Annotated in this window: 43 protein-coding genes (2 of these 43 cut by a window edge); 21 read left to right on the top strand and 22 right to left on the bottom strand. The window is 43.8% G+C overall.

What is annotated here, in order from left to right; all coding sequences use genetic code 11:
• On the top strand, positions 1-652 hold the 3' portion of the coding sequence (locus PG901_RS11725; protein WP_271134504.1) for a DUF6231 family protein. The gene continues 11 nt to the left of window position 1, outside the view; only the last 652 of its 663 coding nucleotides appear in the window; its start codon lies off the left edge, out of view; the stop codon is at positions 650-652.
• 88 nt (positions 653-740) lie between these two features.
• Here PG901_RS11725 and tnpB read toward each other — a convergent pair whose 3' ends face one another.
• Positions 741-1892, bottom strand: a complete 1152-nt coding sequence (gene tnpB, locus PG901_RS11730) for an IS200/IS605 family element RNA-guided endonuclease TnpB (protein WP_271134505.1) — start codon at positions 1890-1892, stop codon at positions 741-743.
• Between the two features lie 276 nt (positions 1893-2168).
• Between tnpB and pal the strand changes: the two genes are divergently transcribed.
• Both pal and PG901_RS11740 read left to right on the top strand, forming a co-directional pair.
• Positions 2169-2684: a peptidoglycan-associated lipoprotein Pal gene (gene pal, locus PG901_RS11735; RefSeq protein WP_271134506.1), complete on the top strand. Its 516-nt coding sequence runs from the start codon at positions 2169-2171 to the stop codon at positions 2682-2684.
• Positions 2685-2893: 209 nt separating this feature from the next.
• Positions 2894-3613, top strand: coding sequence for a 4'-phosphopantetheinyl transferase family protein (locus PG901_RS11740; RefSeq protein WP_271134507.1), 720 nt, complete (start codon positions 2894-2896; stop codon positions 3611-3613).
• Between the two features lie 120 nt (positions 3614-3733).
• Here PG901_RS11740 and PG901_RS11745 read toward each other — a convergent pair whose 3' ends face one another.
• The gene (locus tag PG901_RS11745; protein WP_271134508.1) at positions 3734-4615 is read right to left on the bottom strand and encodes a hypothetical protein; all 882 of its coding nucleotides are present in this window, start codon (positions 4613-4615) and stop codon (positions 3734-3736) included.
• Positions 4616-5269: 654 nt separating this feature from the next.
• Here PG901_RS11745 and PG901_RS11750 point away from each other — a divergent pair.
• Positions 5270-6028, top strand: coding sequence for an IclR family transcriptional regulator (locus tag PG901_RS11750; RefSeq protein ID WP_271134509.1), 759 nt, complete (start codon positions 5270-5272; stop codon positions 6026-6028).
• Between the two features lie 169 nt (positions 6029-6197).
• On the opposite strand, the gene mmsB is transcribed toward PG901_RS11750, so the two are convergent.
• The 8 genes from mmsB to PG901_RS11790 all read right to left on the bottom strand — a co-directional run bounded on the left by mmsB (position 6198) and on the right by PG901_RS11790 (position 18239).
• A complete protein-coding gene (gene mmsB, locus PG901_RS11755) occupies positions 6198-7151 on the bottom strand; it encodes a 3-hydroxyisobutyrate dehydrogenase (protein ID WP_271134510.1) in 954 nt (317 codons plus the stop codon).
• Positions 7152-7247: 96 nt separating this feature from the next.
• Positions 7248-8516 carry an enoyl-CoA hydratase/isomerase family protein gene (locus tag PG901_RS11760; protein ID WP_271134511.1) on the bottom strand — a complete coding sequence of 423 codons (1269 nt, stop codon included), beginning with the start codon at positions 8514-8516 and terminating at the stop codon, positions 7248-7250.
• Positions 8517-8588: 72 nt separating this feature from the next.
• A complete protein-coding gene (locus tag PG901_RS11765; protein ID WP_271134512.1) occupies positions 8589-9371 on the bottom strand; it encodes an enoyl-CoA hydratase in 783 nt (260 codons plus the stop codon).
• A gap of 82 nt (positions 9372-9453) precedes the next feature.
• Positions 9454-10614 carry an acyl-CoA dehydrogenase family protein gene (locus PG901_RS11770; protein ID WP_271134513.1) on the bottom strand — a complete coding sequence of 387 codons (1161 nt, stop codon included), beginning with the start codon at positions 10612-10614 and terminating at the stop codon, positions 9454-9456.
• Between the two features lie 181 nt (positions 10615-10795).
• Positions 10796-12280, bottom strand: coding sequence for a CoA-acylating methylmalonate-semialdehyde dehydrogenase (locus tag PG901_RS11775; RefSeq protein WP_271134514.1), 1485 nt, complete (start codon positions 12278-12280; stop codon positions 10796-10798).
• Between the two features lie 296 nt (positions 12281-12576).
• Positions 12577-14685, bottom strand: a complete 2109-nt coding sequence (locus PG901_RS11780) for a propionate--CoA ligase (protein ID WP_271134515.1) — start codon at positions 14683-14685, stop codon at positions 12577-12579.
• Positions 14686-14979: 294 nt separating this feature from the next.
• Positions 14980-16650, bottom strand: coding sequence for a fatty acid--CoA ligase (locus PG901_RS11785; RefSeq protein WP_271134516.1), 1671 nt, complete (start codon positions 16648-16650; stop codon positions 14980-14982).
• A gap of 383 nt (positions 16651-17033) precedes the next feature.
• Entirely contained in the window at positions 17034-18239 is a 1206-nt protein-coding gene (locus tag PG901_RS11790; protein ID WP_271134546.1) for an MFS transporter, read from the bottom strand.
• 570 nt (positions 18240-18809) lie between these two features.
• On the opposite strand from PG901_RS11790, the gene PG901_RS11795 reads away from it, so the two are divergent.
• Both PG901_RS11795 and PG901_RS11800 read left to right on the top strand, forming a co-directional pair.
• On the top strand, positions 18810-19814 hold the full coding sequence (locus PG901_RS11795; protein WP_271134517.1) for a dienelactone hydrolase family protein: 1005 nt from the start codon (positions 18810-18812) through the stop codon (positions 19812-19814).
• 305 nt (positions 19815-20119) lie between these two features.
• Positions 20120-20866, top strand: coding sequence for a hypothetical protein (locus tag PG901_RS11800; protein ID WP_271134518.1), 747 nt, complete (start codon positions 20120-20122; stop codon positions 20864-20866).
• A 285-nt stretch (positions 20867-21151) separates the two neighbouring features.
• On the opposite strand, the gene PG901_RS11805 is transcribed toward PG901_RS11800, so the two are convergent.
• Entirely contained in the window at positions 21152-21739 is a 588-nt protein-coding gene (locus tag PG901_RS11805) for an Rrf2 family transcriptional regulator (RefSeq protein ID WP_271134519.1), read from the bottom strand.
• A 162-nt stretch (positions 21740-21901) separates the two neighbouring features.
• A complete protein-coding gene (locus PG901_RS11810) occupies positions 21902-23155 on the bottom strand; it encodes an NnrS family protein (RefSeq protein ID WP_271134520.1) in 1254 nt (417 codons plus the stop codon).
• Positions 23156-23548: 393 nt separating this feature from the next.
• On the opposite strand from PG901_RS11810, the gene PG901_RS11815 reads away from it, so the two are divergent.
• Positions 23549-23779: a hypothetical protein gene (locus PG901_RS11815; RefSeq protein ID WP_201565831.1), complete on the top strand. Its 231-nt coding sequence runs from the start codon at positions 23549-23551 to the stop codon at positions 23777-23779.
• 141 nt (positions 23780-23920) lie between these two features.
• On the opposite strand, the gene PG901_RS11820 is transcribed toward PG901_RS11815, so the two are convergent.
• Entirely contained in the window at positions 23921-25411 is a 1491-nt protein-coding gene (locus tag PG901_RS11820; RefSeq protein WP_271134521.1) for an aldehyde dehydrogenase family protein, read from the bottom strand.
• A 414-nt stretch (positions 25412-25825) separates the two neighbouring features.
• On the opposite strand from PG901_RS11820, the gene PG901_RS11825 reads away from it, so the two are divergent.
• From PG901_RS11825 to PG901_RS11845, 5 genes are all read left to right on the top strand, one after another.
• Positions 25826-26428, top strand: coding sequence for a TetR/AcrR family transcriptional regulator (locus tag PG901_RS11825; protein WP_271134522.1), 603 nt, complete (start codon positions 25826-25828; stop codon positions 26426-26428).
• Between the two features lie 423 nt (positions 26429-26851).
• Positions 26852-28081 (top strand): iron-containing alcohol dehydrogenase, encoded by a 1230-nt coding sequence (locus PG901_RS11830; protein WP_201565825.1) that lies wholly within the window; start codon positions 26852-26854, stop codon positions 28079-28081.
• 139 nt (positions 28082-28220) lie between these two features.
• The gene (locus PG901_RS11835; protein ID WP_271134523.1) at positions 28221-29282 is read left to right on the top strand and encodes an NADP-dependent oxidoreductase; all 1062 of its coding nucleotides are present in this window, start codon (positions 28221-28223) and stop codon (positions 29280-29282) included.
• Between the two features lie 262 nt (positions 29283-29544).
• Positions 29545-30222, top strand: a complete 678-nt coding sequence (locus PG901_RS11840; protein WP_201565821.1) for a type 1 glutamine amidotransferase domain-containing protein — start codon at positions 29545-29547, stop codon at positions 30220-30222.
• Positions 30223-30251: 29 nt separating this feature from the next.
• Positions 30252-30887, top strand: coding sequence for a glutathione S-transferase family protein (locus tag PG901_RS11845; RefSeq protein ID WP_271134524.1), 636 nt, complete (start codon positions 30252-30254; stop codon positions 30885-30887).
• A 92-nt stretch (positions 30888-30979) separates the two neighbouring features.
• Here the strand turns inward: PG901_RS11845 and PG901_RS11850 are convergent, their stop codons facing one another.
• Both PG901_RS11850 and PG901_RS11855 read right to left on the bottom strand, forming a co-directional pair.
• Positions 30980-32311: a D-arabinono-1,4-lactone oxidase gene (locus PG901_RS11850; RefSeq protein WP_271134525.1), complete on the bottom strand. Its 1332-nt coding sequence runs from the start codon at positions 32309-32311 to the stop codon at positions 30980-30982.
• Complete coding sequence (locus PG901_RS11855; RefSeq protein WP_271134526.1) at positions 32299-33555, bottom strand: alanine racemase; 1257 nt, start codon at positions 33553-33555, stop codon at positions 32299-32301. The genes PG901_RS11850 and PG901_RS11855 overlap by 13 nt, the downstream gene beginning before the upstream one ends.
• A gap of 481 nt (positions 33556-34036) precedes the next feature.
• Here PG901_RS11855 and PG901_RS11860 point away from each other — a divergent pair, with 481 nt between their 5' ends.
• Both PG901_RS11860 and PG901_RS11865 read left to right on the top strand, forming a co-directional pair.
• The gene (locus PG901_RS11860; RefSeq protein WP_271134527.1) at positions 34037-35725 is read left to right on the top strand and encodes an MFS transporter; all 1689 of its coding nucleotides are present in this window, start codon (positions 34037-34039) and stop codon (positions 35723-35725) included.
• Between the two features lie 99 nt (positions 35726-35824).
• The gene (locus PG901_RS11865; RefSeq protein ID WP_271134528.1) at positions 35825-37129 is read left to right on the top strand and encodes an HlyD family secretion protein; all 1305 of its coding nucleotides are present in this window, start codon (positions 35825-35827) and stop codon (positions 37127-37129) included.
• A gap of 129 nt (positions 37130-37258) precedes the next feature.
• Here the strand turns inward: PG901_RS11865 and pdxH are convergent, their stop codons facing one another.
• The 5 genes from pdxH to cysS form a co-directional block, all read right to left on the bottom strand.
• Complete coding sequence (gene pdxH / locus PG901_RS11870; protein ID WP_271134547.1) at positions 37259-37918, bottom strand: pyridoxamine 5'-phosphate oxidase; 660 nt, start codon at positions 37916-37918, stop codon at positions 37259-37261.
• Positions 37919-38002: 84 nt separating this feature from the next.
• Positions 38003-39370 carry a phosphoglucosamine mutase gene (gene glmM, locus PG901_RS11875; RefSeq protein ID WP_271134529.1) on the bottom strand — a complete coding sequence of 456 codons (1368 nt, stop codon included), beginning with the start codon at positions 39368-39370 and terminating at the stop codon, positions 38003-38005.
• A gap of 239 nt (positions 39371-39609) precedes the next feature.
• On the bottom strand, positions 39610-41082 hold the full coding sequence (gene guaB, locus PG901_RS11880) for an IMP dehydrogenase (protein WP_201565811.1): 1473 nt from the start codon (positions 41080-41082) through the stop codon (positions 39610-39612).
• A 469-nt stretch (positions 41083-41551) separates the two neighbouring features.
• The gene (locus tag PG901_RS11885) at positions 41552-43591 is read right to left on the bottom strand and encodes a mechanosensitive ion channel family protein (protein ID WP_271134530.1); all 2040 of its coding nucleotides are present in this window, start codon (positions 43589-43591) and stop codon (positions 41552-41554) included.
• Between the two features lie 128 nt (positions 43592-43719).
• On the bottom strand, positions 43720-45180 hold the full coding sequence (gene cysS, locus PG901_RS11890) for a cysteine--tRNA ligase (protein WP_271134531.1): 1461 nt from the start codon (positions 45178-45180) through the stop codon (positions 43720-43722).
• A gap of 231 nt (positions 45181-45411) precedes the next feature.
• On the opposite strand from cysS, the gene PG901_RS11895 reads away from it, so the two are divergent.
• On the top strand, positions 45412-46011 hold the full coding sequence (locus PG901_RS11895) for a cob(I)yrinic acid a,c-diamide adenosyltransferase (RefSeq protein WP_201629031.1): 600 nt from the start codon (positions 45412-45414) through the stop codon (positions 46009-46011).
• 126 nt (positions 46012-46137) lie between these two features.
• Here PG901_RS11895 and PG901_RS11900 read toward each other — a convergent pair whose 3' ends face one another.
• Positions 46138-47127 carry a hypothetical protein gene (locus PG901_RS11900; RefSeq protein WP_271134532.1) on the bottom strand — a complete coding sequence of 330 codons (990 nt, stop codon included), beginning with the start codon at positions 47125-47127 and terminating at the stop codon, positions 46138-46140.
• Positions 47128-47522: 395 nt separating this feature from the next.
• Here PG901_RS11900 and PG901_RS11905 point away from each other — a divergent pair, with 395 nt between their 5' ends.
• Both PG901_RS11905 and PG901_RS11910 read left to right on the top strand, forming a co-directional pair.
• Positions 47523-48263 carry a glycerophosphodiester phosphodiesterase gene (locus PG901_RS11905; protein ID WP_271134533.1) on the top strand — a complete coding sequence of 247 codons (741 nt, stop codon included), beginning with the start codon at positions 47523-47525 and terminating at the stop codon, positions 48261-48263.
• 562 nt (positions 48264-48825) lie between these two features.
• Entirely contained in the window at positions 48826-50001 is a 1176-nt protein-coding gene (locus PG901_RS11910) for an acyl-CoA desaturase (protein ID WP_406947528.1), read from the top strand.
• Between the two features lie 236 nt (positions 50002-50237).
• On the opposite strand, the gene PG901_RS11915 is transcribed toward PG901_RS11910, so the two are convergent.
• Positions 50238-51545 (bottom strand): RNA-guided endonuclease InsQ/TnpB family protein, encoded by a 1308-nt coding sequence (locus PG901_RS11915; protein ID WP_271134534.1) that lies wholly within the window; start codon positions 51543-51545, stop codon positions 50238-50240.
• 252 nt (positions 51546-51797) lie between these two features.
• Here PG901_RS11915 and PG901_RS11920 point away from each other — a divergent pair, with 252 nt between their 5' ends.
• The 4 genes from PG901_RS11920 to PG901_RS11935 all read left to right on the top strand — a co-directional run.
• The gene (locus tag PG901_RS11920; protein ID WP_271134535.1) at positions 51798-53264 is read left to right on the top strand and encodes a protein adenylyltransferase SelO; all 1467 of its coding nucleotides are present in this window, start codon (positions 51798-51800) and stop codon (positions 53262-53264) included.
• Positions 53265-53605: 341 nt separating this feature from the next.
• Positions 53606-55927, top strand: coding sequence for an NADP-dependent malic enzyme (locus PG901_RS11925; protein WP_201619384.1), 2322 nt, complete (start codon positions 53606-53608; stop codon positions 55925-55927).
• A 161-nt stretch (positions 55928-56088) separates the two neighbouring features.
• The gene (locus tag PG901_RS11930; RefSeq protein WP_271134536.1) at positions 56089-57393 is read left to right on the top strand and encodes a tRNA nucleotidyltransferase; all 1305 of its coding nucleotides are present in this window, start codon (positions 56089-56091) and stop codon (positions 57391-57393) included.
• A 46-nt stretch (positions 57394-57439) separates the two neighbouring features.
• Positions 57440-57671, top strand: partial view of a pteridine reductase gene (locus PG901_RS11935; RefSeq protein ID WP_271134537.1) — the 5' portion only. It continues 581 nt past the right edge of the window; only the first 232 of its 813 coding nucleotides appear in the window; the start codon lies at positions 57440-57442; the stop codon falls past the right edge of the window.

Below are 57671 nucleotides of genomic sequence, written 5' to 3' on the forward strand. Positions count from 1 at the left end.
TGCTTCAAACATTACTTTACCATTATTAAGTGCTTATATTGAGGCGTTACTACCTTCATTAGCCACGCCTACCCGGAGTCAAGTAACTGAGCAACTAACCTCTGTCGATAATCATCAGGGTGAAATATTGTGGGTCGTACCAGATAAACAGGAACGCTTAAATCTGCAAGCCCAACTTAGAGATAGCATTGCTATTATAAAAAGCAGCGCGCCTGATAGTCTCTATAAGAACGATGAAAAAAATGATGAGATGGCAGCATTGCCTATAGCGACTTTAACCGAGCTTACCCAACAAGCGCGGCCTGAGCGTTATAATTTGGCCTGCTTTTGGCTACCTACCTTATCGGCAGAATTACTACAACAGTATATCCCCCTACTCATGCGCTATCGGGACATCTATGCCGCCCATTTACTTATCGTGCTTGATAAGGCAATAGATTTGCGCGCTTACGGTTTGACACCGTTCGATATTTTGAGCGAAGCATCTTTAGACAAGGATATCACTCATCAAAAAAACACCTCTTCATTGACGGCATCATCGCCCATATCCGCCACACTTTGGCAGTTTAATTTGTACGATTATAAGCAGTTGCCAAATTGGCTCAATGCTGATTACTGGGCGAACCCTGAAAACTGGGGTAAGAACCGTTGATGAACTACCCACTACTTTAGAGGTAGGGGTTTCTTAGGTAATACCCATACTTGATACGGTATTCTGTATCAGCGGTTAGGTAAATTGACTAAGCTAACTCCGTCGCACCGACGGTTTTGAGTGTGGCCAGTTTCAAACCCTCATTGAGAATGTTGATACTGGCGTTAATGTCCCGATCATTGGTTTGCAAACAACTAGGGCAATCCCATGATCGCAATGATAAGGGTAATTCAGCCTTGGTCAGCAAGTGATTGCAGCCTGAGCAGGTTTTAGAGGATGGATACCATCGGTCTATTTTAATAAGCGTTTTGCCATACCATTCCGCTTTATAAGCAAGCATGGTGGTGAATGTTGACCATGAACTGTCTGATATGGCTTTGGCGAGTTTATGGTTCTTAACCATACCCTTGACGTTTAAATCCTCTATGGCAATCACATCGTGGTTTTTGATGAGATTAAATGAGAGTTTGTGTAGAAAGTCAGTGCGGCTACTGGTTATTTTCTCATAAACTTTAGCGACTTTAAATTTTTGCTTTTGATAATTGCGACTGTCACTAAGTTTGCGATTAGCAAGTTCGGCAACTGCTCTACGTTTGGCTAAAATCTTTTGTGCGCGAGTTAACTTGTCTTGCAGCTTCGATAAAAACTTAGGATTAGCAACTTTCGTGCTGTCCGATAAGACGATAAAGTCTGTCAATCCTAAATCAATACCGATGTTAGAGTGTGTTTTTGGTAGTGGTGTGGCAATGGTTTCAACCAATAAGCTGACATAGTATTTGCCTGATGGGGTTCTACTGATGGTAGCGCTCTTAATCAAACCGTTTATTTTATTCGGGAATTTAGCGGGGATATGGCCAATCTTAGGCAGTTTAACGGTGCTCTCTGTGATCGCCACTGTGCCCTTTTGGTTGTTGGTGGTGTAGCTATCGCGTTGCCCTTTTTTCTTGAACTTGGGGAAGCCTGTGCCGTTTTTAAAGAACGACTGATAGGCTTTTTGCAAATGACGTTCAACTTTAGACAATGCCAGACTATCGACCTCTTGTAGCCACTCAAACTCTTTTTTATACTGAGCAGGGTAGTTTTTGAGGGTTGTTTTGGTTTCTTTATAGTGCTCAATCTTATCGCTAAGCATCTTATTCCAAATAAAGCGCACACAGCCGAATGACTTGGCAAAGAATACTTGCTGGTCAATGGTCGGATATAGTCTGACTTTATAGGCTTTTAGGATCTGCTTTGGCATCGCTGCTTGTTGTTAATAAGTGGTATGATTATTAATTATAATACCACAGGTAGTAAGGACTGCTACCAATAACGCCTTCATCCCGATACTTTAGAAGTAGGGGCTTTCTGCGCGGTTTTTGGTAAAATATCGGATAGGTATATGTAAATTCTCGAATTATTTACAGTAATACTACTTACATAAAGTAACATTTAGTATATGATAGATAGTAATTGCCTAAGTTTTACCAAAAGCAGTTTACAACAACAAATGTCATTAAAATTTTAGGAGCTCATTATGTCAACCAGTTTTTCAAAAATCGCTGCTCTAGCAGTATTATCAAGTGCTGTGGTATTGGCATCAGGTTGTGCCAACAAACCTAAGACGGAAGTTGTCGTGGCCCCACTAGGTATCCCAGGTGGTCAAGCGGGTTATAACGGCGCGGTTATCGTCGGTAACTCAAATGCTGTTATTACTGGTGCTGAGAACCTGCAAGCAGTTGTATACTTTGCCTTTGATAGCAGTGAAATCACTTCACAAGCGGCTGGCGTCTTAAACCAACATGCCGGTCTACTAAGCTCAAATCCAAACGCTGGTGTTGTTATCGCTGGTCACACTGATGAGCGCGGTAGCCGTGAATATAACATCGCCCTAGGTGAGCGCCGTGCCCAAGCTGCACGTGATTATCTTGCGGCCCAAGGTGTTGCGGCAAATAATATCCGTGTCATCAGTTATGGTGAAGAGCGTCCAGCAGCTGCCGGTACGACTGAAGATGCCTATGCACAAAACCGCCGTGCTGAATTGTCTTACTAATCGCTTTTGATAAGACTTTGTTAGCCTAAATTAATAAGTAGCAAAAAGCCCAGCAAATATATTGTTGGGCTTTTTGCATTCTGCTACGCTAAAATGAATTGTTAAAAGTGGTTTATATTCTGACAAACCGCAGCTATGACTAATTTAAAAATACGAAGAAACCTATCTCTCAACAGCTTTAAGCTAATAGCCTTTACTATAAATAAACGATGCCAACCTTAAACTTACATAATATCCAATACAGTCAACTTGATTCCACGACGTGGTGCGCGACGGCTCAGGTAACTGCACCTTTCTCTCAAAATCGCGTGGATTTATTGAGTAATTCACAAGTTCCATCTGCACGCGAAACCGCCTATCATCAGCGCCAGCAGCAACGTGCTGGTGTGCGATTGTTATTACAATCTCTACTTAACAAGCTAGGTATTATGGACAGTTTGGATGACGTAAGCTTCCCCTATCGACTTGTTAACAGCCAATATTACGTGTGCTTTAGTCATACTGGGGCAAGCAGTCAAAATAATTCTACTCAGCCGAACAGAGTAAAACCTTTTAACGGGTTAGATAATAAAGTTGCGGTTGTTATCAGTTGTCATCGACCGGCAGGCATCGATATAGAAACCAATAACGTTGAGTGGCGGGTGGCAAAGCGCTTTTATCATATTAATGAGATTGCTATCTTACAAGCTCTAACCATTACTCAGCGTGACACTGTCGCTAAGTTACTATGGCAAATAAAAGAGTGTTTTATTAAAATTCATCAATATACCCTTGCCCAAGGTTTGGGTATGGATTACTCCTATCTCATTACCGGCTTAGTAAACGGCATCGAAGCACAAGCACAGCTACCTTTGTTAGCGTTTAACGATGATAAAACCGCTTACTATCTCATCTTACTATCTGAGCAGCAGACAGTGATTGTCTATTAAAAAGTATTTAATGTAGGCACATCATTCTGACTTTATTTTAGACAAAAAAAACGACCCTCTTCAGGATCGTTTTTTTATTACTACTTATCTTCTAACAACAGTCCTTAGACTGTGATTAGCTTAGAAGCGGTAAGTTGCACCAACTTTAACAATTGGCATCCACTCTAACCAGTTTTTATCTTCAAGTTCTTTTTCAGCTGATGCAGCTAAATCTTTACCAGTAAGTCCTGTGATAGCATTACCGTTAGAATCTTCTGCTTTAAGAACTTGGTTAGGATCTAGACTGGTGATAGTAGCATCAGTTTTACCCATATAAGCTGCACCAATCTCACCAAATAAACCGAAGTTGTTAGTGATATTAGGACGGAAACCAATAGTTGCATAAGGTGCTAGTTTGTTACGATGCTCTACTGTACCAGCTAAAGCAACGCCGCTAGCATCATATTTAATATCATTAACTTTGTAGTATCCACTAATGCCTTCGCTAGGGTTAGCAGTGACATCGATATCGTTATCAGGAACGATGATACCAGCACCCATAGTGAACCAGTTAGCTGCAGGACGTAACTGCACACCTAGGTACGGGTTACTAAAATCTGAATCAACTTCATAGTTTACGCCGTTTGCATCAAAGTCACCGCCGAATAGGTCAGCAACATCGCCACCTGCCCAACCAGCTTGTAGTTCAGTTTTGTCGTTAAGTGCCCAACCGATGTTAGCACCATAACCTAAAGTACCAACTTCAGCGCTGATAGCAGCTGGATGAGTAACGGTTTGGAAGAAAGTTTTAGTACCACCAACAACAGCACCCGTAGTGTTACGTACAACACCAGCGTCAGCATTATATGCATAAGCAGGCTCAGCTTGATAAGCAACAGCTACTGGCTCAGCTTCGTATACAACTGCTTCATTGCCATCAACAACGATAACTGGCTCAGCTGCTAATGCAGCACTTGATGCTAAAACAGCAGCAGAGATTGCCGTTAATTTAATAAGTTTCATAGAATACTCTCCTAAAGTGTGAAATAACTCGCCCGTAAAAAAATGATAATTTAGCTTTTTTTAAACAACCATTTTGTTGAGCAGATTAAAACAATTTTGGCTTGAAAAGTCACCCCCATGGATGCGCTTTTTATTTGCCGTTATGTAAAGATTGCATAGATATTGTAATAATTGCTACACCAATCCGCAAAACTTCGCTTTCCTGTTACACAATACTCTCAAAGCAACTGAATAGCACAAACACGAATATTGAATCGCTTAACGCTCATGTAAAGGTATTACAAAACATGTCAGTATAATGACCTATGTCACACTTTAACTCAATTACAGTTATAGAGTTTATTACTACAGTTTGTTGTGGTTTGTGAGTTAACGTATCTAACATTACCTAATTACTGATAATTTAGAAGCCAGATAACTTAAAAAACCAGATGATTTAGAAAGCTGTTAGTTAATACTTAGTATGAATAGCAGTATGGTACATAAATGTGTTTATATTTAATAAGATATAAGCTTGTCTAAGCGCCATAATATGCTAAATTAGTCTTAGTCATAAAGTTGCTTTGAGACTATGAATTTACGGGTCTTTAACTGACTGATTACGGCGTCTTTTGTTCTCTGCTTTATTTTTATCATTCTTATTGAGCCATCTATATGCCTAAAGTATCGTCGATTACCCGTGTGTTAGAGATTATCGAAGCCGTATCTTACGCTTCAAAGCCCCTCTCGCCACTTGAGCTATCGCAAGAGCTTGATATCCCAAAACCGACCATTCATCGATTGATTCAAAATTTGGTCGATGAAGGGTTTGTTACGGTGGATATTGGTGGCGGTATTATTCCTGGCAAACGGGTACGTAATTTGAGCGTCGAGCTTTGGCAACAGCGCCAGTTCTTTAATGAGCGCCAAATAATTTTGCACAAATTGGTTGATGAGATTGAAGAGACTTGTGGTATCGCCATTCCTTATCAGATGGACATGATGTATACCAATCGTGCTAAGACCTCGCTACCGTTACAGATTTATCTCCCTGTCGGCGCAAAATCACCGATGTGGTGTACGGCCACCGGCAAGCTTTATTTAAGCCAGTTATCGGCGACCAGCCGCGCTAAAATACTGCAAGGGCTTCCGCTAGATAAATTTACTAAGAATACGATTACTGATATTGATGGGTTAAATGCCGAGCTTGATCGTATTGCAGAGACGGGTATCGGTATCGACAATGAAGAGTTTATCTCAGAGATGGTAGCAGTATCGGTGCCTGTATTGGATAAAAAATCACGCTATTTGGCTTCTTTATATATTCACGCCCCAACCATCCGTGTGTCATTAGATGAGCTACTGACACACGTGCCGCGTTTGCAAACAGCTGCGCAGGATATTCAAGCTTTGGTGTATGAGCTGCAAAACTAGAGCCTGTATCATTAAGAAAAAATATGATCGAACATAAAAAGGTCCGCGCTATAAAACTAGCGCAGACCTTTTTTATACTTTTCTTAGCAGCTCTATCAAGAACAGTCTTTTAATACTTCATTAAAGCACAATATTCAAAACAGTTTAATAAACTTAATCTTTAAGACCGTTAAGACAATACTGAACTGTCATGACGCGCCATAATACTAGAAAAATCCTTATCACCGTTGTCTACCGTATGTGCTTCGTAAAGCTCCGTCGCTTTGGCACCCATTGGGGTTTCAACATCGGTATCCTTAGCCGTTTGCATCGCAAGGTTAAGATCCTTTTGCATCAGCTTACTCATAAAGCCGCCTTTATAACCGTTGCTAGAGGGGACGTTCTCCATCACTTGCGGATAAGGGTTATAGACCTCTAACGTCCAATTACGACCTGAGCTTTGTAACATAATATCTGACAACACTTTTGGGTCGAGACCGTTTTTAACCCCCAAATTAATCGCCTCTGCCGTTCCCGCCATTAGAATCCCTAACAGCATGTTATTACAGATTTTCGCAACTTGTCCGGCACCATGGTCGCCTGCATGAAAGATGTTTTTGCCCATAACAGCGAGTATCGGCTCGGCTTTGGCGAACGCATCAGCGCTGCCACCGACGATAAAGGTTAAACTACCAGCGATAGCGCCGCCCGTACCGCCGGAGACTGGCGCATCTAAAAAGTCGATACCAAGCTTACTTGCAGCCTCTGCCACCGTTCTTGCATCAGCTGCCGCGATGGTACTGCTATCGATGACCAATGTACCTTTGGGTAGTTCTGCTAGTAAGCCATTAGCTCCATCATTGCCTAAATAGACAGAATGGACGTGTTTGCCCGCAGGCAACATGCTAATGACGACTTGTGCATTGCTCGCAGCATCTTTAGGGCTAGCAGCCACACTGGCACCTGCTTGTTGCAAGCGCGCGGTCGCCTCCGCAGACAAATCATAGACAGAGAGCATATAACCCGCCTTTAATAAATTCTCTGCCATCGGTGCGCCCATATTGCCAAGCCCAATAAAGGCTATATTTGGCTTGGCAGTATTGTTTGAGTCTTTATTGCTTAAATCTGAATCCTTTGTACCCATCTCATCGCTCCTTGATGATTGCTTATGCAGACAGTGCTACACATAGTTTTACGTTTTTTAGTTTATACCTGATTCTTATAATGAGCTTACAAGCTCTTAGCGCACAAGCTGGCTGCCTAAGGCTTCATCACCCAACCAATCGCCTAGAGGATGTTCGCCCTTAGCATAAGGGTTTACAAAGTGCTGATGTATATATTCCTGCCCTTCGGTGCTTAGACACTCTGCTAATGAGCGCGACCATTGCGGGTTGCGATCTTTGTCAATCAGTAGCGCACGTACGCCTTCTTTAAAGTCAGGATTGGCCGCACAATGTACCGCTACGTTGGCCTCTAAATACAGAACCTGCTCTAGCGATAAGTCCGTGACTTTATGATAAAGCGCGTAGGTCAAAGCGACAGTAACTGGGCAACCTTGACGGTACGTATCTACTGCCCGCTGCGTCCAGCTATCTTTAGCAAAGTCTGTATCTAGCTTTGCCAGCGCTTCGTCACTTTGTAAAAGTGCATCAATATCTCCCAGTCCGCCGCTGTTCATCAACTGCTGGATAGGTTTCCAATATGTCGCTAATTTGCTAGCAGGCAATTCGGCTGCTGGTTGCGCTGCCAATGCACGGCTAACAATACTATGAGCGCTATTGTTGCGACATTTATCGGTGCTACCTGCTGCCACTTGCCAATCGCCCTGTTTTAAGCTTTGTATGACGGCATCATAATCACTACTAGCAACGGCATACTCTGCTAGATTGGATAATAAAGCGTCATTGCCGTTACACATCGCACCCGTTAGCCCTAAGAACAAACCTGTTTTAGCTGGCATGCGCTGTAGGAACCAACTACCAGAGGCATCAGGAAACAGTCCAATAGTCACTTCTGGCATCGCAAAGCGGGTGCGCTCAGTGACCAAACGATGACTACAGCCAGCCATCAAACCCATGCCGCCACCCATAATAATGCCATCGCCCCAGAGGATTAACGGCTTTGGATAAAAATGCATCTGCCGATAAAGACGATATTCATGACCGAAAAACTCTGTCGCATAAGGGTTCGGTAGCGGCGCACTGGTAGACATACTGTCATACAGCTTACGGATATCGCCGCCAGCACAAAACGCCTTGTCGCCTGCTCCTTTTAATACCAATGCCACTATCTGATCGTCATTTTGCCACTGCTCTAGCTGCTGGGCTAATAACTGACACATCTCAACACTGAGCGCATTGAGAGATTTGGGCGTGTTTAACGTCATTATTCCAATAAGATGGCCACACTCTGTCGGCTCGGTATCGAACAATACTGGCGCTTCTTGTGTGATGTTTTCTACAGAATTTTGATTATTAGTATCGTCCGTCACTGTCGTCGCTGCTGTCATAAAAGTAACCTAAAAATTAAAAGGAAAGATATTAACGCTAAGTCTGATTCAATTTGGCTTATTTAATTTGACTTATTTATTTTGCCAAGTGGGTTTACGCTTTTCTAAAAACGCTTGCACGCCTTCGCGCTGATCTTTGGTGTCGAACAACTTAACAAAAGCTTCACGCTCATGGATAAGGTTTTGGGCAGGCGGGGTGTTTCTTGCGGCTTGGATAAGCTGTTTAGAGTAACTGACGGCAACAGGAGATTGCTTAGCGACTTTTTGCGCTAAGGCTTGCGCCGCTAATAAACCGCCACCCTTTGCCGTGACTTCTTCGACTAAGCCAATACGTAATGCGGTCTCGGCATCGACGCGCTCACCGCACAATATCATCCGCTTCGCCCAACCTTCACCAACCAGCAAAGGTAGATTCTGCGTACCGCCTGCACATGGCAATAAGCCCACGCCCGTCTCTGGTAAAGCCATCTGTGCATGCGCTTCTGCGATACGGATATCACAGGCCAGCGCGCACTCAAGTCCACCGCCCATCGCATAACCATTGATAACCGCGATACTCACACCGCGATACGCTGATAGCGCTTCAAACGCTTCCCCAAAAGCGATGGCCATGCTGATTGCTTGACCTTTATCACCGTCTGAGAAATTGTTTAAATCCGCACCTGCTGAAAAGAACTTCTCGCCGTCGCCATGAATAATTAAGGCGTAAACGTCATCATTGGCATTGAGGTCAGTGACCAGCTGTTTGAGCGCTGGCAGACTGTCCATCGTCCACGTATGGGCTGGCGGATTATTCAGTGTCACGGTAGCAATGTGACCGTCAATTGATAACTTTAAATTTGTATAATCGGTCATGGAACATCCTTGTTATAGTATTTCTATAAAACTGCTTTATTCAAAACGCCTAATAAGCAAATAATTTTACAATATTGTTGGGCTAGCGTAGTTGACTCAACGCATCATCTTGCATAAGCTGACGCGAGACAATTACCCGCATGATCTCATTGGTGCCTTCCAAAATCTGATGCACACGCAAGTCTCGTACATGGCGCTCAAGCGGATACTCATTCAGATAGCCATAACCGCCATGTAGCTGTAAGGCTTCATTGGCAACATCGAAACAAAGATCAGTGGAGAGACGCTTTGCCATCGCACAGTAGGTAGAAGCTTGCCCATCATTGTTATCGACTTTATTAGCTGCTAAATAAAGCATTTGCCGCGCAGTAATGGTTTGGGTAAGCATATCAGCAAGCTTAAACTGTACTGACTGTAAGCTGGCAATCGGGCTACCAAACTGGCTACGCTCTTGCACGTAATTGGTCGCTGTCTCTAGCGCTGACTGCGCCGTACCTACCGCACAGATACCAATATTAATACGACCGCCATCCAAGCCTTTCATCGCAATGCGAAAACCTTGGCCTTCTTCACCGATGAGATTTTCTACTGGTACTTTGACATCTTTAAAGCTGATGGTACGGGTTGGCTGCGCTTTCCAGCCCATTTTATGCTCGTTTTTACCATATTCGATACCAGCGCTATCAGCGTCTACCACAAATGCAGAAACCCCTTTTGATCCTGCGCCGCCTGTACGCGCCATGACCACTAAGACGTCAGTCGAGCCTGCGCCTGAGATAAAGGTTTTCTCGCCATTGAACACGTAATGGTCGCCTTGCTTATCGGCTTTGGTGCGTAATGAGGCCGCATCAGAACCGGCATTCGGCTCAGTTAAGCAGTAGCTACCAAGCCATTCACCGCTGACCATGTTGGGCAAATACTTTTTACACAAAGCATCGCTACCGTACTCACCTATCATCCAGCTCGCCATATTATGGATACTCATATACGCGGCAACGGCGGTATCACCCCATGCCAGCTCCTCAAACACCATCGCAGAGTCTAGGCGCGGTAACCCTAAACCATCATAGTCAGGATTGGTATATAACCCCAAAAAGCCAAGCTCACCTGATTTCTTAATCACATCAATTGGAAAGTGCGAGGTGCGATCCCATTCAGCCGCATTGGGCTTTAGCTCTTTTTGAGCAAACTGCCGAGCGGTTTGGCGAAAGGCAATTTGGTCTTCAGTCAATGAGAAATCCATAGGGTCATCCTTGTGCTTGCATAGCAAATATGGTGAAGAAAGTTTAGTAAGTCATCAGTTCAATATCGTTATACAGTATAGCAGCGACAAAACGACAATCATAAATCATGCTTTGTTAAAAACATACTGAGTAAGATTGTCGCTATGTTGTTGAGATGCTGCAAATATAGTGGATTAACAATTACATTGAAATAGTGGTATTAACGCCGCGGCTTGCCTCATCATCAAACCAACGTGCAGTAACCGTCTTGGTCTGGGTGTAGAATTGTACTGCCTGCTTACCATAAGGACCGAGATCGCCAAGCTTACTAGCACGTGAGCCTGAGAATGAGAACATCGGTAGTGGCACAGGAATCGGCAAGTTAATACCGATTTGACCGACTTGCACATCCTGTTGGAATTTATGTGCGGCCGCTCCTGACTGAGTGAATATCGCCGTACCATTACCATGTGGATTGGCATTCAATAGCTCAATCGCTTCATCAAGGTCAGCTGCACGCATGATACACAGAACAGGGCCAAAGATTTCTTGCTGATAAATTTGCATATCAGCGGTAACGTTATCAAAGATAGTCGGTCCTACAAAGTTGCCTTTCTCAAACCCTTCAACCGTGATGCCGCGACCATCAAGAAGTAGACTGGCGCCCTCTTCTACCCCAGTACCAATTAAGTGCTCTACACGCGCTTTTGCGGCAGGTGAAATGAGCGGACCTAAGTCCTTGTCGTTTTTACCTGCTGAAACCACTAAGCCTTCTGCTTTAGCTTTAATATCGTCAATCCATTCACCTGCTGCGCCCACTAGCACCACGACCGACAGCGCCATACAACGTTGACCGGCGGCACCAAAGGCGGCACCCGCTAGCTGATTGAGTGTTTGTTCTTTATTGGCATCAGGTAGGATAACGCCATGGTTCTTGGCACCCATCATGCACTGGGCACGTTTGCCAGATTTGCTGGCGCGCTCGTAGACATGTTTGCCAACGTTGGTTGAACCAACGAATGAAACCGCTTTGATATCTGGATGATCACAAATAGCATCAACCGTCGCCTTGCCGCCATGCACGACGTTTAAAACGCCCTCCGGGACGCCTGCTTCTACTGCCAGCTCAACCAGACGCATGGTCACCATTGGATCTTGTTCAGAAGGCTTAAGAATGAATGTATTGCCCGTGGCAATCGCCATTGGGAACATCCATAGCGGAATCATCGCGGGAAAGTTAAACGGCGTGATACCAGCGCAAACGCCAAGTGGCTGCCAAATGCTATAAGTGTCTACGCCTGACGCGACATTTTCAACAAAGTCGCCAATCTGCAAATTGGCAATACCCGCGGCATGCTCGACGACTTCAAGACCACGGAACACATCACCGCGCGCATCAGCAATGGTTTTACCCTGCTCGGCAGTCAAGATTTCTGCCAGCTCATCCATATGCTCGCGAATCAATTCTTGATACTTTAAAAAGATACGCGCACGCGTGGTGATTGGCGTTTTGCGCCATGTCTGAAAGGCTTTCTGAGCGGCAGTGACGGCTTGATTGATTTCATCGTCAGTGGTTTGCGGAACTTTAGCAATAACTTCTTGGGTGGCGGGATCGGTGATATCAATCCATTCGCTGGTATTAGAATCAACAAATTGACCATTGATGAGCTGTTTAACGTGGTGCATAAGACATCCTTATCTTGTTTGCGAGACTACCCTTTTATGGTGTCCTAGTATTCAAAAAAGAGATAAAAACGATAAGTTTTTATCAATCAAACTTAATTTTTAAAATGATTTATTTCGTATCGTTATTGACTATAGCAATAAATCAATTTTAGGGTCAAGTGCTTTATCAAACTTTTATCTAAGAATTTGTGACTCTTTAAATTCTCTAACATTTAAAAACCAAAAAGCCCATGACTGTACATGAGCTTTTTCCGATATTAAGATACATGGCTTTTTTCAATTAATACGCTATTAGATTAATAGTCTTTCATCGACTGCTTAATCGCATCAATCGCGGTTGGGTTATCAAGTGTTGACATATCACCTGTCTCATTACCTTCTGCTAAAGCACGAATAGCGCGGCGTAATATTTTTCCGGAGCGCGTTTTTGGTAATGCTTGCGGAAAATAAATCGCCGCCGGTCTGGCAATACCGCCAAGGGATTTTACCACGGCACCGATGACTTGCTGCTCAATACGGAAACGGTTTTCGGTCGTCGCCACTTGCTCATGGTCTTTTAGCACACAAAAAGCAATCGGCAACTCGCCTTTTAACTCATCCTGAATACCCACGACCGCACATTCTGCCATCTCTGGATGGGTACTGATAGCTTCTTCAATCTCTTGCGTGCCGATACGGTGACCGGCGACGTTAATCACATCATCAGTACGTCCTAAGATATAAAAATAACCATCTTCATCCGTCACTGCATAGTCCGAGGTTGAGTATTGCTTGCCATCAAACAGACCAAAATAGCTGCTGATAAAGCGCTCGTCATTACGCCATACGGTGGTGAGACAACCCGGCGGTAAGGGTGCGCGAATGGCGAGCAAGCCCTTTTCGCCAGCTTTACAAAGCTCGCCGGTTTCTTCGTTTATCACGTGGGCATCATAACCATACATAGGATAACCGGGCGACCCTTGTTTGTGCGGCTTATGGTTAAATTTGGGCGTATTACTTAGAATTGGCCAGCCTGACTCTGTCTGCCAATAATGATCTAAAATCGGCACACCTAAATGCTTAGTCAGCCAATTGGCCGTTGACTCATCAAGCGGCTCACCTGCTAAAAAGAATGACTTAAGGCTGGAGACGTCGTAGCGTGTCATCCAAGTCTCATCTTGTTTTTTAAGCATACGCACACCGGTCGGTGCGGTAAATAAAATATTAACCTTATTGGCTTCGACAATCCGCCACCAGATGCCAGGGTTTGGACGATGTGGCAAGCCTTCATACATCACACTGGTCATGCCAGCGAGCAATGGCGCATAAATGGTATAAGAATGCCCAACCGCCCAGCCGATATCAGATATCGCCCAAAAGGTCTCGCCCGCCTTGCCATCGTAGATATAATCTATCGACGTCGTTAGCGCCACTGCATGGCCGCCGGTATCACGCTGCACACCTTTTGGCGTACCGGTAGTGCCTGAAGTATAAAGCAAATAAGATGGCGTATTGGACTCTAGCCAGACTGGTTCGACAATCGCATTGGCTTCACAGCTGATACGGCGCTGGGTTGCATAATCGACATCGATAGCTTTTTTCTCAAACGGCAAAACACCACGATTGACGACTAGTACATGCTCGGGCTTGACCGTTGCTTGCTCAACGCCTTGATTGACCAAGCTCTTATAATTAACAACCTTACCGCCACGTAGACCCGCATCTACTGTGATGACCATTTTTGCTTCGGCATCATCCATACGAATGGCCAAGTTATGGGCAGCAAAGCCACCAAATACCACCGAATGCACCGCACCGATGCGTGCGCAGGCTAGCATGGCATAAGCCGCTTCTAATATCATCGGCATATAAATGATGACACGATCGCCCTTGCCGATACCGTGACGCTGTAGCACATCGGCAAAGTAATTGACTTCTTTATAAAGGTCATTATAAGTCAGGCGACGCTTGGTATAGTCAGTATAAAGCTCAACGTTATTGCCCAAATCTTTAAAGGCATCGACGACGGTAGGAAAGGTTTCGATTAATTCTTGGTTAATCTCAGAGGATAGCCAAATAAAAGCATCCTGCTCGGCGCGCTCTGCAAGATGGCGATCGACACAGTTATAACAAAGGTTGGTCTCACCGCCGACGAACCATTTAGCAAACGGCAGATTGCTGTCATCAAGGATTTGCTCAGGCTCTTTATGCCAATAAATGCGCTTGGCTTGCTCCGCCCAAAACTGCTCGCGATTATCAATGGAGGACTGATAAATATCTGCAAAGGTTTGCTTGCTATCAAATGACGCTTGAGAATTTTGGCTAGAGGATTGATTGAAGCTTTGATTATTATTGTGATTCACAGCTTGATTGCTGGTTTGATGACTGCTTTGATTGCTGGTTTGAGAGTTAGCTTGCTCGTTCATAATGGCTGTCCTTAGCGTAAACGATGGGTAATGCTGTAAGTTTTTATAAAAAGCAATGTTATAAGAAGCAATGTTATAAGATATGACTTCATAATATGATGCTTTATAAGATACGCTCTTATTCAATAATATCATAATATAAAACTGGCTATCCCTGCCAGAATTAAAAAACCGATACGTTATGTATCGGTTTAAAATGTAGCAGAGCTAGTGATAAAGGTCAACTATTAAGCGTGTCAGCTACTTGATATTTTGCTAGCCATAATCGCATTAAAAGTTAACCACTCTAAGCGATTACACCTCTGTTTGATTGGCATACATCTCTCGCATGACTTTTTTGTCATGTTTCCCTACCGAGGTTTTTGGTAGCTCATCGACGAATTTAAACTGACTTGGCACGCCATACTTAGGAATAATACCGCGCTCAACAGCTTGCTCGGCAATCGCTTTGATGTCATCGGCGCTGGTATCTTGGCAAGCAGGTTTAAGCACAATCAAGGCTAGCGGACGCTCGCCCCACTGCTTATCACGCACACCAATCACTGACACGTCAGCCACCGCTGGATGTAACGATAAAATCGTCTCAATCTCTAATGACGATATCCACTCACCGCCTGATTTAATCACGTCTTTTAGACGATCGGTAATTTTAATATAACCATCAGGCTGGATGTAGGCGATATCTTGCGTATGCATATAGCCATTTTCCCACAGCTCTTTACCCGCATCGTCATTTTTCAGATAGCTCTGCGTTAACCAAGGCGCACGCAGCACCAACTCGCCCGTATTGTCTTTACCCATACCGACAGATTCATTGTCAGTATTCCATACTTGAGCGTCTACCATCAGTACCGGCTTACCGGTCATACAACGGCGGGCGATATCTTCTTCTGCAGACATCTCAGGCTCATTGAGGCTAAATTCTGTCAAGCTAATAAGGGGGGCGGTCTCAGACATACCATAGCCAGTATAAACTTCGATACCTTGTGCCAATGCTGCTTTTGCTAAGCCTTCGGTCAGTTTAGAGCCACCGATAATCATTTTTAACCCATTAAAACTGGCATCACGATCTTGCGCTTCTTTGAGCACCATCTGCAAAATCGTTGGTACGCAATGGGTGATACTGACTTTTTCATTGATAATTAAATCCATCAATACATCGGGTGCATAGCGACCTGGATAGACTTGTTTTAGACCAACCATAGTGGCAGTAAACGGGAAACCCCACGCATGAACGTGGAACATCGGCGTCATCGGCATATACACATCGCCGTAACTGACGCCTTGCTTATTAGGCAGCATACCCAATGACGCCGCTTCCGTCAGTGTATGTAATACCAATTGACGATGGCTAAAGAACACCCCTTTTGGATCGCCGGTCGTGCCCGAGGTATAAAAAGTGGTGGCAATGGTGTTTTCATCAAAATCTGGGAATTCAAACTCGCTACTAGCGGCATCTAACAGCGCTTCATATTCACCGGTGACGCGATTTTGATTGCCGCCAAAGACGCCTTCATGCGTCACGCCATTGTCATCAAGCCAAATAATATGCTCAATACTAGAGTTTTCAAACTGATAATCTTTCACCAAGGGCGCAAATTCAGAATTGAGCAGCAATACTTTTGGTTTAGCATGGTTGATGGTATAAAGGATTTTTTCAGGTGACAGGCGGATATTGACGGTTTGCAAGATATATTCTGACATCGGTATCGCAAAGTACGATTCTAAGTAGCGATGACTGTCCCAATCCATGACTGCAATCACATCACCGGCATCAAGCTTTAAATCTGCTAAAACATTGGCTAAGCGATTGATACGCTGAAACAATTCTTTATAAGTGAAGCGCTGTTTATCGGCATAAACGATTTCTTGCTCTAGCGATACCGTTTTGGCACGATTTAATAGTTGCTTGACGATTAACGGATAATCGTAGGCTGACGGCGCACTATGATAAATATTTGACATAAATTTAACTTCCTTGTGGGTGGTTTTAATTATTTTAAAGCACTATTAATAAATTTTAGAAAACATATAAAAACAGAGCATTTTTATCGGTATACGCGTGGCTATAATGGATGGCAATACTTATCGTTATTCTTAATAAGCTCTATTGATAGTAAGAAAAAACCTAGGCTATGTAAAGCGTGCTTGCGTAAGTAGCATACGATGACCAGTACGTTGATTGGCATTTAAACACTTGGGTTATTATGTTATGACAAGGCCATATTAAGTGAAAAGATATAGTGCTAAAAATTGCTATATTAAAATGTGCTGCACTAAAAGCCCGCTTATCAAAAGAATTATTTTCTTAATAATAGGCGCTCAAAAAACGCTATCAAAAAATCCTCTTAATTCGCGCGAGGATTTGTTTTGACCATCCCAATGCTAGCAACCAATAACGCCAGCACTTGCACAAACAATAATAACCAAACCGTCAGCGACCATTGGCCACGCGCATAAGCAATGCCGCAGAGCCATGCGCCCATCGTGCCACCTGCGTAATAACCCATATAATATAAGCCCGACGCCAATGAACGTCCTTTTTTAACATTGACCGCGATATAACTGATGGTGGCAGCTTGCGTAATAAAGACGCCAGTGGACATAACAGCAAGCCCTATCACGACTCCCCAAAGCGGTGTTAGCAATGTTAGCAGCACGCCAAGCATCGAGATAACCATCGCTACTCGAACCGTACGCGCTGAGCCAAATCGGCGTAGCAACGTCGTCGATAATGGGGTGATGATAACGCCTATTAAATACACGGCAAAAATATTGGCAAGCGCACCTGTGCTTAATTCATAAGGTGTATCCGCAAGATGCAAATTAATAAAGGTAAAACAGCCAACCAACGAGAACAACACGCAAGCACCAAGCAAACAGGAAGTGACAACATAGCGATTGACCAAATGCTCACCGAGGGTCTGCATGGCTGAGCGAAAGTTGGGATTAGCAACGAAGTGCCGTGATGCGGGCAGCATTTTACCCACCCACAGCGCCCCGATCAGCGTCATACCTGCCATCACATAGTAGCCAGCGCGCCAACCAATAAGCTCGTGCAAGTGCCCAAGTAAAAAGCGCCCCATAAAGCCGCCGAGCACCGACCCTGACACATAAAACGACATCAGCTCAGTGACCGCGCGCCCCTCAAACTCTTCACCGATATAAGCAATCGTCACCACCGTAATACCGGGTACAGACAATCCCTGCATAAACCGCCACATGCCCATCCAGCCGATGTTCGGACTTTGGGCAATTAACGCAGTAGGTATCGCTAAAAACAAGAGCGCCCCAACGACAAATGACTTACGACCAACGGCATCAGAAAGCATGCCCAAAAATGGCGACATGATAGCAATCGCCAATATGGTAGCGCCGACAATCATGCCTGCCTGCACCTCAGTTGCGGACATATCCACCATCAATACTGGCAAAATAGCCTGAATAGAATAGACCTGCAAAAAAGCAAACATCCCAATCAAGCCAATCGTCAGCTTCAATACCCATGAAGGCGCATCAAATGGCAGCGGTTGATTGGGTGGCTGAGTGGGCATTTGAATATGGCGGCGGATAGCGCTGCTATCTTTGCCACTGCTACTGCCACTGCCACTGCCATCAACATTGACATTGATGTCGCTATCTATACTGTTATTTATATTATTATTCAAAGTATTACTGACTATATTGGACGCCTTTTTTAGCTGGAAGCTAGACGGCATAGGTGAGAGAAATAAAGCGATAGCATGAAATCGTTATAATAATAAAACTTATGACTGACTATAAAACGATGCATAATTTGTGAGTTTATCACAGCAAATACCAGACTCAGGTTTCGGTGTGTTATTCGCGATGCTATTTATGAATGTTATTTATAATAAAAGATTTTTATTCAAGTGCTTTTAATGACAAATTTTTCAACCCTAAAACGCTAGGCTGATTTTAACACTGTAGAGGTGATTAATATTTTTGACAGCTAATAGATTACTGTCTACTATTATTTTGCCCTGCTATTTATGATTGATATCGCCACTTTAGCCCTAGCCTGACAAAGTAATGCATAGAATAAAGTAACGCACAGAATAAACCTTACATACAAAAAGACCTCAAATAATAGACCCTTTATCATGTTAAACAACGCTATTTATCCAAGATTGATTGCCGCGACAGGTGCACTGATTGTTTCTATGCATGTGGCAGCGGTCACCTCAGAAGAAATAACCCCAATTAAACAGCCAGTAATGGAAAAGCTTTCAATTAATGAGCTGTCAACCGCCACCTTAGCAACCAAAATACCCGCAACTAAAATACCTTTAACCACGACAACATCAGCATCGCCTACCTCAAACTGTATTCCTGACAGTGTCATTACAGCGGCTGAGCTGTCAGCTACGCGCGATAATGGTCCTTTTACGGTGGCAAGTAAATCTGTTCCTCGGCAACTAGCCAATGGCTTCGGCGGAGGCACCATTCATTATCCTACCAATGCTGGAGACTGCGGCCTGTTAGGCGGTATCGCAGTGATTCCCGGTTATGTGTCTTACGAAGCCTCTATTAAATGGTGGGGGCCACGTCTGGCATCTTGGGGATTTGTGGTGATTACTATCGATACCAACTCTATTTATGATGACCCCGATAGCCGTGCCACCCAATTAAGCGCCGCACTCGATCATATTCTTAGCGATAGTACGGTGGGTGCGCAAATAGATAGCACACGTTTAGGCGCTATCGGCTGGTCAATGGGCGGTGGTGGCGCGCTGCAGTTAGCGACCAAGCGCAGTGACGTTCGGGCCATTATTCCGCAAACGCCCTATCATGATAAAGACTACGGCAACATGGACACGCCTGCTTTATTTATTACCTGTCAAAATGACCGCATTGCCTCTAATAAAAAGTACAGCAGTCCGTTTTATAATAATGCTGCTGGCGCAAAAATGAAGATTGAGATAAAAAATGGCAGCCACTTTTGTCCAAGCTATCGCTTTAACGAGATATTACTCAGCAAACCAGGTATTGCTTGGATGCATCGCTACATAAATGGTGATACTCGCTTCGATAAATTTTTATGCAACAATGAAAATTATGGCAACAGCCCCCGTATATCGGCTTACGATTATAAAAACTGTGTATAGTCAATTTAAGCTAAAAACAATACAGGGCGGCTGGGATAAGTTTTGCGCAGCCACTGGAGTGTAAAGCACACAGCAAACAAGGACAGAAGGAAGAAGAAGTTATCTCAGCAGAACGCTATTTTGAATTACATTACAGTCAAGGCAGTCCTCTAACCAATTTTTAATATTTACACATCTATATGGCTGATATCTATTTCCTTACAGACTTTACGTACTTAAAAAACCATAATCAGAACGTATGCATAATTCATTGCTATTACTAATAATTAAAAAACTCATAAAATAACGATTAAGGAAAAGTATCAATGACCGATAAAATACATGATTTGGGTGCAGGATTTTGGAATATTCGTGGCACATTTCGCTTAGGTGGGGTGCTAAATATAGGCACTCAGTGCTCGCTTGTAAAATTAGCCTCAGGTCGCTTTATATTTTTAGACAGCTATGAGCTCACCGACGACGTACGCGCTGAGATAATGGCCTTAACCAACAATGGGCAAGATGTCGAAGCGGTCCTCAATGTCCACCCCTTTCATACTGTCCACTGCGCACAAATGGCAAAGGACTTCCCGCAAGCAACTTTTTATGGCAGTAGCCGTCATCATAAAAAAATCCCTGCCGTACAATGGGCAGACGATTTGGTCGAAAGCGATGCGGTCGCCAAGCGCTACCCTGAGCTGAAGTTTTCTATGTCAGAAGGTATTCATTATATCTCGCCCAATGAGATGATTCATGCAGGCTCGCTGTTGGTATTCCATCCTGCCAGTAAAAGCTTGCACGTCGATGATACTTTTATGAGTCCACCAACCAAATTACTAGAAGCGGTGCTACCGGAACTGTTATTGCACCCAACGACCAAAAAAGCACTAAAAGATGAGCCTAATGCTGGCAAGCAGTATTGCGACTGGGCGGCCAATTTGGCCCATGAATGGCGCGAGGTACGTAACTTCTGTGCCGCGCATTCTTATTTAGTGAAGTTTAAAGAGGGTGAGTTTGAAAAAGCCTTATTAAAAGCCATTGATAAAGCCCGTCCTAAGCTTGAAAATGCTTAAACGCTTAGATGCTTAGCTGCTTTAAAAATTGATAATAAAAAAGGCTGCCCATACTATTACTAGCGGGGCAGCCTTTTTTTGTGGCGATTTTATATATAGTAGAATCACTTTAAAATTGATATAGTCGGTACTAAATAAAATGGATACGTTATCTGACAACGTGAAACTGGTACGAATTTTTCGTAGCCTCTGGAGTGCAAGGCGCACAGCAAGCAAGGAAAATTTATACCAGTCGCACATAGCTATAACGTAGCGCTTTTATTTTGAACTGATTATATAAAGCTTCTATTTTACAAAGCTATTTAGGCCATTTCTATAAAACAATAACTCCGCAAGCTCTGCCTCATTACTGATAATATCTGCCAATGTATAACGCTCAAGGACGTTGATAAAAGCGGTCAATGCTTCAAAGAATACCTGTTTTAGCTGACAGACAGGACTAATAATACAACCTGACTTGACCTCCGCACTTGCTTCCTCATCAATCAGCGTCAAAGACAAATCTTTGGCAACCGCATTATCATCATTACCATTAAAAGAGTTGTCAGAATTAGTATTGTCAGGCTTAGAATTAATCAATAAATCGGTCGAAAAACATTCAACCAAATTAAAATCAGGCTCAATCTGTTTGATTAACACACCCAAATTGATGTCTTTTGGCGCACACGCCAAGCGAATCCCACCGTTTTTACCGCGCACGCTATCTATATAGCCAAGTTGCCCGAGCTGATGAATAATTTTGGTCAAATGACTTCTAGAAATGTGATAACTGTTGGCAATATCACTGATATTTGCCAATAGGTGCGGCTCAGGCTTGGTCGCCAAATATATTAATGAGCGCAGCGCATAATCACTATAGTTGGTCAGTCGCATTTTTTGCACTCCAATGTTTGTTATAACTATTAACTTTATAATTTGAAATAATGCTATGTTTTAAGTCGCTTTAGCTTTTAAACTATTTAACTTTTAAAGCTGTTTAGCGTTTAAATGACTTAAATTTTAAATCAATTGCATTTTAACCGTTTCAACACCTTATTAGCCAAATAAACCATCTGGTCGCGGGCGTGCCAGTATCGGCAAATAACTGATACAAAACAAGGCAAAACAAGCTATCCAAGCGCTTTGTGCCAGCATTATCCATAATAAGTAATGACTCATATCGATTAATGGCAAAAATACCCGACTGACAAACGCCACTGCCATAAGCGCGAACATCGCATTGACGATTTTGGGTGGCTGATGAATACTGCGCCCCGTATGACCGAGCGATACCCGCGCCATCATCGCCACCGTCATCATGCCAATACCGGAAATCGATAATCCATGTACCGCAATGCTGTGGTTATAGCCTAACCATGGCTGCAGTGCGTACAATACAAAGCTCACACACATCCCTAAAAAGGCGATATATAATGACCATAGTAACGGTTTTTGCCAAATGCCGCGATGATACCAGCCAACTAAGCGTACAATGTTGACCACCGCCACCCCAAGTGCACTGATGGTCAGCAAGTATTTATTGGGATAAAACATATCAGTGATAAAAAAAGCAAAGAAGAACAATAAGCTTGCGATATCCTGCGCTTTATTATTACGTACCGTCACTGCTTCGGTTTCACCTTGAGCATTTGGCACACTTAGACCACGCTCAATAAAGAACGGCACCACGCGGCGACCGATGGTCAATACCAAGCCGATAATCAAATAAAAACCTAAATAAACACCAACTTTGGTCAGATTCATATTGGCGCTGATAATGCCCCAATAGCACAAAGCATTGCCCACTGTTAATAATGCAAGCTTGGCTAAAATCCCCATTTGCTTATATTGCTTAACTTGCAATACTGCACGGAAAATCACAAAAGCCATCGAGCCGATGAACAATAAATCAAATACCGCCGCCGCATATAGTAACGCCGCGCTGCTACCAGCAATCGTGATGCCTAAGCCAAATCCTACCCAACCCAAACGCGCCAGCAACCAACAGACAAAAATACCGAGCAGCTTGTAGCCATGCGGCATCATAACGCCCGTCCAAGTCTTAACTGCGGTCAATAAAAATCCCGCCACAATGGCCAGCGCATAACCATAAATCATTTCATGACCATGCCAATACAGCGGATTCAACGTTTGCGCATCGATATCTGTATGGCCGGTAAACACAAATGCCCACAACGCCATGGTTATAATGGCAAATAGTGTCCCTGCGCTAAAAAATATCCGAAAGCTCAAGTTGAGTATGGGATGCGGCGAGCTTGGTGGCTTGCTAGGTAGATTAATTGATTGCATAGCAGACTTCTTATAATAAAAGTTAGAAGGTATGTCTTAAAGATTCATTTTATATGAATGTTAATTATAATGCCACCTAAACTATATGACTGCTATGATTCATTCAAGTAGTGACTTATTAAAGCAGTTATCATATACAGCTATAATTGATATAAAGCGCTAGAATGGATAGTGTTATTTTAGCCCAATATGTATTTAATAACTGATATTAGATAACTTATACTCGATAACAGATGTTCGATAAGTGATATTCGATAACTTACCTTCTATAATTTACAGCCGCATAAAACTCTAAAGTCACACATAGCTTGATATTTGCCCTCACCATTACCATCATAGGTAATGAGCACAGTTAATTTGACTGCGTAAATGGTTCACTTTTAGGAGATTGTCATGACTGAAGCGCATGCACCGATTGAAAAACGTAAAATCGTTAATAGGTTTTTGACCCTACTGACCAAAGAACAGCCGCAAATGTATTATGCAACGACATCTGAGATCTCTCGTAGCATCCATACAATGATAAAAGAACATACCAACCGTCTGACAGTAGAAGAGCAAGCATTGGTTCGGCATATGACTATCGAAGAGATTGAAGCATTACTAGGCTTTCATTCTAAATAACATTAGAACTATAAAACTTTAGAATCATTGCGTATCAATAAAAAAAAGACCACCATTCAGGCGGTCTTTTTTTATATCGAAATATTTATCTAACTACATCTAAGTACGTTTATCCATAATGCGTTGATTAGAATGCACTGATTAAAACGGATATTGACGCGGTTCGTTTTGCATTGATATCCAATGCGTTCTGGTAAATTCTTCCAGTATCCACTCACCATTAAAGCGACCAATACCTGAGTTTTTCTCACCGCCAAATGGCATGTTGCTCTCATCATTGACTGAGATATCATTAATATGGGTCATGCCCGCTCTGATACCGCGAGCAAAGCGCAGACCTTTTTGCATATCTGCTGTAAATACCGCACTCGATAGACCATACATGGAGTCATTGGCTATCGATAACGCATCCTCTTCATCTTTGGCACGAATAATCCCGACCAATGGTCCGAACACCTCATTACGTGACAAATCCATCTCACGAGTGACTTCAGTAAAGATATGCGGCGGTACTACCTGACCTTTTATCTCACCACTCAAAATCATTTTGGCACCTTCTTGCTGTGCTTTAGCGATTTTTTCTTTCAACGATTTGACTTGTTTTTCATTAATGATCGGACCGACTGCCGTATCTTGCTTGTTCGGATCACCGACGTTTAAGGTTTTAACGTGAGCTAAGAAGCGCTCTACGAAGTCATCATAAATCTCGTCTTCAACGATAATACGGTTGATAGCGAGACATATTTGACCTTGATGCAGGAACTTACCAAAGGCGGCGGCTTTTACCGCTTGCTCAATATCGGCGTCTTTTAATACCACAAATGGGCTATTACCGCCGAGCTCAAGCGCAACTTGCTTGATGTAGTCGCCACCATTGGCCAGCTCGCCAATATGTTTGCCGACTGAAGTTGAACCGGTAAATGAGACAAAGCTTGGAATATCATGAGTGACGATGGCGTCCCCTATCTCACTACCCGCACCAACGACGACGTTAAGCAGTCCTTTTGGCAAACCCGCTTCTTCGAATACTTTTGCTAACAATAAACCACCGGTAATCGGTGTGTCACTTGCAGGCTTAAGCACGACGGCGTTACCAAGGGCTAACGCAGGCGCGATAGAACGCTGGGTAAGATGTAGCGGAAAGTTCCATGGGCTAATAACGGCTACCACACCGATTGGCTCACGGTAGACGAAGTTTTCTTTACCGGGGGTGTTTGAGGCACGAATCTCACCATGGACACGATTAGGGAAACTGGCCGCTTCAAGGGTAATCGCACGCGCACTACCGAACTCTACCATTGCTTTGATACGCGTACTGCCCGACTCTTTGATGAGCCAATCGACAATTTCGTCTTGACGCTCATCTAAGACATTGACGACCTTATACATTAAACTGGCACGCTCAGCTGGCGTCTTTTGTGCCCATTGTTTTTGTACCGCATTTGCTGCCTGATAGGCTTCATCAAGCTGTTCTTTCGTCGCCTGTTTAATCTCGACCAGCGTGTCACCATTATATGGGTTGACATCAGTATTGACGCTATCGTCTTTACCCTGTTGCCATGAGCCTGCAATATATTGCAAATGAAAATCGCTATATGCGCTCTGCTGAGTATTCTTAGTATCGGTTGACATAATAATCCTTATTTATTTTATGTTTGTTATTTAAAACGTTTGGTTCATTAAAACGCTTAGTTAATTAAAGCATCGAGCTGCTACATTTGGAATAGGGACACTGCAAAACAGTTATGTGCAATGGTTATGTTGGGAAATGATGGTTTTATGAAACGATAGTGTAAAATAGCCATTCGCCATTAACCATCGATAACAAACGTAACTTGCTAGACGACTGGTCTAATGCTAACATAGTCAGCATAAAAACAAGAATCATTTATCACTAAGTATTGTTGAAAAAACGTAACACTCAAAATTATTATTTTTCTTTCGATTAAAAAAGTACCTTTGAAGCCCTGCTTTATCTGACTTAATTTAACGACATCACCATTTAATGACATAACCACATAAAGATCTAAGGAGAACATCCTCTTCATGTCCGCTATTACAACCACTGCTCCATTAGATACCAGAGCGCATCTGTTAGCCATCGGCTATCAACTCATTGCGCAAAAAGGTTTTACCGCAGTCGGTATCAAACAAATACTTGATACTGCTGGTGTGCCAAAAGGCTCCTTTTATCATTACTTTGCATCAAAAGAAGCCTTTGGTGAAGCCATCATCGAGCACTATTTTGACAACTATAAAAATCGCCTCGAGGCGATTACTGCTGAAAAAATCAGTGCACAACAAAAGATTTATAACTATTTTCAAAACTGGTATGACACCCAGCAAAAGGGCTGTGACCATGAGAAATGCTTGGTAGTAAAACTCAGTGCAGAAGTGGCTGATATCTCAGAAACCATGCGTAAGGCTCTGTATGCTGGTTATCAACAAACCATCAACTGGATTGCTGTGCAAATAAAAGCAGGTTGGGCAGATGGTTCTATACCTCACCCTGACAATATCGCCGCCGAAAGTATGGCCAAGCGTTGGTACTTTGCTTGGTTGGGTGCCAGCTTAGTCGCTAAGATCAGTCAAACCGATACGCCATTAGCAGAAGTTTGGCTGATGACCACCTCGCAGCTTGGTCGCTAAACGCTGTGTAAATAAAATTAATGCTAATAAATTCAATACCCTAAAACCGATTTCAATAAACTTGATATCGCGACTATCTAGGTTGTTAATGCTGAGCTAGTAGCTACCTTATTAGCTACTCCCTTAACCATAGCAACCTAGCCATTAATACCTTCTCGTTAATACCCAACTGTTAGTACTAACGTATAACGTTGATTGAGGGCTTTCAATCGCCAATAAGCAATTATCAATAAAATACTAAGAACTTTCAGTTATACGATAGTTTTGTAAAATTAATAAAAAAATAACTAGACGACCGGTCTAATTCATGTACAATGCGCACAGATGGCAATAATCGCTATGACGCATATCCGATATAAAAGACGTCATTCATTAGCACTTACATCACAACTTATCTCTTTATCATTAGAAACTAGGAATATTATGAATAACTTTCAATATTACAATCCCGTCCGTATCGTCTTTGGCGAAGGTCAAATCAAACAACTATCGGAGCTAGTGCCAACAGAGGCGCGCGTGTTAATCACTTATGGTGGCGGTTCAGCGCAGCGTACTGGTACGTTAGATGAAGTAAAGAATGCGCTAGCAGCAAATGGCAAACGTGAAGTATTTGAGTTTGGTGGTATTGAAGCTAACCCAGAATTCACCACCTTGCTAAAAGCCGCTGATATGGTGAATGAGCATAATATTGATTTCTTACTAGCGGTTGGTGGCGGTTCAGTCATCGATGGCAGTAAATTTGTCGCGCTTATCTCTTCATTAACTGAAGATGGTAGCACCGATGGTACGGTTTCTCGTGAAAAAGCATGGGATGCGCTGACCAGTTATTGCAAAAATATCGATTCAGCGATTGATTTGGGCGCGGTTCTGACCATTCCAGCGACAGGTTCTGAGATGAACTCAGGCGGCGTGATTAATTACAGCGAACGTCAAGCAAAACTACCATTTGGTAACCCACTTGCCTTCCCTAAATTCTCAATTTTAGACCCTGCTAAAACCTTGACCTTACCTGAGCGCCAAGTAATGAACGGTGTTGCGGATGCTTTTGTCCATGTGATGGAGCAGTACCTCACCTATCCAGTCAATGCGAAAGTTCAAGATGCCTTTTCTGAGAGCTTGCTTAAAATTCTGATTGAAGAAGGCGCCGCGGTCAAAGCAGATCCAGAAAATTTAGAAACGCGTAAAAACATCATGTGGACAGCAACCATGGCGTTGAATGGTCTGATTGGTACTGGTGTGCCGCAAGATTGGACGACGCATATGATTGGTCATGAACTGACCTCACTGCATGCGATTGACCATGCCCGTACGCTAACGATTGTATTGCCATCAGTGTTGCGTGAGCTTAAAGACAGCAAAAAAGACAAACTGCTTCAGTATGCGCGTAACGTTTGGGGTATCAATAATAACGATACCGGTACACAACTAGACGATGACACCATCATCGAAACTGCTATTGTTCATACTGAGAACTTCTTCCGCGAGCTTGGATTGCCAGTTAGCTTAGAAGATGCAGAATTAACCGAGTCAGCCATTGACCCTATCATCAAGCAACTTGAAGCACATAACATGGTGAAACTGGGTGAACATGGCAAAAATGACTTAGCTGTATCACGCCGCATTTTAGAACGCGCCGTTACCAGTAAAGCTTAATCGTCAAAAAACTTATAATTTTTTATTGTCACAACAATCGGTAGCCATTCACTTTGGCGTGGCTACTGACTTTAAAATCTTAAAACTTTAAAACGAAAATGAATAACTACAACCAATAACTAGAATAAGGAGCTTTAACATGAGCTTTGATAATAATTTTAATACCCAACAAAACCAAAAACAAAACCGTCAAATCAAACTTGCTAGCCGTCCCAATGGCGCGCCAACCAGTGATAATTTCGAGCTAACTACTAGCGACATCCCTACTCCTAACGACAAGCAAATGCTACTGCGTACCGTATATATGTCACTTGACCCGTATATGCGCGGGCGTATGAGTGCTTCTAAAAGCTATGCTGACCCATTAGAAGTCGGCGATGTCATGCTAGGCGGCACGGTTGCACAAGTTGTCGAGTCTAATATCGATAAATTTGCTGTTGGGGATTTGGTCGTATCAAATTCAGGTTGGCAGGATTATAGCGTCAGTGATGGCGAAGGCGTGCTAAAACTTGATAAAAATATGTCCAATCCTTCTTATGGTCTTGGTGTTCTCGGTATGCCAGGTTTCACCGGTTATATGGGTTTAACCGATATCGGTAAACCAAAAAAAGGCGAAACCTTAGTCGTGGCAGCAGCAACAGGCCCTGTTGGCGCAACGGTTGGACAAGTCGGTAATCATTTAGGCTTACGTACGGTCGGTGTCGCAGGCGGTGCGGAAAAATGCGACTATGCGGTCGAAGAGTTGGGCTTTGATGTTTGTATCGATCATAAAGCCGACGACTTTGCCGAGCAGCTTAAAAACGCTTGCCCAGATGGTATCGATATCTATTATGAAAACGTCGGTGGCAAGGTATTCGATGGCGTATTACCGCTATTAAATGCCCATGCACGTATTCCAGTGTGCGGCTTGGTTTCACAATATAACGCCACCGAGCTTCCTGACGGCAAAGACCGCCTAGGTATGTTGATGGGTCATATTCTCAGTCAGCGCCTGACCATCAAAGGCTTTATCATCTTTGAAGAATACGGCGACCATTTCCCAGAATTCTTAAAAACCATGGGCGAATGGGTTGAATCAGGTAAAGTTAAAACTAAAGAGCATATCGTGGATGGCTTAGCACAAGCACCACAAGCTTTCTTTGATATGCTAGAGGGTAAAAACTTCGGTAAAACCGTGGTTAAAGTTGCTGACGTTCAGTAGTTCATATCAAGCGACTTATATAAAGGTATAAAGTAGCCAGTTTTAAATAACTTTCAGATAACCACTTAACAACATAATACGTTAAGACAGCTACTGAAAATAATGCTTAAAACATTAATACTGTTAGCAGCCAGTTTTTAGCAAAGTAGCTTTATCATGGTCTTTGCATAGCTTTAGCAAAGCTGGCTGCGACATATCTGAACTTGGTATTAAATTAGCATTAAAACCTAGCAAACAATACAAATAATAAATAAGGACAATTATGAATATTTTAATGGTACTAACCTCACACGATAAATTGGGTGATACAGGCAAAAAAACCGGCTTTTGGCTAGAAGAATTTGCCGCCCCTTACTATGCTTTCTTGGATGCTGGCGTCAATGTTACTCTAGCTTCTCCTGCTGGCGGTCAACCACCTCTTGACCCTAGTAGTGATACACCAGATGCACAAACCAAAGATACCAAACGTTTTAAAGAAGACAGTGAAGCTCAAGAGCGTCTTGCCAATACCAAAAAGCTTGCTGAAGTAAAAGCTGAAGACTTTGACTCCGTCTTTTATCCAGGTGGTCATGGTCCATTATGGGACTTGGCAGTTGATAAAAACTCTATCGAGTTAATTGAAACCTTTGTTAAGCAAGACAAGCCTGTTGCCTTTGTTTGCCACTCTCCTGCCGCGCTTAAAAACGTCAAAATCGATGGCGAGTATTTGGTCAAAGGTAAAAAGGTCACTGGCTTTACCAATACTGAAGAAGAAGGTGTTGGCCTGACTGACGTTGTACCTTTCTTATTGGAAGACGTGTTAAAAGCCAATGGCGGTCACTACGAAAAAGGCGCGGATTGGGAATCGTATGTCGTTGAAGACGGTCTATTAATTACCGGTCAAAACCCAGCGTCATCAGAAGAAGCCGCTAAACGTTTACTTGCTAAGCTGCAAGCATAATATAAAAACATCGTAAAAAGGCTAATATCATGATTCGCTTACATCATCTTAATCAATCGCGCTCACTGCGTACGCTATGGCTATTAGAAGAATTGGGGCAACCTTATGAGCTGATTAGCCATCAGCGTGATACCAAAACGCATCTAGCACCAGACAGTCTAAAAGCAATCCACCCCCTCGGTAAGTCTCCGGTTATTGAGATGCATGGCGAGCTTTATGCCGAATCAGGGGCGATTATCGAGATGTTGATTGAGCGTTTTGCCCCCGAGCGCCTGCGCCCTGCTACCGATAGTGCAGAGTATGGTCATTATTTGCAGTGGATTCACTTTGCTGAAAGCTCGCTTATGTTACCGCTACTGCTTGAGCTGTTTACCACTAAGGCAGGCGTTGGCGATAATGAATTCTTGGCGGGTTATATCAGCGCAGAAAAGCACAAAGTACTGAGCTACTTAAATGATGAAGTCAAAGACAAAGCATTTATCATCGGCAACAAATTAAGCGGTGCTGACTTTATGCTGGCATTTGACTTAATCATGCTCGCGCATCGTGGGGCGTTACAAGACTATATGCATATCAAGCAATATGCGCTACAACTGGCGAGTATAGATAGCTATCAGCGTGCGATGCGTTTGGAAGCCAATTACGATGACTCTATAAAGCGTTAAGCCAAATAATTTTTATTGTTTAATATAAAAAAACAGCTCTTTAAGAGCTGTTTTTTTATGCCTGATTGAAACTTGAGTTATTTATGAATACTTTAAATACAAAATTTTTGCTCAAGCCAGCTATTCATAAAGACATTATCAGGGTCAAACTCTCGGCGAATCTCTAAAAAGCGATTGAGCTTTGGATACAGATTTTGTAGCTCCACATGGTTCAATTTATTTACTTTACCCCAATGCGGTCGACCCTGCCATTTTTTCATATAATCATATAGCCATTTAAATAACGGCTCACAGTCCATGCCTTTATAGACATGGAATGACAATACCGCGCAATCCTCTCCCTGCGTTGGACTGAGCATACCGGTCTCACCTTTATGCGTGCGCACTTCGATGGGAAAGTGCGAGCCTTTATTGTCTTTTAATAAAATATGATTGACCTCCGAGATACATTCATCAAAATCAGATAGCTTAATAAAGTACTCAGACTCATTGAACTTGACGCCGCGCGGTGTCGGAAACACCTCATAGCTATAACCTTCACGCTTGGTATTAGGGATAGAGTTTGCGGAGATTTCACTCACCTTTTGGGTCAGCGACGGCTTCATACGAGCCAGCTCACACAGCACATAAAAAGCGCCGTTAAGGGTAACAACGCTATCAAAATGGTCTTTAAGCTTTTGTGTGCCCGTCATGGCTTTGGGCGCTATCACCGACAGCGTCTTTTGCTGAATTTTATTGGTACCGGGAAATAAAAACCATTCTAGATGACGATGGCTATGCGCCGTTTCATGAAAGCGCGCCAATCCTTCTTCAAAACCTAACACCTCATTGGCTTCTTTAAGCCCGTATAGGTCGACTACTCTAAGGGTTAATTTGGTAAAAATACCAAGCATACCAAGGCTTGCATGCAAGGCATTACCCAACTCATCGGTTTTCGGATCGCCGCGATGATGGGTATGTACTTCTCCTTTACCATCGACCCATTCCCACGTCACCACTTGATTTGCAATGGAGCCTAAAGTAATTCCTGTGCCATGGGTCGCCGTACTAGCAGCACCAGCGATAGTTTGCGCTTGCACATCGCCCATATTTTCTAACGCCAAACCATGTTCTTTAAGGGCGGCGCCAATTTCATATAAATAGGTGCCAGCATGTAAAGTAGCAAGCTTTGCGTCTTTATCCACCGAGATAAGACCGCGCATATTATGCAAACTGACGGCAATTTCTTCAGGTTTCGCGCAACCACTAAACGAATGCGCCGCGCCCGTGACTCTAACGCGCTTTTTATTTGCCCGGGCGTTTTTAACGATATCTTGTAGCTCTGCAACCGATGAGGGAGTAAGTTTTTGCTCAGGGGTAGCACGTTCATAACCGACCCAATTTTGCCATTCATTGCTTCCTTGCCACAGTCTTAATGAAAACATTTGCCCTCTCCTCGGTAGGTTGTCATTATTTGGTTTTTGGTTTTTGTATTTATTATTGGACGCGTTCCTTCGCTTCTTGCAAAACCATCTGTTGTAGATTGAGCAGACTGTCGATAACAAATAAGCTCATTAAAATGTTCACACAGCTCGCCTGCCTTTGCATGGCGGCACCAAACCACATCACCGATACTAAGACGAGGTGCGTTGCCATTCTTTTTCGTTTTAGAGATGGCCATCGGCGTTTGTACTTCACCAAAGCCTTCATCGTTTAATAAGGATAAATATTCTGGATAATGTATCACTGGCGCTTTGTCCGCGCCTGTCGCACCTGAGGCAATAAAGCCGCCGCTATGACAAGTAATCACACCTTTTTCAGGTTGACGCGTCAAGGGCAGCACAAATCCAGCGGCTGGCTGAAACTCATGCATGCTATCCATATAATCGAAATAAGCCGGTTTATAATACGCAGAACCCACGGTTATCTCGCTCACTTCAGGCTGACTTGAAGTAAAATCCATACTACCGCTACCGCCACCGTTGACGAGCTTCAAGGTATAACCTTGTTTATTGAGATATTCAACGATGGAGCGGCGACGTTTACTAACTTGTTTTTGTGAGCGGCTTTTTAATAAGCGGATGGCTGGCGACAATAAGGCTTTACCCGGTAAATGCTCAGGCAAACCAGCGATTTGTGCCTCATAACCCATTGCCGCACTGACATTAATATGGCTGCATTTTTTGATATGCTTTAAGAGTCTTTTAACGTCTTTTATGCTCATTAAGGCTGAGCGCTTGGTACCAAAATAGAGCTTTGGCAGCGGCATCGACATATTGATATCGAGACAAACATCAATAACAACATCATGAATTTTGCCGACTTCATTAAGTACATCAACATGCTCAGGGCGATCAACCATCCAAATCATGGTCGCGCCCTGTTTGGTATAGTCAAACGTTGCCGCGACGCTCGCCATATCTAAGGTTGGATAAGCGCAAAGGATATTATCAAAGCCATTTTCTAACAAATACAGTGACTCATCGGCAGCATAGGACATCAGACCGATAAAGTGAGGAGAATTGTCTTTGATATAGCGCAGAACATCGATAGAGCGAATAGATTTGGTCGCCAAGCGTAGTTGAACAGACTTAGTTTTTTGGTTGACCAGTGTTATATTATGATCGAGCGCGTCCATATCAAGCCACGCACTCGGAGCTTTCGGCGGAATAATGTGGGCAAAATCCATTTTACTTTCCTTGTAACGACCATTAAATACGACCTTGTATTTCTTATAATACTGTTATTATGCCTCTAAAAAAGAGGATGTATCAGCATCATAGTTTGTACCCAGAGCTTAGCTCAGTCAAGCGCCATATTTATAAAAAATCGACATTTGTTACTTGTAAAATTAAGTTTAGCTAAGAAGATCTTCGAGCAAAAACTCTAAATAAAAGTGGAATTATTTATATCTTTAAACATAAAAATAACTATGACGCTCTCACCTTTTTAAACTAAAAAAGTACAATCACTAAATAGTCTCAAATTGAAATCATGATAAAATGATGCAAACAGTCATTTGACTGTTTTTTATTTTTTATAGCTACTATTTATAGCTACTAAATGAAGCACTTATGGCTCAATTTGATAATAGCTCGTCCAATTATTGCTCGTCTAGGAATCCTACGATGTCACTTTATCTTTCTACTTTTAGCAGGTGGCGATAGACAATGAGCAATGAATACCAATTCAAACCGCACGAACAACCCTTTATGGTGGGTTCGCCCGCCACACCCGACCATCCTACGCGCCGCAAAGTATTTTATCTATTGATTGGTATTTTTATTGGCATCACCGCCAGCTTTCAAAATGGTTTATTGGTGGCAAATCTGACCCAAATCCAAGGTGAAATGGGCTTGACGCCAGTCGAAGGTGGCTGGATATCGGTCGCCTATAATATGACCAATGCTTGTATCACCGTGCTGCTATACAAAATCCGTCAGCAATTTGGTATGGCGCTCTTTAGCAAAATCACCCTGTTCTCACTGTTGGCGGCCACCAGTTTACAATGGTTGGTCAGTAGCCATCTCTTAGACACCAGCGCTATTATCATTGAGCCTTATTATATAGAAATCATCGCCCGCGGCTTAAGCGGTATGGTTGCTAGTGCCATGACGGTATTGGCTATTTTTTATTGCCTGCAAGGTATGCCAACCGCCAAACGCATTAGCGGTCTGATTTTGGGGTTTGGCTTAGTACAATTTGGCATTCCTCTCTCAAGGATTATCTCGCCATATCTTGCGGTCGATGGCCAGCTTGAAACGCTATTTTTGTTTGAATTGGGCTTAACCCTGATTTGCTTTGCCCTGATTAATATCTTAGAGCTACCACCCGGCAATACCGAAAAAGTATTCGAAAAACTGGATTTTTTAAGCTTTGCGTTTTTTGCCAGCGGACTTGCAGCGTTAGCAGTCTTTTTGGTTCAAGGGCGTATCCAGTGGTGGACGACACCTTGGCTGAGCTATCCGCTCATCATTGCGGTGGTGACGATTAGCATCGCTTTATGGATTGAAACGCACCGTAAAAACCCAATGTTACAAGTGCGCTGGATGCGTAGCCGCAATATCATCGCTTTTACGATAACCGGCGCGGTGATGCGTATTTTATTATCCGAGCAAAATGTCGGTGCAGCAGGCTTACTGGCCAATTTGGGCTACGGAAATGATCAGTTGATTACCTTTTATGCGGTGATACTTGCCGCCAGCGTTCTGGCCTTGGTCATCAGTATTTTTAGGACCAATGCGATGGATTTACGCCGTCCAGTCATTTTCGCTGTCGCCCTGATTGCGGTTGGCGCATGGCTAGATACAGTTATTTCGCTAAATTCTGCCCCTTATATGTTTTATGTCAGTCAATTTATGATTGCCTTTGCTGCCGTTTACTTTATGGGTCCCATGGTTTTTGAAGGGATGTTTCGCGCTATCGCTAACGGCCCCGCTTACATTATTAGTTTTTCGGTTATTTTTAGCATCTCGCAGACCATTGGCGGACTTGCAGGCGCGGCAGCGATTCAAGCGTTTACCACCATACGTACACAGATACACTACGCTGATATGGTCAGCTCGCTTAATTTGGGCGACCCGGCCTTAATGGCACAAGTTGCAGGCGCAGGACGTATATTATCTACCCAAATCACGGATGCCAATCAAGCAAATGTCGCAGCGATGGGACAAGTATTGCAAGGTATTCAGCGCCAAGCGACTGTCGCCGCCTATGCTGATTTATTTTTTCTTATGGCAACTATCGCCTCCATCACAACGCTGATTTTATTACTAAATTACTTGTATCATCGCTACCATAAACGTAATCCATTGGCTAAAGAATTGGCAGCGATTGCAAAAATGCGCGAAGCAAAATAGCCCGAATAATTAAAGCATTTTCTTCATTTAAAAATGCCACTTAACATATTAATTAATGCAAAAAACTTATGATAACTATTCAAACTTTAGGAGCGCGGCATGAGTCAAGAAAAATCTGATGAGCTTAACCAAAACCCTAAGCCTGCCTCTGACGCGCTAACCAACGACACTCATGCTCCTGATGCAACAAATCATCCAAGTGCTGCGGTCAATATAGATAAATCAGCTAACGACAGGCTCGTAAATGATGAGAGTATTGTTAATGACGAGAGTACTGTTAATGAGAGTCTTACTGACAGTGATGAGTCGTCCATGCCGCCTATGCCGCCAAAGGAGCCTATTCCTAGCAGCGACGGCTGGTCGCCAAAGAAGAAATCTTATTTAAATTTAGGCATACTAATCGCCTTGATTGTGATTGGCGTGGCATTAATTTTGTATGCTTGGAAGCTGCCGCCCTTTACTCCGACGGTCCAGCAGACCAATAATGCCTTTATTAAAGGACAAACCACTATTATTAGTCCGCAAGTATCTGGCTACGTGACTGAGGTGGCGGTTGAGGATTTTGCCAATGTTAAAGAAGGTGATTTATTAATCAAAATAGACGATCGTACTTTTAGACAGCAGCTTGAGCAAGCGCAGGCAAACATTGAAATCGCTGTGACCAATCGCGCTAGTAATGCGCAGGATACAGGAACCAGCCAAGCGCAAATCGAAGCACGCGAGGCGGACTTATATAGTGCTAAAGTCAGCGTCGACAGTGCGCGTGAAGATGTCAAACGCTATCAAGGTTTAGACGCTATCGGCGCGGTATCAAAGGCAGAAGTGGCGCATATCAAAGCGCAACTTGCAAAAGCGCAGGCCAACGTGCAACAAGCAGAAGCGAATTTACAAGTGGCTCGTGAGGCAAGCGAGAAGACCAGCGGTAGCCGCTCATCTTTAGATGCCAATATTAAGAGTGCAGATGCCGGTGCCAAGCAAGCTCAGATTAATTTAGATAATACCGTTATTAAGGCACCGGAATCTGGGCAGCTGAGTCAAATCAGTGTCAAAGAAGGACAATACGTGAGCGCAGGTACGCAGCTGATGTATATCGTACCAAAAGGCGTATGGATTATTGCCAACTTTAAAGAAACGCAAGTAGCCAATATGCGTATCGGTGAGCCCGCCACCATTCATGTTGATGCCCTTGGCGGTGCCAAATTTCGCGGTCATGTCAGTAATATCTCGCCTGCAACGGGCAGCGAATTTAGCGCGGGCGCGGCCAACCCTGCGACGGGTAACTATATCAAAATTGCCCAGCGCGTTCCTGTTAGAATTGATTTAAACCAAAACCAGCCTAACCTTGCGCGGTTACGTCCAGGTATGTCAGTATCAGTGAATGTCGATACCAAAGCAAGAAGTTAATGCAAGAAATTAGGCTAAAAATCAGCGCAAGAAAAGCCTCTTTAAATGCCTAACGTGTTAGGTTTAAAGAGGCTTTTTGATTTTTGCAATATCTTATTTTCAGTAGATTTTAGCTTAAATGAGCTAATTTTATGGTAACAAGCGTTTGGTTGTCCATTTTGCCGCGTCGCCCGTGCCACTCTTATCTTGCGTATAAACAATGCGGTCATGCATACGATTGGCACGGCCTTGCCAAAACTCGATGCTCTCAATCGTAATCTCATAGCCACCCCAAAACTCAGGGGTTGGTACTTGACTGTCTGCTGGATAATCATTTTGCAACTGCTCAAACGTTTGCTCCATGACCTCGCGATTGGCAACCTCACCACTTTGCGGCTGGCTAACCCATGCGCCCACTTGACTGTCGTGCGGACGTTTTTGAAAGTAAGCGGCCGATTTATTGGCATCTATTTTAGCAATGCTGCCACTGATACGAATCTGACGCTCAAGCTGATGCCAAAAAAACAACGCTTCAGCATTGGGATTTTCAGCGATATCTTGACCCTTGGCGCTTTCGTAATTGGTATAAAACACGATACCGGTATCGGTAATTTCACGCAGCAAGACAATACGCACGCTAGGCTTATTGTCCGCCCCGCACGTCGCTAAACTCATCGCATACGGTTCTGGTACTTGCGCTGCTATAGCCTCATTCATCCAAGCGTTTAACAGCTCAAATGGCGATGCAGGCACTGACTGCTGGTCAAGCTGACCTTTCTCATAGGATAGGCGCTGATCGGTAAAATCCATACTCATGCTGGTTTCTCGCTATACTTTTAAATACAAACTATACCCGTAAATACTATCAATCTAGAATTTTTAATCCAAGATTTCTTAGCCTAAAACCGTTTTTATTTTATCGGCCAAATCATTGGCCATCACATCGCATTCTATCTCATCATCTGACTCAACCATGACTCGAATCATAGGCTCTGTACCTGATTGACGAATAAGCAGGCGACCTCGACCCTCTAAAGTGGCGCGGGCTTTATCAAAAGCGTTGACAAGCTCTTCATGTTCAAACGGATCTTGCATTTGCGATAAGCGCACATTGATCAGTTTTTGTGGTAATACTTCAAAACCTTCGGTCAAATCACTAAGCGCTTTACCACGTGCTTGCATGACTGCGAGTATTTGTAAGCCTGCGATAATGGCATCACCGGTACGGCTTTTATCCAAGCATAAAATATGACCAGATGGCTCGCCGCCCAATATCCAACCATTGGCTTCAAGGTCTTGCATGACGTAACGATCGCCTACTTTTGCACGGGTAAATTCAATGTCAGCGTCTTTTAACGCCAATTCTAAGCCCATATTGCTCATCAATGTCCCAACGACGCCTTTGGCTTTGGTTTGACCTTGGGTAGCCAGCACATACAAAATGCCATCGCCATCGACTAACTCGCCGGCTTCATCGACCATCACGATACGGTCACCATCGCCATCTAAGGCAATACCGACATCCGCTTCATGCTCGAGTACGGCTTTTTGCAAACTTTCAGGATGCGTTGAGCCGCACTTCGCATTGATATTAATACCATCGGGTTTGTTGTTAATCGCAATGACATTGGCGCCAAGCTCGCGCATGACGCGCGGGGCGACACTGTAGCCTGCGCCATTGGCACAGTCAACGACAACGGTTAAATGGTCCAAGTCGTATTGATAAGGAAAGCTGCCTTTGCAAAACTCAATATAGCGCCCTTTAGCATCATTAATGCGATTATTTTTCCCCAATTTTGCTGGATCTAAAATAGGCATCAGAGCATCGTTATTGCCCGAGGCAGCCATAATGGCGGTCAATTTATCGTTAATGGCATTTTGCAGCTCATCGGTGAGTTTTTTGCCATCACCTGAAAAGAATTTAATACCGTTATCAAAATAAGGATTGTGCGAGGCTGAAATCACTACGCCAGCATCAGCATTAAAGCTACGCGTCAGATGCGCAATAGCAGGCGTTGGTAGCGGCCCTAGCATATGGACGTCGACACCGGCGGCATTAAAACCCGCTTGCAGCGCGCCTTCAATCACATAACCTGATAGACGCGTGTCTTTACCAATGACCACACTGGGTTTACGAGCAGGATTATTATTATTTTCTATCAGCACCAACCCCGTGACATAGCCTAACTTTAAAATAAAATCAGGGGTAATGGGTAACTCACCAAATTTTCCGCGAATACCATCAGTGCCAAAGTAGCTCATTATTATTATTCCTCAATGTTAAAAAGTAAAAACCAGACGTGCGCATAGCCCATAGCCCATAGCCGTAGATACAGATACAGATACAGATACAGATACAGATACAGATACGCTTAATCCAATCTTGTATTTTACAAAAAAAACAGCCAACAATAACAAGGCATTGTTGGCTGTTTGTATCTCGACGTCACGACAACGCTACTAAGCCAGAAATTTGCACTTAGGCAGCGTTAAAAATGCTATTAGTTGACACGGTAGTTAGGCGCTTCTTTGGTAATCTGCACATCATGGACGTGTGATTCTTTCATACCCGCTGAAGTGACTTTGACAAACTGTGGCTTAGTACGCATCTCTTCGATGGTTGCACAGCCGGTATAACCCATTGATGAACGCAGACCACCCATCATCTGATTGACAATGCCAGAAACTGGACCTTTATAAGGGACACGGCCTTCAATACCTTCTGGTACCAATTTTTCCACACCATCTTTGGCATCTTGGAAATAGCGATCTGACGAGCCGTTTTGACCTGACATCGCACCCAAGCTACCCATACCGCGATAGGCTTTATAATAGCGACCTTGGAACAGCTCAACTTCACCTGGCGCTTCTTCGGTGCCCGCCATCAGTGAACCAACCATGATGCATGACGCGCCAGCAGCAATGGCTTTTGCCATATCGCCTGAATAGCGAATGCCACCATCAGCAATCAGTGGAATACTGTCTTGTAGCGCGTTTGCTACGCTATCAATCGCAGAGATTTGTGGCATACCAACACCAGCGATAATGCGCGTGGTACAGATAGATCCTGGACCGATACCTACTTTTACCGCATCCGCACCAGCATCACGTAACGCCAAAGCGGCATCACCAGTGGCAATATTACCGCCGATAACTTGAACGTTTGGAAAGTTCTTTTTAATCCAAGAAACTTTATCAATCACGCCTTTTGAATGACCATGCGCCGTATCAACAACAATGATATCGACGTCAGCTGCAATCAAGGCTTCAACACGTGCTTGGGTATCAGCGCCCGTACCAACAGCCGCACCAACGCGCAGACGACCGTGCTCATCTTTACAAGCATTGGGATTATTTTCTGCTTTGGTAAAATCATTGACCGTAATCAGACCACGCAAACGAAAATCATCATTAATCACAATGACTTTTTCGATACGGTGCTCATGAAGGAGTTTTTTGATATTCTCATTACTTTCACCTTCTTTGACGGTGACCAGCTGATCTTTTGGCGTCATGATATGACTGACTGGCAATGACAAATTGGTCTCAAAACGCCAGTCGCGGTGGGTGACGATACCGATTACTTTATCGGTGCCCTTCTCAACCACAGGCACACCTGAGATATTGTTATCTTGGGTCAATCTTAGTAGCTCACCAATCGTCATCTCTGGATGAACCGTGATAGGGTCAACCACCGTACCTGCTTCGAATTTTTTGACACGGCGTACTTGCATGGCCTGCTTATCGATATCCATGCTCTTATGCAAGATACCCAGTCCACCAAGCTGTGCCATGGTAATGGCCATGTCAGACTCAGTAACGGTATCCATCGCAGCAGAAATCATTGGTAAGTTTAGCGTGATGTTTTTGGTTAGGCGGGTCGTTAAATCAGCAGCTTTTGGTAGGATTTCAGAATAAGCTGGCAATAATAAAACGTCATCAAAGGTTAAGGCTTCATCGACAATTCGCAACATACAGACCCCTAGTGGTGGTTATTTTGATGGGTGGGCAATGCAGTATCAAGTCGATAAACGAATGTTTTGTCAAAACCAGCCGGCTAAAATGCAAATGAAGATAAAGCCATCGGATTGTGATAAAACCATGAGGAACAAACACTAAATACCAACATTCGCTCGGCACGTTATCTATTTATCAGCGCTAATAAAACGATTGGGTAAGTAGATTTGCCAATACAGCGCCTCTAAACATCCTAAAGTCTGATTAACGATGCTTAATAACTGAATTATCCCTTAAAAATAACGCCATATTATAACAAATAAGGCAAGCCTTCGCATAACATATTTGTCAGCTTATTTTGCTATAACCGCAATCCTAATTAATCCTCCCTGCTTATTTATAAAACCACTCTTTAAGAAGCTTAAAATACAATCGAATAGCATTGTTATAGACCAAAATATTAGATTTAAATCTTTAACAAAAAACTTAACCATCACCTGCTTTGACAATCAAACGCTCAGCCGGTAAATACTCTTTTTGTTCGTTATATAAATAGCCTAGCATCTGCTCACGTACTTCACACTCGAGTGTCCATGCATCAATAGGGCTATTAGCCGCTTGGCTACAGCGTAGCTTAATAGTGGTTTCTGATACCGAGACGGTAAACAGCTCAGGCTCAGTTTCACCGTCCCATAGCGCATTGTCTTTTACTAACTCGATGTATTTGTGCCGAATGGCGTCAATATCAGCGCCATAATCGACATACAAATAAATCACTGACGTTTGATGCGATTCGGTATGCGACCAGTTTTCCACAATCTCAGTGATAAAATGACGCATAGGTACTATCAAGCGGCGCTCATCCCACGTTTTTAGTACCGCATAGGTGTAGCCTAAATCCTCAATCGTACACCATTCACCCTCCATCATCACCGTATCGCCAATACGCACCGGCTGGGTAATGGCGACCTGCATCCCTGCGATGATATTGCCTAAAATGGGCTGGGCGGCAATACCTATCACCGCGCCGGCAATCCCCGCTGAAGTGAGTAAGGTCTTACCCAAACCATCGATATTGGTAAATTCACTCAGCCCTATCCAAATTCCGCCTAAAATCATCACAAAGATAAAGACGCGGCGAAAGATAGACACATAAGTGCGACGGCTGCGGCCTTTATCAAACTGCTCTTCGCTTAAATTTTCGATTTGCAAATCTTTATAACGATTGGCAAAGAAATTAATGGCGCGAATGCCAAGCCACATGGCACTAAATACCAAGCCAATCCAAATAATGGGTCGTGTCGATGACGCTAAGGCATCTAAATAAGGAAAGCCGCCTGATACCAACGTATAAACAGATGAAAAACTGATGGTAAAAGTCAAAGGCACGGTCAGTTTATTGACTAAATCTTCCACCCCGTTGTGATGAACAGTACCAAGTCGGTTGCCTTCTTTATCCAAAACATACCAATTGAGCAGTTTACCGGCCGCTTTACTTAATAGCCAACCGGCGCCCATGGTAAAAGAAAAGAACATGAATAGTGCTATAAATTCCCAAATCGCAATACCAAAGACTTTTAACTTGGTCCAGTCGGGCAAATAACGCTCAAACTTTGCGGGCTGATATTGCTCGTATAACTTATCGATATTGGCTACGGTCTGCGCAGAAAACACCCAAAAAGGCGCGCTATCATCGAGGCGAACGCGTTCGAGATGTATCGGTATGCGGCGCTCGCGATAGTCGATATAGCCTAATTGAATCGAACGCCTAGGAATGCCTTGAATACTATTCGTGCTACCAAGCGGCGGCTCTATCAAACCATCTGGGCGATCTGGCAGCTTATCAAACACATAAAGCTTTTTTTCTACCAATAAAAAATCAAGCTGTTTGACTAGATCCATTGCTTGGCTGCTTTGTTGCTTTTCATCAATCAAGTTCATATTGAGCGCATAAGCGGCCAAGTCATACTGCTGCTTTATAACCGCTGATTGAAAAAACTCTAACGTTGCCAGTGGTGTCGATAAATTCGGTGGCTCAGATAAGGGCGGCAAGCCTGCATTGAGAGTACTTAATGCATAATAGCCTTCGTTATAATCACCCGTCAGACCAGAATCGCCTTGTAGCACGCCCACTTGCTGCACGGTTTTTTTCTCAAGCGGACTAATCATCTCTTCAGCAATAGCAGAGGCGCTCACGCCTTCTCTTTTCAGCTTATCAATCTGTTGCTCGGCATAATCAACGATGTTTTCTGGCGCAGTATTATCGGTACTGGCAGCATTAGCAGGCAGATAAACAATGCTTAGGATAATAACGGCCATGCTGAGAATAAAGTGACGGATACTTAAATGCTTATTAAATCTTTTTCCATTAGCCATAATAGTATTCACACTCTCAAGTTTTTTGAAAGTCTCAAATTTTTCATGATTATCAAAACCAACAATATCAGCATCACCAATATTACCATTATTGCCAGTATTTAGAATTTGGAGGTTTTTAACAACCAAAGACCAATGAGAGTGTTTCATACGATAAGGCTCTGCTGCATTAAGTATAGGATTAAGCTAATGCACTGGGCAAAAAAAAGCCAGCGCTAAGCTGACTTAATTTATGGGCAAACTGTTAATCAATACAATTGGTTAATAGAGAATATGATTTAAGCGCGGCGCCAAGTCGTACCCGCGCGGCTGTCTTCAAGCTCAATACCAGCATTCTTTAACTGCTCGCGTATCTCGTCAGCACGGGCGAAGTTTTTATTGGTTTTGGCATCTGCGCGCTCGATGATTAATCCATCAATAGCCGCATCGCTTAAACCGTCAGCTTGCGCCTCACCGATGACCGCTTGTAGAAACTGCTGTACTGGCAGCTGCAATATATTTAGCGTCTGCGCCAAGGCTTTAAGCTGCTGCGCCAATTGCCATGCACCCTCTACGTCTTCCGCCTTAAGTGCTTTATTGATATCACGTGCCAACCCAAACAATACACTAATAGCCGTTGAGCTATTAAAATCATCGTTCATGGCTTTGATAAAGTCTTGTCCCGCCGCACTTTCATAAGCAGCTGTTATCAGCTCATCATCGATAATAAGCGCTTGCCCTTTTTGTTGTTCGGCAGCTTTTAACGCTTGATATAACCTGCTTAGGCTATTATGTGCTTCATTTAAAGCGCTATCGGAGAAGTTTACTTGGCTGCGGTAATGGCTTGATAATAAGAAAAAACGCAGCGTTTCAGGATGGAAATGCTTGATGACGTCACGAATGGTGGCAAAGTTACCCAAAGATTTGGACATTTTTTCGCCATCGACATTAATAAAGCCAACGTGCATCCAATTACGCGCGTACTCGCAGCCCGTCGCCGCTTCCGATTGTGCTATCTCATTTTCATGATGTGGAAACTGTAAATCATGACCGCCGCCATGAATATCAAAAGTATTGCCAAGGCATTTGGTCGACATCGCCGAGCATTCAATATGCCAGCCCGGACGTCCTTGACCCCATGGCGATGCCCATTGTGGCTCACCAGGTTTTGCCGCTTTCCATAGGACAAAGTCAAACGGATTGCGCTTGTCATTTTCGACATCAACGCGCGAGCCCGCTTGCATATCGTCCAAATTGCGCTTGGATAATTTGCCATAATCAGGGAAGCTATCGACCGCATAATAAACATCGCCATTATCGCCAGCGTAAGCGTAATCATTACTGACCAAATTGCCAATCATCTGCTGCATCTCATCGATATGGTCGGTCGCACGCGGCTCGGCATCAGGCGATAAGCAACCAAGCGCCGCAAAGTCTTCGTGCATCGCTGCAATAAAACGCTGGGTTAATGCGCCAATCTCTTCGCCGTTTTCGGCAGCACGGGTGATGATTTTGTCATCAATATCGGTGATATTACGCACATAATTAACGTCATAACCCAATTGTTTCAGCCAGCGTACCGCCATATCAAAGGCAACCATCATCCGCGCATGACCGATATGACAATAATCATAGACCGTCATCCCGCACACATACATGCCGACTTTGCCCGCAACAAGCGGTTTGAATGACTGCTTGCGCCCAGTAAGTGAGTCGTAGATGGCAAGCTGAGACATAGCGTCTGCAAGAGGTGTGGTCATAGTAGAAAAGCCTTTTGATTAAAAGTATAAGAAATAAACGAGCATATCCATACTGCATTCCGTGGTCATAAAATGTCTATCTATAAAAGATTTTAACGTGATTATGACCCTAAGGAGCACAGAATATAAAACTTAACCCATTATCTTAGCGAAAATGCTCGTAAAATACTACAATGAGCGCACAACTAAGACTCGCAATGATAAAAAACACCGACCGCTAAGGATGCAAACATGGGCAATCGTTTAAGCAAAATATATACACGTACCGGAGATGACGGCACCACCGGCATGGCAGATGGCAGCCGCGTGAGTAAAGCGGATAATCTATTTAGCGTGATGGGTGATATCGATGAGCTCAATTCACACATAGGTTTAATCCGCGCGCAATTGACGCAAACTTCAACTGACGTAAATAAAGAAGCCGATTTTGCGCAAGCGTTAGTGATTATTCAGCATTTGCTATTTAATATCGGTGGCGAGCTTGCCATGCCAGAATATGAAGGCGTGAGCGCCGTCCATATCGACTGGTTAGAGCAGCAAATTGATGCGATGAATAGCACCTTGCCAGCGTTGAAAGATTTTATCTTACCGACAGGCTCAGTGCTTGTCAGTCAACTGCATGTGGCACGTACCGTCTGTCGCCGTGCTGAGCGTCAAGCAGTATTATTGCAACAGCAGCGCCCACAAGCAATCCGTCCAACAGCGGTCAGCTTTATCAATCGCTTATCTGATTGGCTGTTTGTTGCCGCCCGTTTCTGTACCGACCCTGAGCAAGTTTCTGAAGTATTATGGGACAGTCAAGTACTACAGAAATTCGCTGATAATAAATAGCGTAAGCTTAACCATTACATTATTAGCCAAAGACTAAATCTAGCAAGCAAAACGCCCGCAACTTACGATGGTTGCGGGCGTTTTTATTTCAAACTCTAGGCTTAAACAGTAACTACTGACATTTTATTAATAAGTAGCGTTTTTATCTTCAATAATCACCATGTCGATACTTTCATCTTTAGGTACTGACTTAGGCGTGGCTGGGGTCGCAGGCGCTGACGTACTAGGCGTTGCGGCCGCTTGGTTACTGCTTTGACTGTTCTGACTATTGCTACTCTGACTACTATTGCTTTGACTGCTGCTATCTTGATTACTTTGCTTCACAGTCGGTGGCGTAGCAGGTTGAGTTGGGCGCACAGGGGTTACTGGCGTGACTTGTCTTGGCTGACGCGGTTGGCTGTCGTTGTTATTTTGCGCAGCTTGACGGCGACGTTCAGCTTGCTGGGCAGCGCGCTGAGCACGCTGCTCTTCTAACGCCGACTGAAAGACTGAGCCTGCCACCACTTCTGATACGACTGTAATCAACGCTGGCTGCCCTGCGATACGCGTACGTACTTGACCACCTTGCGTACCAACGACATAAGTAAAGGCATCATCAACTAGCATGTTGTTATTGATACGGATATTGTCATTGGCTAAACGAGACTGCAAGCTTGGCTGATTATTGGCGGCTTGCAGTTGGCTCGCTTGATATAAATCTTCACTTGGCAAGGTCATGCTGACGCTCGCTTGACACGTGGTCATGCCATTGGCATTGGCTGCTTGTAAAACTGCGGCATTTTGGACATCGATGACGATACCATTGGTTTTCTCAGTGACAGCGCCGCCATTTAGACCAATCTCAGCATCGTTGGCGTAGCTTGCAGCCAGCGTTTGTCCTTGTTGATTGAGCGTATTTTTTAAAGCGGATTTGAGGCGATCTTGTACCATCGGGTCATCACAGCTAACCGCAGTAGCAGCAGCGTTTTCGCTAGCAGTGGTGTCTTCGGTTAGCTCTGCTGTCTCCGTCGTCTCTTCTTTTTCTGAGCGGTCACAGCCAGCCAGCGCTAAACTGCAGGCGATGCCAATACCAGCAACCTTATACCATTTGCTCAAACTCTTATTTGCTACGCTCATCTTTACTTTGCTCCAATTTACTGATTCGTACCGCCACTGATGGACATTGTTTAACATTCAAAGACTCACACTGAAACCATCACGCTAAAATCGTAACTAACAATTAGCAATCGTAACAATTAACAGTCATCGTGCAAGTTTTGAAAACCACATTATTATACGGTGTTTGAATTAAATGGTCATCAGTGTAGCCTATCGATATACAAATAACGCCTAACATTAGGGCTAAAATCGAGGTTTGGTTGCAAAAACGCAACAAATACCTAGGGAAATAATGGCGTAAGTTATTGGCGCATCTCATATAAGTGATGAATCTGCTATCCGGCAAATATTTTATTAGACCCAGTTTTCTAGAGGCGATATGATGGCGGTAAAATACTTGATAGTTATTGATAATGATAAATTTTAAAAACACGCTTTTATTGGGCCATCGCGGCGCGCGCGGTGAAGCAGTAGAAAATACTGTAGCAGGTTTTAAGCTTGCGCAAAATCTGCAAACATCGGGCTTAGCCGGTGTGGAATTCGATGTGCAGTTGACTGCGGATGGTCACTTAATGGTCTTTCACGATGACAATTTACAACGTATGTGCGCGCAGCAATCACGTATCGATCAGTTAAGCCTGGCTGAAATTGAGCGCTACTCGCAATTGGATAATAAGCAATCTGGCCATAAGATTACGCCGTTAGCGCATATAGCACCAGCCTTAGAAGGATTTAGTTATATTGAGCTTGAGATTAAGACTCATGAGCGCACGGATTACCGCAAGCTAATTAACGCTTTGATGACGGATTTAATCGACAGTCCGCTTGCCAACCTACCTATCGTGTTGACCAGCTTTGATATCGAGCTACACGCGGGACTGCAACGCAATAAGCTGTTGCAGCACATACCACGTGGTTTATTGATTCGGACGCCTGAAACCTTGATCACGGCATCTAATACTGCGCTGCAACTTGGCTGTGTGCAACTCGGTATTCACTATCCGCTGCTGAATCAAGCAGTCATTGCCCACTGTCATCGCTATAACTTGCCTATCAGTGCGTGGACGGTCAATGATAGCAACACGATTGAACAATTGATCGCGTGGCAAGTCGATGTCATTATCACTGACTATCCAACCTATTTGCTTACATAAACTATTTGCTCACATCACCTATCTATTCATAGATAGAAGGGGTTATTTATGCTCATGCAACCTTTTGCTACCTATATATAACCCACACCTCTTTTAATGATTGCCTGTTTTTAATGAACACCTCTTTTAATGACTACCATAGTTTAATACCCTACATATCTACCATCGTACTTACACTTTCACTAAATTGCTGATAAGTCTTGGGTTATTTACGATAATACATTCCATAACTCATACAAGTTATTGTTATTTAGCAATATTTTTCTAGTGTATAACTGTTCACTTTGTCTTTCTTTTCAGGTAATATGGGGTCTAAAATTAATACCGTTAGGAATATTACATGATTGCTAAAAAAGTAATAGGCTTACCACTTAAGGGCTTACGTTTGGCCATGAAGTCGGGTGATACGCTTATACAGCACGCTGGCACTCAAGCACTACGCGTAAAGACGTGGCTTGATACTAGCAAAAGCAAAACTGACGACGCTGCCGATACGCAGTTTGCGACCACCAGCGGCTATAAAAATGCCAATGCAGCGAGCAACGATGAAGGCATCGATCCTCTGGAGCTTGAATTCCAAAAATCGCCGATTAACTTGGTACCAGCGATTTTCCTTATTACAACGCCTATTGCTGCTGCCGTCATTACGCCATGGTACTTACTGACCCATCAGGTTAGTGCGCCTGTTTGGGGGGTGTTTGGTGCCTTTATGGTCTGGACAGGTATTAGTATTACCGCAGGCTATCACCGCCTACTGTCGCACCGTGCGTATAAAGCCCATCCTTTGGTAAAAAACTTCCTATTGCTAGGCTCAACCCTTGCGGTTCAAGGCTCAGCCTTTGACTGGGTGTCAGGTCACCGTACCCATCACCGTCATGTTGATGATCGCATGGATGATCCTTATTCAGCACAGCGTGGGTTTTTCTTTAGCCACATTGGCTGGATGCTACGTAATTACCCTAGCGGGCGCTTTGACTATAAAAACATTCCTGACTTAACCAAAGATAAAGTGCTACAGATTCAGCACAAATACTATGGTCTATGGGTATTAGCAACCAACGTTGCGATGGTCGCTGCGGTTGGTTGGTTAATCGGTGATGTTTGGGGTACGTTAATCTTGGCAGGTTTACTGCGCTTGGTATTGACCCATCACTTTACCTTCTTTATTAACTCGCTATGCCATATGTTTGGTACGCGTCCTTATACCGACACCAATAGCGCGCGTGATAACTTCTTCCTTGCTATCTTTACTTGGGGTGAGGGTTATCATAACTATCATCACTTCTTCCAATACGACTATCGTAATGGTGTGAAATGGTGGCAATATGACCCAACTAAATGGTTGATTGTTGGCCTATCTAAACTTGGTTTAACGAGTGAATTGCGTACGGTTGACGACACCACCATCAAGCATGCTGAAGTGCAAATGCAGTTCAAAAAAGCCCAACAGCAGATTGATAATGCCACCGCAAACGGACTTGATATTCCTCATGCGATGAAGAGTTTCCAAGATCGTATTAAGTTTGAATACGATGCCTTTACGCAGACGGTCGAAGAATGGCAAGCGCTAAAAGCTAAGACCATTGAGCTGAAAAAAACTGAATTTGCTGATCGCTTGCATGAAGTTGAAGAAACGCTAAAACAGGATTATGCCAAGGTTGAACAAAAAATACTGGCGCATAACAGCAATCTAAAAAATGCGTTTCGCTCTATCGGTCAAAGCCCAAAAGCCGCTTAAGTATTTATAAAGATTACTGATTTAACTCCTTTATTATCAGCCTTTATTGTCAGTCTCTCCTGCCCTCTATCTGTAAAGATAGGGGGTTTTTTTATGGTAATGATTTGCGTGCTAATTACTTATGGACTAATTACAAGAGATGGACAGAGTGAAACGCGGCATTATTAAGGCTATGTTTTGACATACTCCCACCACTTTCGCCAAGCCCAAGCGGGGGATTCTAGAAGCAAACGCTCTTAGGCGACATTCTCACGAGTATCACAAGTTTTCTGCTTCATCGGGCGACCTTTACTGCGTGCTCCCTCCACAGACAACACGGCATGTCCTGCCGCAAGAATATTTTTAGCTGCATTCACATCAGCATTTGCTGTAGGCCCGCATTTGACGCACTCAAATTTAGCCTGAGTTTGTCTATTCTCTTTGGTAATATGCTGACATTGGGAGCAGGTCTGACTGGTGTATTGCGGATTGACTTTGACAAGTAATCCGCCTGTCCAGTGCTGCTTGTACTCAAGCATATCAATCATCATGCCCCAGCCTTGATCCAAAATGGATTTATTCAATCCTGACTTGGCTTTGACGTTACGCCCTTTGTTTTCTAACGTACCGCTTGCAGATTTCGACATATTGGCTACTTTTAAGTCCTCACAAGCAATCATGGCGTGGTTTTTGCTGATTGTGGTGGTGATTTTATGCAAGTAATCATGGCGAATATTGGCGATGTGATGGTGTAATTTTTGAATCTTACGGTTCTGCTTTTTCCAGTTTTGACTGAATAAGACCTTTCTACTTAATTGGCGCTGTAATGCGGCCAGTTTAATTTGATTGGCTTTAAAGCTGTTTTTGGGTTTGATGTATTGACCGTCTGAGGTGGTAATGAGTTTAGTGACACCTAAATCAATACCTATGGCGCTTGTAGAGGGGTGAATTGGGTTTTGATCCAGTTGTCGCTCACACCCAAAAGACACGTACCAGTGCCCTAATTTCTTGCTAATGGTGACGTTTTTGATGGTGCCGATGATGTCTTGCGATTTTCTAAATTTCACAAATCCCACGCCATTAGGTAGTTTGACGCGATTACCCTCAACACGGCAATATTTATCAAACTGAACCAAGCGCATGGAGTCGCGGCGGTCAATTTTACGTTTCCACTGCGGCATCAGGGGTCGTAATTGAAGCTCAGTGCCATCAAGCAACTTAAAGGATTTGGACTTTTTAGGTTTCTTCTTATTTTCTTTATATCGGGCATGGACTTTAGGGTCGAAAAATCTTGTCCAAGCCGATGCCAAGTCACGAATCTTTTGCTGCAAGGACACCGCATTTGATTGAGATTTCAAAAAAGAAAAATCAGAATTGTTCTTTAGATCCATGATTTTATTGACCAAACTGGTGGCATTAATATACTCATTTTTAGCAAACATCTCAAACGAGGCGGCCAAAATTTGATTCCAAACAAAGCGTGCAGAGCCGACAAGATTGTTCAAAACAACGGCTTGCTCTACAGTAGGCTCAAGCCTAAATTGATACGCTTTGTTGATTTTCATAACACCCATTCATTTTGCTTTATGTTTTTCTTGATATAATATCAACTCTAAAGTTTATAATAATTTACTTCAACGGATAGTTTGTATAAAAATATAATAAATACTAGGCGAAATTCACCTCTACCCTAATGTCGGGTGGAGTCCTCTTTCGCGGTTTTGATAGTGAGTTATTGTATTTAGCATTTGATTTTATATCTTTATTTTTGAACTTTCCTTCTACAACTACTTCACCCTTAAATCGGAACGGCACCTATGCGTTATCAAAATACTTACGTCAAATTAGACACTCGCCTTTATCATGAGCAGCCGCCGACACCGCTCGACAATCCGCGCGCCGGTCATTTTAATACCCAAGTTGCCGAGCAATTGGGCTGGCTTGATGATGAAGATTTAATGGCGCGTTGGGTTGAGATATTGGGTGGTCAATACGTGCCAGCCGAGTTTCAGCCGCTATCGATGGCTTATGCTGGTCATCAGTTCGGACAATGGGCGGGACAATTGGGCGATGGCCGTGGTTTACTGATGGCGCAAGTACTCGATGATAACGGCCAATTGCAGGACTTACATCTAAAGGGCGCTGGTCTAACCCCTTACTCACGGATGGGCGATGGGCGCGCGGTACTGCGTAGTACCATCCGCGAATATTTATGCGGTCATGCGCTGACCCAACTTGGCATCCCCTCGTCTAATGCCTTGGGCTTTGTGGTATCAGATACCAAAGTGCGCCGCGAGCGTATGGAAGCTGGAGCAGCCTTGATGCGCGTTGCTGACAGTCACATTCGCTTCGGTCATGTTGAGTGGATTGCCAGCTTTGCCCCTGACCTGCTCGGCGAGTTTACCGACTATATGATTGATACTTACTATCCAGAATGCCGTGATAGCGAGACGCCAGTCTTGGCATTTTTACAAGCCGTAGTTGAGCGTACCGCACGTATGATTGCGGACTGGCAGCTGATTGGCTTTGCACATGGGGTGATGAATACCGATAACTTATCGATTACTGGCAGCACCTTAGACTTTGGTCCGTTTGGTTATATGGAGCGTTTTAATCCTGCTTGGATTAACAATCACTCCGACCATACCGGACGCTATGCTTATCAAAATCAGCCTGCCATTGGGCATTGGAACTTAAATACTTGGCTACCGCACTTTATGCGTCTAGAGGGTGTCAAACGCGATACCTTGGCTGATTGCCTAGCGCCGTATGAAGCGACTTTTATGCAGCATTATCAACAAGGGCTGTGCCGTAAGCTGGGATTGCCACACGCCAAAGACAGCTTGACCCTTGCCTTTGAATGGCTGACATTGCTAGAAGATAACTTACTCGACTATAGCAATAGTTTCCGCGCGCTATTGGGTTTGGTCGCACCAAACGAGCATCCTCATGAACAGCAGCTGCTCACAATAATGACTGCTGAGTTTAATAATGAGGCGCAGCAAGTCTGGCAAGATTGGTCAACACGGTATTTGGCAGCGCTACAGCCGTTATCTAGCGAGGCATCTATTGAGGAGATGCGCCGCAATAATCCGGTTTATGTGTTACGTAATAGTATGGCGCAGCGCGTTATCACGGCGGCGGAACAGGGACAGTTTGATGAGTTAAATCGAGTCTTTGAATTGCTTGCTACCCCTTATAGCGTACAAGACATCGCCACCGAACTTGATACCTTACCACCTGCTCCGCATGCGCCGCAGATGCCGATTAGTTGCTCTTCTTAATAAAATATGAGTAAGCGGCTATTCTGTAATATTTTGAAACATGATGCAATTAGGGTTGATATTTCGCCCTATTATTTGTCATCATCAACCAGCGAAATAATGAATATCATTTTATTATATTGCTCGCACTATTCAGTCGAGCTGACTAGGCAGTTAAATGCCAATAATGCTAGAATAGCTGTTTTTGTACGATTGTTGTTTTTACCCTGATGTCTAGTCGCCAATCATGACCTTTTTAGTATAAAAGCACCCTCATTGTGATCTTTCATGGTTTTGAGGTTTAGACGTTAGTTTTTTATCCCATTTACTTTATTCCAATTATCCCAACCATGGCAATTATTATGAATGACGATATCACTTTGAATACGGATGCTCCTACCACGGAAAAAGAGCAGTTTGAACAAGCTGCCCTACATTACCATGAGTTCCCACGCCCGGGTAAAATCTCAGTAACACCTATCAAGCAACTGGCCAACCAACGTGATCTGGCGCTCGCCTATTCACCAGGGGTTGCGATACCTTGTCTTGAGATTCAAAGAGATCCAGCTTTAGCAGCTAAATATACTGCTCGTAGCAACTTGGTCGGTGTGATTACCAACGGTACTGCGGTACTTGGTTTAGGGAATATTGGTCCATTGGCATCAAAGCCTGTGATGGAAGGTAAAGGGGTTCTATTCAAAAAATTCGCTGGTATTGACGTTTTTGATATTGAAATTGCTCAAAACGATCCAGACAAGTTCATCGAAGCGGTTGCCTCTTTAGAGCCTACTTTTGGTGGTATTAACTTAGAAGACATCAAAGCACCAGAATGTTTCAAAATCGAGCGCGAATTACGTAAACGTATGAACATTCCAGTATTCCACGATGACCAACATGGTACGTCAATCATTGTTGCCGCAGCGATGCTAAACGCTTTGCTCATCACTGGCAAAAAAATTGAAGAAATTAAAGTCGTTTGTTCAGGCGCTGGTGCAGCCGCTATCTCTTGTTTAGATATCATTTGTGCGCTTGGTGTTGATAAAAACAACATCTTGGTATCAGACTCACGCGGTATCATCACCACGAGCCGTGAAAACCTTGATGAGACTAAGCAGCGTTATGCCCGTGATACCACCGCCTCTACCATCGAAGAAGTGATGGATGATGTCGATATGTTCTTAGGCTTGTCTATGCCTGGTACATTGACCGAAGACATGGTTCGCCGTATGGCAAAAGACCCTATCGTCTTTGCCCTTGCCAATCCAACGCCTGAGATTATGCCAGAATTGGCCCATGCGGTACGTCCAGACGTCATCATGGCAACAGGTCGCTCAGATTATCCCAACCAAGTAAACAACGCGTTATGCTTCCCTTATATCTTCCGCGGTGCGTTAGACGTTGGCGCAACGACCGTTAATGAAGAGATGAAAATTGCTTGCGTAAAAGCAATCGCCGCCATGGCGCATGTTGAAGCCACGCCAATGAGCAACGTGAAAAACGTTGAGAGCACGCCAAGCTTTGGACGCGAATATTTGATTCCAGGACCTTTGGAGCCGAACTTAATCATCGAAATTGCTTCTGCTGTTGCTAAAGCGGCGATGGATTCTGGGGTTGCGACGCTACCTATCACGGATATGAAAGCCTACCGTCAACGCTTGTCTGAGTTTGTTTATAACTCAGCGTTTGTCATGAAGCCTATCTTTGCCCGCGCGAAAGCTGACCCTAAACGTATTGTTTACTGTGAAGGCGAAGACAGCAACGTCTTGCTCGCGGTACAAGTGGTGGTCGATGAGCAGTTGGCATATCCAATCTTGGTTGGTCGTCCTGCCGTCATCGAAAAGAACATCGAGAAACTTGCACTACGCCTAAAAGATGGTGAAAACATCACGATTATCAATCAAGATGATGATCCACGCTATAAAGACTACTGGCAGGGCTACTACGAGAAAAACAAACGTAATGGCGTCAGCATTGAACTTGCTCGCCGTGATGTTCGTCGTAAGACCTCTTTAATCGGTGCGTTACTGGTTGAAAATGGCGATGCCGATGGTATGATTTGTGGCACATTCAGCTACTATCAGCTCCATCTAAAATACGTCAGCAGAGTCATCGGTAAAAAAGAAGGCGTCAGTGATTTTTATGCGATGAATGCTGTCTTGATGCAAGATCGCAACATCTTTATCGCCGACACTTATATCCATGAAGACCCAACGGCTGAGCAATTGGCTGAAATGACGGTACTAGCAGCTGATCAGTTACGTCGCTTTAGCATCACGCCACGTGTGGCGTTGGTTTCGCATTCAAACTTCGGTACATCAGACCGTGCCAGCGCGGTAAAAATGCGCAAAGTACATCAGCTGCTGACAGAAATGAATGTCGACTTTGACTTCGATGGTGAAATGCAAGGTGATGCGGCACTTGATGAACATATCCGTGCCAATGACTTGCCATCAAGCAATCTAAAAGGCTCAGCAAACTTGCTTATCTTACCAACGCTTGATGCAGCAAACATTGCTTTCAACCTACTAAAAACAGCGACCAGCAGTGCCTCTATCGGTCCTATCTTGCTAGGCGCTAACAAGCCTGTACATATCCTAACCCCATCAGCAACGGCACGCCGTGTGGTGAATATGACAGCGCTTGCGGTCACTGAAGCTCAAGATTTAATCAATGAGCAGAAGTAGTTGTTTATATAGCGTATAAACACATAGCTAAGACGGTCTTCTGTTAGTTATTTATAGAAACCGTCTGCTATACTAAAACCAGTCAATACTCCTAAGCGAGTGTTGACTGGTTTTTTTTGGCAAAATGACTTAGTAAATACTGGATAAAAAAAGAGACTATTATGCAAGTGTATCTCGTCGGCGGCGCTGTCCGTGACCAATTGTTAGGTCGTCCTATCAAAGACAAAGATTTTGTCGTCGTCGGCGCGACTGTCGCAGATATGCTGGCGGCAGGTTTCCAACAAGTGGGCGCAGACTTTCCAGTATTTTTGCACCCTGTTAGCCGTGAAGAATATGCCCTAGCACGTACGGAGCGCAAACAAGGTCTGGGCTATCAAGGCTTTAGTGTGCATGCCAGCCCTGATGTCACCTTGCGTGAAGACTTGCAACGTCGTGATTTGACTGTCAATGCCATGGCAATCGAAGTCAAGAGTCTTACCGATGACACGCCCATCACTGGTAAAGTCGTTGATTACTACGGTGGATTGGATGACATTGAGAATAAAACCCTACGCCATGTCTCAAGCGCTTTTAGCGAAGACCCATTACGAGTACTGCGAACCGCGCGCTTTTATGGACGCTACTATGATTTGGGCTTTAGTATCGCCGATGAAACCTTGCTATTGATGCGTCAATTGGTAAGCTCAGGCGAGCTTGCGCATTTAAGTAGTGAACGCATTTGGCAAGAATCGAGCCGTGCCATGATGCAAGTGTCGCCGCAAGTATATTGGCAGCAGCTGTTTGAGATTGGGGCGCTAACAGAGTATTTTGCCCCGCTACATCAAGTTTGGAGCCATGCTCAATACGGTCAAATACGAGAGATTGTACAAACTGCATTGTATTTCGCCGGTCAAATGCAATTAAACTTATCGCAGCGCTGGGCGTTATTAATGGCCAGTCTCAACACAGATTCATTTGCTCTGAAACCTACAGACTCGAATTCAGATAACATAGCATCAAATGACATAGCATCAAATGACATAGCATCAAATGACATAGCATCAAATGACATAGCATCAAATGACATAGCATCAAATGACATAGCATCAAATAACATAGCAACTGCGGTTAAAGGCATTAATGAGATTGGAAACAGCGCAAAAGTGCCAAAAGCGCAAACCCAATTTGCCACCTTATTTTTGCAGCAAACACAAAAGCTTAGCATTATAGACCAACTGAGCGCCGCTGAGAAAATCGATCTTATTCAAGCTTGTAGCGCTCATAAAGCGCCGGACAAACTCTCGCAGCTCTTGGTCACAAGCCATGTTTTAAAACTGGCCATACAGCACCGCCAAATGATGCTGGCATTGGGCAGCTTTCATGCCATTAGCATGGACGACATCGACCAAAGCCTCAAAGGTCCAGCGATTGGCGAAGCATTACGACAACGTAGAATTGAGCATTTACAAGCACAACCTGTCTTATAAACAAGTTCTTTCAACCAGCAATTTAGATAATAAAAATACCTTTAATATGAACCAAGAATTTAGCTTAAGCCGACCAAAAAATTCTAATACCTCAGCGCCAGTAATGCTAGTAACTGGTGGCGCTAAGCGTATTGGTGCGGCTATTGTTCGTGCCGCCCATGAGCAAGGCTACCGTGTCATTATCCATTGTCATCATAGTGAGCAAGAAGCCAATGCCCTAGCCGATGCGCTGAATCACAGTCGTCCTGATAGCGCGGTCGTCGTCCTTGCAGATTTGG

Source organism: Psychrobacter sp. ANT_H3 (genome assembly GCF_027919975.1).
Classification (GTDB): domain Bacteria; phylum Pseudomonadota; class Gammaproteobacteria; order Pseudomonadales; family Moraxellaceae; genus Psychrobacter; species Psychrobacter maritimus.

What these genes read in the sequence shown, in the direction of transcription:
- tnpB (WP_271134505.1), bottom strand. Translation starts at nt 1,892, where the DNA reads ATGCCAAAGCAGATCCTAAAAGCCTATAAAGTCAGACTATATCCGACC.
- pal (WP_271134506.1), top strand. Translation starts at nt 2,169, where the DNA reads ATGTCAACCAGTTTTTCAAAAATCGCTGCTCTAGCAGTATTATCAAGT.
- PG901_RS11740 (WP_271134507.1), top strand. Translation starts at nt 2,894, where the DNA reads ATGCCAACCTTAAACTTACATAATATCCAATACAGTCAACTTGATTCC.
- PG901_RS11745 (WP_271134508.1), bottom strand. Translation starts at nt 4,615, where the DNA reads ATGAAACTTATTAAATTAACGGCAATCTCTGCTGCTGTTTTAGCATCA.
- PG901_RS11750 (WP_271134509.1), top strand. Translation starts at nt 5,270, where the DNA reads ATGCCTAAAGTATCGTCGATTACCCGTGTGTTAGAGATTATCGAAGCC.
- mmsB (WP_271134510.1), bottom strand. Translation starts at nt 7,151, where the DNA reads ATGGGTACAAAGGATTCAGATTTAAGCAATAAAGACTCAAACAATACT.
- PG901_RS11760 (WP_271134511.1), bottom strand. Translation starts at nt 8,516, where the DNA reads ATGACAGCAGCGACGACAGTGACGGACGATACTAATAATCAAAATTCT.
- PG901_RS11765 (WP_271134512.1), bottom strand. Translation starts at nt 9,371, where the DNA reads ATGACCGATTATACAAATTTAAAGTTATCAATTGACGGTCACATTGCT.
- PG901_RS11770 (WP_271134513.1), bottom strand. Translation starts at nt 10,614, where the DNA reads ATGGATTTCTCATTGACTGAAGACCAAATTGCCTTTCGCCAAACCGCT.
- PG901_RS11775 (WP_271134514.1), bottom strand. Translation starts at nt 12,280, where the DNA reads ATGCACCACGTTAAACAGCTCATCAATGGTCAATTTGTTGATTCTAAT.
- PG901_RS11780 (WP_271134515.1), bottom strand. Translation starts at nt 14,685, where the DNA reads ATGAACGAGCAAGCTAACTCTCAAACCAGCAATCAAAGCAGTCATCAA.
- PG901_RS11785 (WP_271134516.1), bottom strand. Translation starts at nt 16,650, where the DNA reads ATGTCAAATATTTATCATAGTGCGCCGTCAGCCTACGATTATCCGTTA.
- PG901_RS11790 (WP_271134546.1), bottom strand. Translation starts at nt 18,239, where the DNA reads ATGCCCACTCAGCCACCCAATCAACCGCTGCCATTTGATGCGCCTTCA.
- PG901_RS11795 (WP_271134517.1), top strand. Translation starts at nt 18,810, where the DNA reads ATGTTAAACAACGCTATTTATCCAAGATTGATTGCCGCGACAGGTGCA.
- PG901_RS11800 (WP_271134518.1), top strand. Translation starts at nt 20,120, where the DNA reads ATGACCGATAAAATACATGATTTGGGTGCAGGATTTTGGAATATTCGT.
- PG901_RS11805 (WP_271134519.1), bottom strand. Translation starts at nt 21,739, where the DNA reads ATGCGACTGACCAACTATAGTGATTATGCGCTGCGCTCATTAATATAT.
- PG901_RS11810 (WP_271134520.1), bottom strand. Translation starts at nt 23,155, where the DNA reads ATGCAATCAATTAATCTACCTAGCAAGCCACCAAGCTCGCCGCATCCC.
- PG901_RS11815 (WP_201565831.1), top strand. Translation starts at nt 23,549, where the DNA reads ATGACTGAAGCGCATGCACCGATTGAAAAACGTAAAATCGTTAATAGG.
- PG901_RS11820 (WP_271134521.1), bottom strand. Translation starts at nt 25,411, where the DNA reads ATGTCAACCGATACTAAGAATACTCAGCAGAGCGCATATAGCGATTTT.
- PG901_RS11825 (WP_271134522.1), top strand. Translation starts at nt 25,826, where the DNA reads ATGTCCGCTATTACAACCACTGCTCCATTAGATACCAGAGCGCATCTG.
- PG901_RS11830 (WP_201565825.1), top strand. Translation starts at nt 26,852, where the DNA reads ATGAATAACTTTCAATATTACAATCCCGTCCGTATCGTCTTTGGCGAA.
- PG901_RS11835 (WP_271134523.1), top strand. Translation starts at nt 28,221, where the DNA reads ATGAGCTTTGATAATAATTTTAATACCCAACAAAACCAAAAACAAAAC.
- PG901_RS11840 (WP_201565821.1), top strand. Translation starts at nt 29,545, where the DNA reads ATGAATATTTTAATGGTACTAACCTCACACGATAAATTGGGTGATACA.
- PG901_RS11845 (WP_271134524.1), top strand. Translation starts at nt 30,252, where the DNA reads ATGATTCGCTTACATCATCTTAATCAATCGCGCTCACTGCGTACGCTA.
- PG901_RS11850 (WP_271134525.1), bottom strand. Translation starts at nt 32,311, where the DNA reads ATGTTTTCATTAAGACTGTGGCAAGGAAGCAATGAATGGCAAAATTGG.
- PG901_RS11855 (WP_271134526.1), bottom strand. Translation starts at nt 33,555, where the DNA reads ATGGATTTTGCCCACATTATTCCGCCGAAAGCTCCGAGTGCGTGGCTT.
- PG901_RS11860 (WP_271134527.1), top strand. Translation starts at nt 34,037, where the DNA reads ATGAGCAATGAATACCAATTCAAACCGCACGAACAACCCTTTATGGTG.
- PG901_RS11865 (WP_271134528.1), top strand. Translation starts at nt 35,825, where the DNA reads ATGAGTCAAGAAAAATCTGATGAGCTTAACCAAAACCCTAAGCCTGCC.
- pdxH (WP_271134547.1), bottom strand. Translation starts at nt 37,918, where the DNA reads ATGGATTTTACCGATCAGCGCCTATCCTATGAGAAAGGTCAGCTTGAC.
- glmM (WP_271134529.1), bottom strand. Translation starts at nt 39,370, where the DNA reads ATGAGCTACTTTGGCACTGATGGTATTCGCGGAAAATTTGGTGAGTTA.
- guaB (WP_201565811.1), bottom strand. Translation starts at nt 41,082, where the DNA reads ATGTTGCGAATTGTCGATGAAGCCTTAACCTTTGATGACGTTTTATTA.
- PG901_RS11885 (WP_271134530.1), bottom strand. Translation starts at nt 43,591, where the DNA reads ATGAAACACTCTCATTGGTCTTTGGTTGTTAAAAACCTCCAAATTCTA.
- cysS (WP_271134531.1), bottom strand. Translation starts at nt 45,180, where the DNA reads ATGACCACACCTCTTGCAGACGCTATGTCTCAGCTTGCCATCTACGAC.
- PG901_RS11895 (WP_201629031.1), top strand. Translation starts at nt 45,412, where the DNA reads ATGGGCAATCGTTTAAGCAAAATATATACACGTACCGGAGATGACGGC.
- PG901_RS11900 (WP_271134532.1), bottom strand. Translation starts at nt 47,127, where the DNA reads ATGAGCGTAGCAAATAAGAGTTTGAGCAAATGGTATAAGGTTGCTGGT.
- PG901_RS11905 (WP_271134533.1), top strand. Translation starts at nt 47,523, where the DNA reads ATGATAAATTTTAAAAACACGCTTTTATTGGGCCATCGCGGCGCGCGC.
- PG901_RS11915 (WP_271134534.1), bottom strand. Translation starts at nt 51,545, where the DNA reads ATGAAAATCAACAAAGCGTATCAATTTAGGCTTGAGCCTACTGTAGAG.
- PG901_RS11920 (WP_271134535.1), top strand. Translation starts at nt 51,798, where the DNA reads ATGCGTTATCAAAATACTTACGTCAAATTAGACACTCGCCTTTATCAT.
- PG901_RS11925 (WP_201619384.1), top strand. Translation starts at nt 53,606, where the DNA reads ATGAATGACGATATCACTTTGAATACGGATGCTCCTACCACGGAAAAA.
- PG901_RS11930 (WP_271134536.1), top strand. Translation starts at nt 56,089, where the DNA reads ATGCAAGTGTATCTCGTCGGCGGCGCTGTCCGTGACCAATTGTTAGGT.